The organism is Xanthomonas citri pv. citri, assembly GCF_000961215.1.
Lineage (GTDB): Bacteria > Pseudomonadota > Gammaproteobacteria > Xanthomonadales > Xanthomonadaceae > Xanthomonas > Xanthomonas cissicola.
Genome location: NZ_CP008998.1, coordinates 576,716 through 632,608 on the forward strand (window position 1 = coordinate 576,716; position 55,893 = coordinate 632,608).

Annotated in this window: 52 protein-coding genes, 2 tRNA genes, 1 other RNA gene and 2 pseudogenes (1 of these 57 running past the window's edge); 31 read left to right on the forward strand and 26 right to left on the reverse strand. The window is 66.7% G+C overall.

Annotated features, from left to right (window positions below; genetic code table 11):
* Positions 1–348, forward strand: the 3' portion of a protein-coding gene (gene rplM, locus AMD14_RS03005) for a 50S ribosomal protein L13 (RefSeq protein ID WP_003483082.1). Its footprint begins 81 nt before the window's first position; 348 of the gene's 429 nt are visible here — the last part of the coding sequence; its start codon lies beyond the left edge, outside the window; the stop codon is at positions 346–348.
* Positions 349–350: 2 nt separating this feature from the next.
* Complete coding sequence (gene rpsI, locus AMD14_RS03010; RefSeq protein ID WP_003483085.1) at positions 351–743, forward strand: 30S ribosomal protein S9; 393 nt, start codon at positions 351–353, stop codon at positions 741–743.
* Between the two features lie 225 nt (positions 744–968).
* On the opposite strand, the gene AMD14_RS03015 is transcribed toward rpsI, so the two are convergent.
* Positions 969–1,043, reverse strand: a tRNA-Gln gene (locus AMD14_RS03015).
* A gap of 52 nt (positions 1,044–1,095) precedes the next feature.
* Positions 1,096–1,172: transfer RNA gene (locus AMD14_RS03020), tRNA-Met, on the reverse strand.
* A gap of 118 nt (positions 1,173–1,290) precedes the next feature.
* Here AMD14_RS03020 and AMD14_RS03025 point away from each other — a divergent pair.
* The 3 genes from AMD14_RS03025 (at position 1,291) to bfr (ending at position 2,991) form a co-directional block, all read left to right on the forward strand.
* Positions 1,291–1,908: an RNA pyrophosphohydrolase gene (locus AMD14_RS03025; protein ID WP_005914195.1), complete on the forward strand. Its 618-nt coding sequence runs from the start codon at positions 1,291–1,293 to the stop codon at positions 1,906–1,908.
* Positions 1,909–1,988: 80 nt separating this feature from the next.
* A complete protein-coding gene (locus AMD14_RS03030; protein ID WP_005914193.1) occupies positions 1,989–2,198 on the forward strand; it encodes a (2Fe-2S)-binding protein in 210 nt (69 codons plus the stop codon).
* A gap of 322 nt (positions 2,199–2,520) precedes the next feature.
* Entirely contained in the window at positions 2,521–2,991 is a 471-nt protein-coding gene (bfr, locus tag AMD14_RS03035; protein ID WP_011050348.1) for a bacterioferritin, read from the forward strand.
* Positions 2,992–3,316: 325 nt separating this feature from the next.
* On the opposite strand, the gene AMD14_RS03040 is transcribed toward bfr, so the two are convergent.
* From AMD14_RS03040 to AMD14_RS03050, 3 genes are read right to left on the reverse strand one after another with little or no spacing between them, the layout of a single operon-like run.
* Positions 3,317–5,587 (reverse strand): ATP-binding protein, encoded by a 2,271-nt coding sequence (locus AMD14_RS03040; protein ID WP_040107563.1) that lies wholly within the window; start codon positions 5,585–5,587, stop codon positions 3,317–3,319.
* A gap of 39 nt (positions 5,588–5,626) precedes the next feature.
* Entirely contained in the window at positions 5,627–7,603 is a 1,977-nt protein-coding gene (locus AMD14_RS03045) for an EAL domain-containing protein (RefSeq protein ID WP_015471664.1), read from the reverse strand.
* Between the two features lie 38 nt (positions 7,604–7,641).
* On the reverse strand, positions 7,642–8,268 hold the full coding sequence (locus AMD14_RS03050) for a DUF4126 domain-containing protein (protein WP_003483099.1): 627 nt from the start codon (positions 8,266–8,268) through the stop codon (positions 7,642–7,644).
* A gap of 140 nt (positions 8,269–8,408) precedes the next feature.
* On the opposite strand from AMD14_RS03050, the gene AMD14_RS03055 reads away from it, so the two are divergent.
* From AMD14_RS03055 to AMD14_RS03075, 4 genes are all read left to right on the forward strand, one after another.
* Positions 8,409–9,146: a DUF6776 family protein gene (locus AMD14_RS03055; protein WP_003483103.1), complete on the forward strand. Its 738-nt coding sequence runs from the start codon at positions 8,409–8,411 to the stop codon at positions 9,144–9,146.
* A gap of 3 nt (positions 9,147–9,149) precedes the next feature.
* A complete protein-coding gene (locus AMD14_RS03060) occupies positions 9,150–9,599 on the forward strand; it encodes a bactofilin family protein (RefSeq protein ID WP_005914186.1) in 450 nt (149 codons plus the stop codon).
* Between the two features lie 83 nt (positions 9,600–9,682).
* Positions 9,683–10,069: an iron-sulfur cluster insertion protein ErpA gene (gene erpA, locus AMD14_RS03065; protein WP_002808218.1), complete on the forward strand. Its 387-nt coding sequence runs from the start codon at positions 9,683–9,685 to the stop codon at positions 10,067–10,069.
* A gap of 943 nt (positions 10,070–11,012) precedes the next feature.
* On the forward strand, positions 11,013–12,275 hold the full coding sequence (locus AMD14_RS03075) for a lipase family protein (protein ID WP_015462810.1): 1,263 nt from the start codon (positions 11,013–11,015) through the stop codon (positions 12,273–12,275).
* A 336-nt stretch (positions 12,276–12,611) separates the two neighbouring features.
* Here the strand turns inward: AMD14_RS03075 and AMD14_RS03080 are convergent, their stop codons facing one another.
* Positions 12,612–13,826, reverse strand: coding sequence for an IS4-like element ISXac1 family transposase (locus tag AMD14_RS03080; protein WP_011050083.1), 1,215 nt, complete (start codon positions 13,824–13,826; stop codon positions 12,612–12,614).
* Between the two features lie 116 nt (positions 13,827–13,942).
* On the opposite strand from AMD14_RS03080, the gene nudC reads away from it, so the two are divergent.
* The gene (gene nudC, locus AMD14_RS03085) at positions 13,943–14,833 is read left to right on the forward strand and encodes an NAD(+) diphosphatase (RefSeq protein WP_003483119.1); all 891 of its coding nucleotides are present in this window, start codon (positions 13,943–13,945) and stop codon (positions 14,831–14,833) included.
* Between the two features lie 73 nt (positions 14,834–14,906).
* Complete coding sequence (locus AMD14_RS03090) at positions 14,907–15,797, forward strand: cobalamin biosynthesis protein (RefSeq protein ID WP_011050354.1); 891 nt, start codon at positions 14,907–14,909, stop codon at positions 15,795–15,797.
* 79 nt (positions 15,798–15,876) lie between these two features.
* Here the strand turns inward: AMD14_RS03090 and AMD14_RS03095 are convergent, their stop codons facing one another.
* From AMD14_RS03095 to AMD14_RS03115, 4 genes are all read right to left on the reverse strand, one after another.
* The gene (locus AMD14_RS03095) at positions 15,877–16,287 is read right to left on the reverse strand and encodes a DUF2752 domain-containing protein (protein WP_005914178.1); all 411 of its coding nucleotides are present in this window, start codon (positions 16,285–16,287) and stop codon (positions 15,877–15,879) included.
* A complete protein-coding gene (locus AMD14_RS03100) occupies positions 16,287–16,631 on the reverse strand; it encodes a CD225/dispanin family protein (protein WP_005920117.1) in 345 nt (114 codons plus the stop codon). Before AMD14_RS03100 ends, AMD14_RS03095 begins: the two co-directional genes overlap by 1 nt.
* A gap of 471 nt (positions 16,632–17,102) precedes the next feature.
* Positions 17,103–19,025 (reverse strand): MFS transporter, encoded by a 1,923-nt coding sequence (locus AMD14_RS03110; protein WP_011050355.1) that lies wholly within the window; start codon positions 19,023–19,025, stop codon positions 17,103–17,105.
* 68 nt (positions 19,026–19,093) lie between these two features.
* Entirely contained in the window at positions 19,094–19,996 is a 903-nt protein-coding gene (locus tag AMD14_RS03115) for a LysR family transcriptional regulator (RefSeq protein WP_011050356.1), read from the reverse strand.
* A gap of 97 nt (positions 19,997–20,093) precedes the next feature.
* On the opposite strand from AMD14_RS03115, the gene AMD14_RS03120 reads away from it, so the two are divergent.
* Positions 20,094–21,284, forward strand: coding sequence for an MFS transporter (locus tag AMD14_RS03120; RefSeq protein ID WP_005927904.1), 1,191 nt, complete (start codon positions 20,094–20,096; stop codon positions 21,282–21,284).
* A 192-nt stretch (positions 21,285–21,476) separates the two neighbouring features.
* Here AMD14_RS03120 and yccS read toward each other — a convergent pair whose 3' ends face one another.
* The 5 genes and pseudogenes from yccS to purH form a co-directional block, all read right to left on the reverse strand.
* On the reverse strand, positions 21,477–23,690 hold the full coding sequence (yccS, locus tag AMD14_RS03125) for a YccS family putative transporter (RefSeq protein ID WP_011050357.1): 2,214 nt from the start codon (positions 23,688–23,690) through the stop codon (positions 21,477–21,479).
* A 66-nt stretch (positions 23,691–23,756) separates the two neighbouring features.
* Positions 23,757–23,944 (reverse strand): annotated as a pseudogene (locus AMD14_RS03130) (hypothetical protein).
* A 262-nt stretch (positions 23,945–24,206) separates the two neighbouring features.
* Positions 24,207–25,502: a phosphoribosylamine--glycine ligase gene (purD, locus tag AMD14_RS03135; RefSeq protein WP_011050358.1), complete on the reverse strand. Its 1,296-nt coding sequence runs from the start codon at positions 25,500–25,502 to the stop codon at positions 24,207–24,209.
* A 33-nt stretch (positions 25,503–25,535) separates the two neighbouring features.
* Positions 25,536–26,381: a hypothetical protein gene (locus AMD14_RS03140; RefSeq protein ID WP_011050359.1), complete on the reverse strand. Its 846-nt coding sequence runs from the start codon at positions 26,379–26,381 to the stop codon at positions 25,536–25,538.
* Between the two features lie 24 nt (positions 26,382–26,405).
* Positions 26,406–27,989 (reverse strand): bifunctional phosphoribosylaminoimidazolecarboxamide formyltransferase/IMP cyclohydrolase, encoded by a 1,584-nt coding sequence (purH, locus tag AMD14_RS03145; RefSeq protein ID WP_011050360.1) that lies wholly within the window; start codon positions 27,987–27,989, stop codon positions 26,406–26,408.
* Positions 27,990–28,062: 73 nt separating this feature from the next.
* Between purH and AMD14_RS03150 the strand changes: the two genes are divergently transcribed.
* From AMD14_RS03150 to AMD14_RS03185, 8 genes are all read left to right on the forward strand, one after another.
* Complete coding sequence (locus AMD14_RS03150) at positions 28,063–28,680, forward strand: CDP-alcohol phosphatidyltransferase family protein (RefSeq protein ID WP_003483143.1); 618 nt, start codon at positions 28,063–28,065, stop codon at positions 28,678–28,680.
* Between the two features lie 85 nt (positions 28,681–28,765).
* A complete protein-coding gene (locus AMD14_RS03155; protein WP_011050361.1) occupies positions 28,766–30,526 on the forward strand; it encodes a bifunctional alpha/beta hydrolase/class I SAM-dependent methyltransferase in 1,761 nt (586 codons plus the stop codon).
* A complete protein-coding gene (locus tag AMD14_RS03160) occupies positions 30,523–31,860 on the forward strand; it encodes a phosphatase PAP2/dual specificity phosphatase family protein (protein WP_011050362.1) in 1,338 nt (445 codons plus the stop codon). The genes AMD14_RS03155 and AMD14_RS03160 overlap by 4 nt, the downstream gene beginning before the upstream one ends.
* Entirely contained in the window at positions 31,857–32,303 is a 447-nt protein-coding gene (locus tag AMD14_RS03165) for a hypothetical protein (protein ID WP_011050363.1), read from the forward strand. The genes AMD14_RS03160 and AMD14_RS03165 overlap by 4 nt, the downstream gene beginning before the upstream one ends.
* Positions 32,300–33,796 (forward strand): TIGR04222 domain-containing membrane protein, encoded by a 1,497-nt coding sequence (locus AMD14_RS03170; RefSeq protein WP_011050364.1) that lies wholly within the window; start codon positions 32,300–32,302, stop codon positions 33,794–33,796. The genes AMD14_RS03165 and AMD14_RS03170 overlap by 4 nt, the downstream gene beginning before the upstream one ends.
* Complete coding sequence (locus AMD14_RS03175) at positions 33,796–34,434, forward strand: CDP-alcohol phosphatidyltransferase family protein (RefSeq protein WP_011050365.1); 639 nt, start codon at positions 33,796–33,798, stop codon at positions 34,432–34,434. The genes AMD14_RS03170 and AMD14_RS03175 overlap by 1 nt, the downstream gene beginning before the upstream one ends.
* Positions 34,431–35,063 (forward strand): lysophospholipid acyltransferase family protein, encoded by a 633-nt coding sequence (locus AMD14_RS03180; RefSeq protein WP_003483153.1) that lies wholly within the window; start codon positions 34,431–34,433, stop codon positions 35,061–35,063. The genes AMD14_RS03175 and AMD14_RS03180 overlap by 4 nt, the downstream gene beginning before the upstream one ends.
* The gene (locus tag AMD14_RS03185) at positions 35,060–36,034 is read left to right on the forward strand and encodes a phosphatidate cytidylyltransferase (RefSeq protein ID WP_015471666.1); all 975 of its coding nucleotides are present in this window, start codon (positions 35,060–35,062) and stop codon (positions 36,032–36,034) included. Before AMD14_RS03180 ends, AMD14_RS03185 begins: the two co-directional genes overlap by 4 nt.
* A 207-nt stretch (positions 36,035–36,241) precedes the next feature.
* Here AMD14_RS03185 and fis read toward each other — a convergent pair whose 3' ends face one another.
* The 3 genes from fis to AMD14_RS03205 form a co-directional block, all read right to left on the reverse strand.
* Entirely contained in the window at positions 36,242–36,514 is a 273-nt protein-coding gene (gene fis / locus AMD14_RS03190; protein WP_002804983.1) for a DNA-binding transcriptional regulator Fis, read from the reverse strand.
* 105 nt (positions 36,515–36,619) lie between these two features.
* Complete coding sequence (locus AMD14_RS22700) at positions 36,620–37,942, reverse strand: DUF3426 domain-containing protein (RefSeq protein WP_011050366.1); 1,323 nt, start codon at positions 37,940–37,942, stop codon at positions 36,620–36,622.
* Between the two features lie 319 nt (positions 37,943–38,261).
* A complete protein-coding gene (locus AMD14_RS03205; protein WP_003483164.1) occupies positions 38,262–38,639 on the reverse strand; it encodes a helix-turn-helix domain-containing protein in 378 nt (125 codons plus the stop codon).
* A gap of 143 nt (positions 38,640–38,782) precedes the next feature.
* Between AMD14_RS03205 and AMD14_RS03210 the strand changes: the two genes are divergently transcribed.
* Complete coding sequence (locus AMD14_RS03210) at positions 38,783–39,292, forward strand: hypothetical protein (protein ID WP_026007086.1); 510 nt, start codon at positions 38,783–38,785, stop codon at positions 39,290–39,292.
* A 22-nt stretch (positions 39,293–39,314) separates the two neighbouring features.
* Here AMD14_RS03210 and prmA read toward each other — a convergent pair whose 3' ends face one another.
* Positions 39,315–40,235, reverse strand: a complete 921-nt coding sequence (gene prmA / locus AMD14_RS03215; RefSeq protein ID WP_005914154.1) for a 50S ribosomal protein L11 methyltransferase — start codon at positions 40,233–40,235, stop codon at positions 39,315–39,317.
* A 449-nt stretch (positions 40,236–40,684) separates the two neighbouring features.
* Between prmA and AMD14_RS24520 the strand changes: the two genes are divergently transcribed.
* From AMD14_RS24520 to AMD14_RS03225, 3 genes are read left to right on the forward strand one after another with little or no spacing between them, the layout of a single operon-like run.
* On the forward strand, positions 40,685–41,140 hold the full coding sequence (locus AMD14_RS24520; RefSeq protein ID WP_129545185.1) for a hypothetical protein: 456 nt from the start codon (positions 40,685–40,687) through the stop codon (positions 41,138–41,140).
* A 49-nt stretch (positions 41,141–41,189) separates the two neighbouring features.
* A complete protein-coding gene (locus tag AMD14_RS03220) occupies positions 41,190–42,119 on the forward strand; it encodes a hypothetical protein (protein ID WP_011050369.1) in 930 nt (309 codons plus the stop codon).
* Complete coding sequence (locus AMD14_RS03225) at positions 42,116–42,484, forward strand: hypothetical protein (protein WP_005914152.1); 369 nt, start codon at positions 42,116–42,118, stop codon at positions 42,482–42,484. The genes AMD14_RS03220 and AMD14_RS03225 overlap by 4 nt, the downstream gene beginning before the upstream one ends.
* Before the next feature lie 242 nt (positions 42,485–42,726).
* Here AMD14_RS03225 and accC read toward each other — a convergent pair whose 3' ends face one another.
* From accC to cutA, 6 genes and pseudogenes are all read right to left on the reverse strand, one after another.
* On the reverse strand, positions 42,727–44,094 hold the full coding sequence (gene accC, locus AMD14_RS03230; RefSeq protein ID WP_003483179.1) for an acetyl-CoA carboxylase biotin carboxylase subunit: 1,368 nt from the start codon (positions 44,092–44,094) through the stop codon (positions 42,727–42,729).
* A complete protein-coding gene (locus tag AMD14_RS03235; protein ID WP_425508929.1) occupies positions 44,084–44,449 on the reverse strand; it encodes a four helix bundle protein in 366 nt (121 codons plus the stop codon). The genes accC and AMD14_RS03235 overlap by 11 nt, the downstream gene beginning before the upstream one ends.
* Positions 44,450–44,541: 92 nt before the next feature.
* Positions 44,542–45,033, reverse strand: coding sequence for an acetyl-CoA carboxylase biotin carboxyl carrier protein (gene accB / locus AMD14_RS03240; protein ID WP_003483182.1), 492 nt, complete (start codon positions 45,031–45,033; stop codon positions 44,542–44,544).
* 97 nt (positions 45,034–45,130) lie between these two features.
* Positions 45,131–45,577, reverse strand: coding sequence for a type II 3-dehydroquinate dehydratase (aroQ, locus tag AMD14_RS03245; protein WP_003483185.1), 447 nt, complete (start codon positions 45,575–45,577; stop codon positions 45,131–45,133).
* An 843-nt stretch (positions 45,578–46,420) separates the two neighbouring features.
* Positions 46,421–48,670 (reverse strand): annotated as a pseudogene (locus AMD14_RS03250) (protein-disulfide reductase DsbD family protein); the annotation flags it as partial.
* A gap of 37 nt (positions 48,671–48,707) precedes the next feature.
* Positions 48,708–49,043 (reverse strand): divalent-cation tolerance protein CutA, encoded by a 336-nt coding sequence (gene cutA, locus AMD14_RS03255; protein WP_040260223.1) that lies wholly within the window; start codon positions 49,041–49,043, stop codon positions 48,708–48,710.
* A 78-nt stretch (positions 49,044–49,121) separates the two neighbouring features.
* On the opposite strand from cutA, the gene AMD14_RS03260 reads away from it, so the two are divergent.
* From AMD14_RS03260 to AMD14_RS03280, 5 genes are all read left to right on the forward strand, one after another.
* Positions 49,122–50,324 (forward strand): AraC family transcriptional regulator, encoded by a 1,203-nt coding sequence (locus tag AMD14_RS03260; RefSeq protein ID WP_234705870.1) that lies wholly within the window; start codon positions 49,122–49,124, stop codon positions 50,322–50,324.
* Between the two features lie 110 nt (positions 50,325–50,434).
* Positions 50,435–50,743, forward strand: a complete 309-nt coding sequence (locus AMD14_RS24525; RefSeq protein WP_040107564.1) for a hypothetical protein — start codon at positions 50,435–50,437, stop codon at positions 50,741–50,743.
* 9 nt (positions 50,744–50,752) lie between these two features.
* Positions 50,753–51,367, forward strand: a complete 615-nt coding sequence (locus tag AMD14_RS03270) for an START domain-containing protein (RefSeq protein ID WP_011050374.1) — start codon at positions 50,753–50,755, stop codon at positions 51,365–51,367.
* A gap of 197 nt (positions 51,368–51,564) precedes the next feature.
* A complete protein-coding gene (locus AMD14_RS03275) occupies positions 51,565–52,140 on the forward strand; it encodes a hypothetical protein (RefSeq protein ID WP_005920148.1) in 576 nt (191 codons plus the stop codon).
* A 68-nt stretch (positions 52,141–52,208) separates the two neighbouring features.
* Positions 52,209–53,225 carry an oxidoreductase gene (locus AMD14_RS03280; protein WP_223293155.1) on the forward strand — a complete coding sequence of 339 codons (1,017 nt, stop codon included), beginning with the start codon at positions 52,209–52,211 and terminating at the stop codon, positions 53,223–53,225.
* 128 nt (positions 53,226–53,353) lie between these two features.
* On the opposite strand, the gene AMD14_RS03285 is transcribed toward AMD14_RS03280, so the two are convergent.
* Entirely contained in the window at positions 53,354–55,144 is a 1,791-nt protein-coding gene (locus AMD14_RS03285; RefSeq protein ID WP_011050376.1) for an endonuclease, read from the reverse strand.
* Positions 55,145–55,285: 141 nt separating this feature from the next.
* Between AMD14_RS03285 and AMD14_RS22720 the strand changes: the two genes are divergently transcribed.
* Positions 55,286–55,360, forward strand: a non-coding RNA gene (locus AMD14_RS22720) — sX9 sRNA.
* Between the two features lie 196 nt (positions 55,361–55,556).
* Positions 55,557–55,844 (forward strand): co-chaperone GroES, encoded by a 288-nt coding sequence (locus AMD14_RS03290; RefSeq protein ID WP_003483210.1) that lies wholly within the window; start codon positions 55,557–55,559, stop codon positions 55,842–55,844.
* The last annotated feature ends 49 nt before the right edge of the window (positions 55,845–55,893 follow it).

Genomic DNA, 55,893 nt, shown 5'->3' on the forward strand with positions numbered 1-55,893 from the left:
CTGTCCACCGAACTGGCCCGCCGCCTGCGCGGCAAGCACAAGCCGGTTTACACCCCTCACGTCGATACTGGCGATTACCTGGTGGTGATCAACGCCGAGAAGATCGTCGTCACGGGCAACAAGCTGAAAGACAAGAAGTATCACCGCTTCACCGGCTACATCGGTAACTTGAAGACCGAGAGCCTGGAGCAGGCGCTGCAGCGCCACCCGGAGCGCGTGATCGAAATCGCCGTTAAGGGCATGCTGCCGAAGGGTCCACTGGGCCGCACCATGTACCGCAAGCTCAAGGTCTATTCGGGTGCCGAGCATCCGCACGCCGCCCAGCAGCCGCAAGTTCTGGATATCTAATCATGGCTATCACGCAAAACTACGGCACTGGCCGCCGCAAGTCCTCCACCGCTCGCGTGTTCCTGCGCAAGGGCACCGGCAACATCACCGTCAACGACCGTCCGCTGGACGAATTCTTTGGTCGTGAGACTGCGCGCATGATCGTGCGCCAGCCGCTGGAACTGACCAAGAACACCGAAAGCTTCGACATCATGGTCACCGCCTCCGGCGGCGGCACCACCGGCCAGGCCGGTGCGATCCGTCTGGGCATTGCCCGTGCGCTGGTCGAGTACGACGAAACCCTGAAGTCCGAGCTGCGCAAGGCTGGCTTCATGACCCGCGACGCTCGCGAAGTCGAGCGTAAGAAGGTCGGTCTGCACAAGGCCCGTCGCGCCACCCAGTTCTCCAAGCGCTGATCCATCGCGTTTGGCGCGTCCCGGGTCGCCGGGATGCCTGCTTCAAGAGCCCGGCCATGCCGGGCTCTTGTCGTTTTGGAATCCGGTGAGTGGCGTGTGCGAGCGCGTGGCGAAGATGGCCCTGGAGACTGAGTGCGATCAGCATGAACGCAGGTGCGCGACGCGTTACCGCCGGACGCCGGGCAACGAAAAAGGCCCGACTCTTTCGATCGGACCTTTTGTGTTTGGCTGCCCCGGATGGATTCGAACCACCGAATGCCTGAGTCAGAGTCAGGTGCCTTACCGCTTGGCGACGGGGCAATAAAACGTGTTGGTCCAAGAGTATTGCATGCCCGCGAGGGCGTGAATACCTTGGTGGCTATGGGTGGACTCGAACCACCGACCCCAGCATTATGAGTGCTGTGCTCTAACCGGCTGAGCTACATAGCCTAGGGAGCCGGCAATTCTCACGATGCGCCGTGCTGTTGTCAAGCATTTCGTTTTCAGCTTGTGAGCCGGGCGTCGCCGTGGCAGAGTCGGTGGCAGTAGATTTTCAGGAGTCCGCATCGTGATCGATCCGGACGGTTTCCGGCCAAACGTCGGCATTGTGCTGATGCGGCAGGACGGTCAGGTGTTCTGGGCGCGACGTGTGCGCAGGGACGGCTGGCAGTTCCCGCAAGGTGGCATGAACACCGATGAGACGCCCGTTGAAGCCATGTACCGCGAGTTGCGCGAAGAAACCGGGTTGTTGCCCGAGCATGTGGAATTGCTCGGCGCCACGCCTGGCTGGCTACGCTATCGGCTGCCCAGCCGGGCGGTGCGCCGCAATGAGCGGCAGGTGTGTATCGGGCAGAAGCAGGTCTGGTTCCTGCTGCAGTTCACCGGCGACGAATCCCATCTCAAGCTCGACCATACCGACACCCCGGAGTTCGACCACTGGCGCTGGGTGGATTTCTGGTATCCGGTCGAGCACGTGGTGATGTTCAAGCGCGGCGTCTATGCCCGCGCGCTGCGTCATCTGGCGCCGCTTGCGCAGAGCCTGGCCGGTCCGGCGGCAGTCGGTGCGATGCCCGAGCGTGCGCTGGAGGCGTGGTTGCCGGGCAGCAGCGCGGCAGGGCACGACAGCCCACGCAAGCGGCCACGCAAGCGCAACGGGGCTCGTGCGATGCGGATTAATAATGATTAACGGATGGAATTGACACCTATTCTCGTTTGCGGTGCAATCAGCGCCGGTCCTTTCCGGATCGCCAACACCCGACCGATACTGTGTACGTCTGCATCTGTAATGGGGTCACCGACCACCAGATCCGCGAAGCGGCCGAGAATGGCTGCGTCAGCCTTGCCGAACTGACCATGCGCACCGGGTGTGGGTCCAATTGCGGCTCGTGCCTGGAGATGGCGGGCGACCTGTTGAGCCAGGCACATGCCAACCGCGCATTGCCGTTGCCGCTCCTGGGGCTGGCTAGCGCTGCCTGAGGCAGGACGTCAGGGGCGGAGGGTCCCGACAACGCCTTCGAGATTTCCACGCGGTACCTGATGCCAGAGGTATCTTCCGACCCGCGCCGCGAATGCCCGTGGCATCCCTGCGCCGCTGGAGCTACCTGCAGCGAAGTGGTTGCTCGGTAATGACCGGCACAAGACTCCAGCCGGTACCAGCCTGATCCGCCATTGCAGCTGCCAGGCGCCTGGCAGCTCCTGCGACACACAGCGCGTCCCGCAACTGATCACGATTCGCGTTCCTTCATGCGCCGCGCCAACGCGCTAGAGTGCGGCCGGCTCACTCTCTCGGAGACATCGCATGAAGGGCGATACCAAGGTCATCGAGTACCTCAACAAGGTGCTCTACAACGAACTCACTGCGATCAACCAGTACTTCCTGCACGCCAAGATGCTGAAGAACTGGGGCCTGAAAGAACTGGCCGAGCATGAGTACAAGGAATCCATCGACGAGATGAAGCATGCGGACAAGCTGTCCGACCGCATTCTGTTTCTCGAAGGGCTGCCCAATTTCCAGGCCTTGGGCAAGTTGCGCATCGGCGAGAACCCGACCGAGATGTTCCGCTGCGATCTGATCCTGGAGCGCGAGGCGGTTGTCGTGCTGCGCGAGGCGGTGGCGTATGCGGAGACCGTCAAGGACTACGTGAGCCGCCAGTTGCTGGTGGACATCCTGGAGTCCGAAGAAGAGCACATCGACTGGCTGGAAACCCAACTGGACCTGGTGGCGCGCATCGGCGAGCCGAACTACCTGCTGACCAAGCTGGACGACTGACGCGCGTCTGGTCGGTGTTGTCTTTCATTTGGCGCTGGATTTACGGGTGCGCGGTACTTCTGCTGGTTGGTGTTTTCAGCGATTGTTTGCCGATGATCTGCTTCTACAGATTCTGTTGCCGGGTGAGAGTGCGTGGCTTCGCCCGTACCCTCACCCCACCCCTTTCCCGCAGGAGGGGGGGGCTCTGGTGTCCTTCCGGGACCAGAGAGGCTCGAGCGTCCTTTCGGGTGAGAAGGCGTTGAGCATCAGAGCGATTTGAGCCTCGCGTTAACGGATGCAGGTGACGGTCCCAGGCGTCTGCCGCCGCTTCGACACACTGATGCGATTAGTGATTTGTCGTGCTGGCGTCGGCTTGCAGGCGGGCGACCTGGCCCAGCAGGGCGAGGCGGGCGCGGGCGTATTCGGCGATGACCAGGGCGACCATGACCGAGGGGCGTTCGATGGTGCCGGTGCGGGCGGCCAGTTCGATCCGCCGTGCCGCGTTGGACACGGCCTGCGCGCCGACGTTGGCGCTGGAGGACTTCAGCGTATGGGACAGATCGCGCAGCTGCATGCTGTCGCGGTTGGCGGCGGCCGCTTCCAGTTGTTCGATGATGAGCGGGGCGTCTTCCAGGAACAATTGCAGGATGGTGATTGTGTCCGCGCCCGCCACCTCGTACAGCTCGTCGATGACGCTGTTGTCCAGGATCGGCAGGGCGCGTGCCTGCGCGGCGGCGCTGGCGCTTTCGGGGTCATGGGTGGCCTGCCCGGCAGGGCTTGGGCCGGGCAGCAGCGCCTGACGCGGCAGCCAGCGTTGCAGACAGGCGTCGAGCTGTTCGCGTGCGACCGGCTTGGACAGATAGTCGTCCATGCCGGCGGCCAGGCAGCGTTCGCGGTCGCCGGCCATGGCGTTGGCGGTCATGGCCACGATCGGCACCGGGCGGCCGCCGCTTTCGGTTTCCATGGCGCGCCAGCGGCGAGTGGCGGCATAGCCATCCAGCACCGGCATCTGGCAATCCATGAAGACCATGTCGTAGCGGGTGGATTCCATCCGGGCCAGTGCGGCTTCGCCGTCGGTGGCGGTGTCTGCCTCGAAGCCAAGCACCGCCAGCAGCTTCTGCGCGACCAGCAGGTTCACCGGGTTGTCTTCGACCAGCAGGATGCGCACCTCGCGGGCGTTGGCCATCGGCGGTGGCAACGGCTCGGGGATCATCGCCGAGGCCAGCGTGGTGGCGTGGGCGGGCTTGGGTTCGGGCGGCAGTACCAGGGCGCGCAGGGTTTCGTCCGGGCTCAGGCGTGGCACCAGGGTGGCGTGATCCTGCAGTTCGGCCGGTACCGGTTCTTCGCCGTACAGCCAGATCAGCCGCGCGCTGCTGGCATTTTCCGGGCGCGCGAGCGCGCGGTGCACTGCGCGCGCGCTGTAGCGCAGCGTGTCGTGGTCGGCGATGACGCAGCGGAAGCCTTCGCCGTCGCTGTGCCGGCGCACGCGTTCGAGCGCTTCCTGGGTGGTTTCCATGAGCACGTGCGACACGCCCCAGCTGTCGAGCAGGCGCTTGAGGCGTTGCGACAGGCGCGCATCGGAGCTGATCACCATCACCCGTGCGGCGTCGGCGCCGGTGGCCTGCTGGAGGTCGCCGATGACCTTGAGCAGCGGGATTTCGAACCAGAACGTGGAGCCGCGCCCGGGTTCGGATTCCACTCCGATGCGGCCGCCCATCAGGTCGATGATGCGTTTGCAGATCGCCAGGCCCAAGCCGGTGCCGCCGTACAGCCGCGTGGTGGAGGCGTCGGCTTGTGCGAAGGAGCGGAACAGGCGTGCCTGCTGGTCCGGGGCGATGCCGATCCCGGTGTCGCGCACCTGGAAGCGCAGCAGATGCTGGGCGCGCGTTTCGCCCAGGCGGCGCAGCTGGATGTCGACGCTGCCGCGTTCGGTGAACTTGATGGCGTTGCCGATCAGATTGCCCAGCACCTGGCGCAGGCGGATCGGGTCGCCGCGCACCAGCAGCCGTACCGACGGTTCGATATCCAGGCTCAGGCGCAGCTGGCGGCCTTCGGCGGTGCGCTGCAGCAACTGGATGACGCCGTCGAGCAGTTCGCGCAGATTGAAGGTGGTGATTTCCAGTTCGAGCTTGTTGGCCTCGAGCTTGGAGTAATCGAGGATGTCGTCGACGATGCGCAGCAGTTGCAGCGAGCTGCCGGTGGCGGTCTGCAGCATGTCGCGCTGATCAAGGCTGAGCTGGCCGCTGGAGATCAGCTCCAGCATCGGAATGATGCCGTTGAGCGGGGTGCGGATCTCGTGGCTCATGGTGGCCAGGAATTCGCCCTTGGCCAGAGTGGCGGCCTCGGCGGCCTGCTTGGCGCGCAACAGTTCCTGTTCGAGCTCGCCGTGGCGCCGCAGTTCCTGCTGCAAGCGTTCGCGGGCCAGGTCGGCTTCTTCAAGGCGCTGCGCCAACGCGTGCTGCGCATGAGCGGCACGGTGAGCGGCAAACGCGGCACACAGCCCGCAGACCACCGCCAGCGCTGCCGACACCGCGCTGACGGCGCGCCAGGGGCCTTGCAGCGAAGACCACTGCAGGCCTGCGCCGAGTGCGGCTGCCAGCGCGGCCAGCACTGCCAAGATGCTCCAGGCGCGAAGACCTGCTGCCCGCTCTCTCACTCAGAGCACCGCGCTTGTGAAGTCGAAGTCCAGTTCCTTGCCGACGGTCTGCACCAGGTTGCCCTGGATGAAATCCACGCCGCTCATCCACATCGCAGCCGCTGCCTGCGGATCTTCGATGCGTTGGCCGATGATCAGCAGGCCGCGCTGGTGGGCGATGTCGATCACGCCGCGCAGTTCGTCGCGCACCGCCGCGTTGCCGTGCGCATCGGCGAAGCGGTTGGCCATGCGTACGAAGCTCAGCGGCAACTGGGCCAGCAGTGCGTTGGCTTCATCGCCGGGTTCGAACTGGCTGAGGCAGAACTGCACGCCGGCCGGCATCAACTTGGCGCAGAACTGCTGCACGGTGACGGCATGGATCAATGCATCGTCCAGGCGCAGATCCACGATCAGCGACTGGCCGGCCACGCCACGCTCGACCAGCGCCTTGAGCAGCCAGTCGGCGAAGGCATCGCGGGCGAGCGTGCGCGGCGATTGCGAGACGAACAGGCGCAGCGGCGGGCTGGCGTGCTGGTACAGGTGCAGCAGGCCCAGCGCGTGGTCCATGACCTGCTGGTCCAGATCGGCGATGCGCCCGGCGGCTTCTGCGGCAGGAATGACCTGGCCTGCCGAGAGCAAGGTACCATCGGCCTGGCGCAGCCGCAGCAGCACCTGGTACTGCGCGGTGTCGCCGCCGGCCACGGCCACGATCGGCTGATAGGCCAGTTCCAGTTGACCTTCGACCAGCCGCAGTTGTTCCTGCTGTTCGGCCTGGCTGGGCGCCAGATAGGTCTGCACGCCGTCGCTGCGCAGGCGTGCCTGCAGCGCGGTGCGTTCGACCGCTTCCAGCGCGCTGCCGGTGTCGTCGAAGCCCAGGCCCAGCGGTGCGACGCCGATGGCGCAGCGCACATGCACGGATTCTTCTTCGCGCACCGGGAAGGCGTTGGCGGACAGCCGCTGGCGGATCTCCAGCGCCTGCTGTTCCAGGCTGGCTTCGGGCATGTCGACGGCCAGCAGCAGGAAGCTGTTGTCGTTCAGGCGCGCCAGCGGGTAGGGCTGGGCGGCGCTGGCCAGGCGGTGCCCGGCCTGGGTCATCAGGCGCTCGTAGGCGGCATAGCCGTAACGCTCGCGCAGGCCGAGCGCGCTGGCGATCTCGATGAAGAACAGGCCGCCGGACTGCTTGCGCTCCAGCGCGTCGGCGAGCAGGTCCATCACGTGGCCGCGGGTGGGCAGGCCGGTTTCCGGATTGCTGCGCACGCTGACCTGTTCGCCGGCTTGCTGCAGCGCCTGTTGGCGTGCGCGGCGGATGCGGTTGGACACCGCAGCGATCAGGTGGCGCGGGCGGATCGGCTTGGTGAGGAAGTCGTCGGCGCCGCTGTCGAGCACTTCGAACTGGCGCTCCGGGTCCGGGTCGCCGGTCAGGAACACGATCGGCAGCAACTGCTGACCGGGCTGCTGGCGGATCAGCGTGGTCAGGCGGATGCCGTCCAGCTCGGGCATGTGCAGATCCATCAGGATCAGATCCGGGTGATAGTCCTGGATCGCCTGCGGCACGCTGGCGGCGGTCATCTCGACCTGCGCATGCATCCCGGCGCCGTGCAGCACGCTCTGCGCGAACAAGGCCTGCGAGCGGTCGTCTTCGACGATGAGGACGCGGTACGGCGCATCGGCGGCGACATTGTCCTCGCCATCGTGCGGCGCGGCGGGCGCTGCCGATGTGGGTGACGCCGTGGGCGCCGTTGCTGCGGCAACACGTGCGCTGCTGCTGGCCGCCACCGCGCGCGGCGTCGCCACGGCCGCGGCCGGGCTGGCCGCCGCTGCAGTGGCAGGCGCAGGAATGATCGCCGCGCTCACCGGCACAGCGGTGTCGGCCGGCGACGCAACCTCATCGGCCCAGCGACGCCAGTGGTCGGCCGGCGGGGTCTCGGCGCGAAGTGGACGATTACGCGTGGCGGTGTCGTCACGTGTGGTGGAAGAAACCGGATCTCGGGCGGCCATCGATACTCCCTACAGTCGCTGTGATTATGCGATAAACTTCACGGTAGCGGGGAGCTGCGTGCAGTCGGCGTGGCGGCAGGGCGTATCGGCGCAACCAGCCGACGCATGCCCCGCCACAGCAATCGCCAGACCCACCACACCACCAGCCCCGCCATCAGGCTGGAGCCCACCGCAAGACCCAGTGCCAGCCAGGGGTGCGCCAGTGCCAGTGCCAAGGCGGTGGTGGCGATGGTGTCTTCGGCCAGCGAGGCGATCCAGTTGCTGGCCGGTTCGGGCGAGGTGTTGAGCAGTGCGCGGGTGCCGGCCTTGAGCGTGTGGCTGGTCAGCGCCACGCCGGCACCGGCCGCCAGGGCGCCCGCGCCCAGGTCGCCATCGGGCGAGAGCGTCGCCGCGGCCAGGAAGGCGCCCGCTGGCACGCGGGCCAGCGTCTGCAGCAGGTCCCAGCCCGAATCCACGCCCGGAATCTTGTCGGCGATGAATTCGGCCACTGCCAGCGCGCCGGAGGTGCCCAGGACCCACCACGACTGCGCCGGATGCAGCGCCGGCGGCAAATCGATCCAGCCCAGCAGGCCGGCCAGGCCGACGCCGAACACGGTGAGATAGACCCGGATGCCGGCCAGCCAGGCCAGCAGGATGCCGATCACGAACAGATGCGCTTCGCTCATGGCGTGGTTCCCTGCAAACAATTGCAGAACTATCGCAGAACTTTGGAATAACCGCCGATCCAGCGCCAGCGCGACGATCGTCTGGGCTCTGGCACACTACGCCGCCCATGATTGCGCCGGCCCGTCCGGACCCGATGCCCATGAGACCAGCCGCACGCGTGCAGATCGTCCAACGTGCCTCCGGGCATGGCCGTTCCGGTGGCCGCTGGTGGTGGCTGCTGGTTGCCATCGTATGGCTGGCTTCGCTGGGCGGGGTGTGGTGGATGGCCACGCGCACGGCTGCCCCGCGGCTGGTGAAGGCCGAGGCAGCGCTGCAGCAGGCGCAACGCAGCCAGGTCCAGCAACGTCGGCAGATCGAGCAGTTGCAGCAGCGCCAGGTCAATCTGGCGATGTCCGACAAGATCAGCCGCGCGGCCAACACCGAAGTGCAGGCCTCGCTGGCCGAGCGCGACGAGCAGATCGCCGCGCTGCGCGCCGATGTGGCCTTCTACGAGCGGCTGGTGGGCTCCACCGCACAGCGCAAGGGGCTCAACGCGCATTCGGTGCAATTCACCGCCGAAGCCGGCGGCACCTGGAACTACAGCGTGGTGCTGACCCAGAACCTCAACCGCGGCGCAATCAGCCAGGGCCAGCTGCGCTTTGCGGTGGAAGGCGTGCGCGCCGGCAAGCTGGTGACGGTGAGCTGGAACGAGTTGCACCAGAAGCCCGACGCCGCCGGGCAACCGTACTCGTTCCGGTATTTCCAGCAGCTGGACGGTAGCGTGATCCTGCCGAAGGATTTCACCCCGCAACGTGTCAAAATCTCCCTGAGCGGCGATGGGGCGCCGGTCAGTCAGACATTCGATTGGAAAGTCGCCGGCAATGGCGCGGGGGAATAGCTCATGTTCGGAAACAAGTCCAACCGTGGTGCGCAGACCGTGGTCGATACCTTGATCGGGCCGCAGGTGGTCATCCGCGGCGACCTGACGTTCAGCGGCGGGCTGTATGTGGAAGGCCGCATCCTGGGCAAGGTGATTGCCGAAGACGGCGCCAGCGCCACCCTGACGGTGGCCGAGCAGGGCAGCATCGAAGGCGAAGTGCGTGCGCCGGTGGTGATCATCAACGGCCAGCTGACCGGCGATGTGCATGCGGCCGAGCGGGTCGAACTGGCCGCCAATGCGCGCGTGCAGGGCAACGTGCACTACCAGGTGGTGGAAATGAGCGCGGGCGCGCAGCTTACCGGGCGGCTGATCCATGCCACCACGGCCGGCGCAACCGCGGCGCTGCCGGCGCCGGAACCCAGCCGTGCCGAACCGGTCACGGCGTTGCAGGCCGAAACCGCCGACGCCTGAGCGCGGCATGCGCAGTGAATGCCGCGGCAGCCGATAAGGCGGCATGGCTTGAAGTGGGGCCCTCTGGCCCCCATGCTGGCGCCATGAGTACGCTCGTTTCGCTTCCTACTGCCGCCCCGGCGCCGGACTACCAGTCCATCGACCGGCCACTGAACTTTTCCGTGGCCGCTGCCGCCAAGGTGCGCGAGCTGATCCAGGAAGAAGGCAATGCCGACCTGGCATTGCGCGTGTACATCCAGGGCGGAGGGTGTTCCGGCTTCCAGTACGGCTTCGAGTTCGACGAGAACCGTGCCGAGGACGACCTGGCCGTGGCCACCGATGGCGTCACGCTGCTGGTGGATCCGCTGAGCCTGCAATACCTGATGGGCGCCGAGGTGGATTACACCGAGAGCCTGACCGGCGCGCAGTTCGTGATCCGCAATCCGAACGCAAAAACCACCTGCGGGTGCGGGAGCAGCTTCAGCGTCTGATTGCATCTGGGTAGATGCGGATTGTGCGACGCATCTGGGTGAACGCGGATTGCGGCGCGTAGCGCGTGCTTCTGCAGTGCATCTGCGTTGGTGACAGGGTGACTGCCGAACGTGAGATCGATCGCGGCTGAGTGGCGCGCTGGTCTCGCTCGATGTTGACCAGCTGGCGATGAGGTGGACGCATTGCAGGTGGCGGGACTGGCCAGTATGCCTCGCTTACCTCGCGGTGCGCGCTGTGATGAGGAAGGCGCATCGCTTGCTTCGCCGCTGCAGCTCGTCGGGCGACTGCCGACCGCCATCACGATGAGGCTGCCAACGCGAGCAGCGCAGTGCGCGAATGGCGGCGACTGGTCAGGCAGGCGTGTGAGTGCTTCCACGCTGAGCAATTCTGCGGCAATCCTTCAGTACGGTGACAGCTGCGCGCCATGTAGTGACACGTAGACAGCGATCCACGCGCCGCGTTGAAAGAGCCTGTGCCGCGCGCGGCGTTGCAGCGATTTTCAGCGCAACGACAGGAATGCAGCGCGTTGCTGGCTGTCGATGATGGGCAGGCACGCATCTGATTGCTTGGGTTGCGCCCGCAAGGCCGGCGACCTGCACGCGCGCGTGACGCGCCACGACGCTTTCTGCGCTGCAGGTTTCGCGGCGCGCGCGCCAGCTTCGTGCGTGCGCGATGGTGCATGGATCCAGATGGCCATACTGCGTGCGTGCTTCCGCTGGCGCCACGATATGCGCGTTTTCTCCAGGCACTGCCGCTTGTCCACGTTGATCCACCGCGGTCATGTGTGACACCGTGCTGACACGTCTGCCATGCCTTGTGTCGATTCCAAGCCGTCGCGCAGTGACCACTCACGCTTCTTCCGCACCTCGATCGCACCGAGACCGATCTGGCGTTGGGTGATTGCTGCGCGTCTTCCGTCCTTCCCCAAGAGAGCATCACTTCATGTTGCAGATCAACTCCCGTTCGGCGTTTGGCCTGGCGGCCATGTTGGGCATCGCCAGCGCAGTGCTTGCACCCGGCGCGCAGGCCGCGCCCGCGCGCGGCACCTTGCTTACCAGCAATTTCCTGACCAGCTACACCCGTGATGCGATCGGCGCGATGCTGGCCTCCGAGCCGCAGGCCGAGCAGCCCAGATGCAACGTCCGTGTTGCCGAATTCACCTATGCAACCGTCGGTGTCGAAGGCGAACCTGCAACCGCATCTGGCGTGCTGCTGATTCCGGATGGCGAGCGGTGCGCCGGGCCGTACCCGTTGCTGGGCTGGGGGCGTCCGACCGGAACGGTTCGCGCTGAGGAGCAGGCCAAGGACATCCGCGATGCCAAGGGCAACGACCCACTGGTCACGCGCCTGGCCAGCCAGGGGTATGTCGTGGTCAGCAGCGATTACCTGGGGTTTGGTCCGTCCAACTACCCTTATCACCCGTATTTGCACAGCGCGACCGAGGCGAGTGCGACCATCGATGCGATGCGCGCGGCGCGCAGCGTGTTGCAACGCTTGAACACGCCGCTGTCCGGCAAGGTGATGCTGTCGGGTTATTCGCAGGGCGGCCACACGGCGATGGCCACCCAGCGCGAGATAGAAGCGCATCTGTCCAAGGAATTCCAGCTGGTGGCCAGCGCGCCGATCTCCGGGCCTTACGCGCTGCAGCAGACGTTTTTGGACAGCTGGAGCGGCAGCAACGCGGTGGGCGAAAGCAGCTTCGGCATCATTCTGGGCAGCTATGCCATCGTCGCGATGCAGCACACGTACAAGAACATCTATCTGGAGCCCGGACAGGTGTTTCAAGACCCGTGGGCTGCCAAGGTGGAGCCCTTGTTCCCGGGCAAGCAGAGCCTGACCGATCTGTTTCTCGGCGACACCTTGCCAGGCATCGATCGACTCAAGGCGTATTTCCAGCCCGGCTTCTACCGCGACTTTGCCAGCAATCCCGCCAACCCGTTCCGCCAGGATCTGGCGCGCAACGATCTGCTGGCGTGGGCGCCGCAGACGCCGACGTTGCTGTGCGGTTCGTCCAACGATGCCACCATTCCGCTCAAGAACGCGCAGACCGCCATCGCCAGCTTCAAGCGGCGTGGCAGCAACCAGGTGGCGGTGGTGGATATCGGCACCGGCAACTCCAGCGACAACTCGGCCTTCGTCCATCTGTTGACGAACGAGCCGTGCATCGTGGCAGTGCGGCATCAGCTGTTGGACAAGCAGCGCTGACGCCGCGGTCGTTGCTCGACGCTGCCGAAGGGTTTGCAGGTGCGGGCGTCTCGAAGCCCGCACCTGCATGGCGCTTCACTGCAGCCGTTGCAATGCACTGCCATGACCACTGGCTCACGTGCGTGTCCTGACAGGGCCGCACCCGCGCGCTGTCCAGTGATAGGGCCGCGTGCCGCTTGGCGTGAACCGCATCCCGCGCCAGTGGCCAGCGCGAGCGGCGTCCGCGTCTGAACACGCACCGCAGGCGCGCTCGATAGAGTGGGTACGATGGTTGCAGGCGCTGCCGATTATCGGCAGGCTTGCGCCGATGTCAGAGTCTTAGGTATCCCCACGTTTTTAAAGCACCAGCGTCATCTGCTCACGCACTGCTTCGGGCAGTGTACGTAAGCGTTCTAGCCAGCGTGAGACAGGTTCCATCGGCCAGCGCCTGGCCAGCGCCTGGCGGCCGACACGCAGTGTCGAGTAGAGCTTGCGTGTACTGCTGCGTGGCGATAGCCACTGGGCGATACCGGTGGCTTCGCATCCCAGTCCTGCCAGCCAACTGGCAAAGGTGGCCAGTGTGTTGAGCAACAACAGGATCTGCAACCGCTCGCCGCGACGGGTCAGGCTGTCTTCCATCGCCTGACCGTAGCGATGCGACTTCAGATCACGAAATGCCAGCTCGATCTGCATCCTTCGTGCGTACAGATTGACCAAGTGTTTCGCGCTGGGTGCTTGTAACTGTGGGGAGGCAACGATCAACCACGGCTCGCGTTCACGCGCCGCTGCTTTCAAGCTGGAGGATGCACGCGAGACCTTCGCTGGCGAGCGGCGGTTGCGTTGCTGACGTCCCAGACGTGTCTTGGCATAGAGCACCAGACGGCAATCGAGTGGATCACTGCGATTGGCCTGCATCGGTGGCAATTCGCATGCACGGTTGGACGCCAATGCATGCAGGCGTCGGCTATCGATCCATTGCGCTGCATCATCGGGCACGTCTTGCGGTTTGACCTGCGTGCGTCCGCGAAGACGCCCGACCCAATCCCAGCCCATCGCCGACACCGCGCGAAACCATGGCGTGCGGAATCCGGCGTCCGTGACCAGGATCGGACGCACATCGTCTGGAATCATTCGCCTGAGCTGTTGCAAGAAGCGTTTTTCCGCGCCGGGCGATCCCTGCTGTTTCCCGGCAACCACCATGTCCAGCAAGGTGAGTGTGCGTCCACCGATCGGCACGGCTGCGCGCAGCAGACACCATGACTTGTCCGGCTTCAAATCGCTCCAGTCGATGACGATCACCGGCTGGTCGCCGCGCAACAGCCAATGCGCCATGTCCCGCTCGATCATGGATCGCTCGGCCTGCAACGTGCGATTGCACAGCAGGCGGTCGCATGCCTTGAGGGGCGCACGTACCCGCGTCGCGCCAGGCCACGCGCGTGCGATGTCGATCAGCGTCAGTCGGCCCCCGTGCACTAGCGCTTCAACCGCGCCCAGCAAGGTACGTTGGCGTAACGCATGCATCCCGGAGAGTGAGTTAGACAGGCACTTCTGCAATACTTCGCTGGCGCGCATGGTCGGCACTCTTCTCTGGCTTAATCACCTTGAAGCGTGCCCCATGCGCGCACCTTCTTCCACCGCCTGGCCCACCAAGCGCTTGATCTCGCAGGAAGAAATGTGGGGAAACCTCAGTGTCAGAGTCTCTTTTTTCAGCTTCCGGTTTTGCCTTCACCCACGCGCCGCTCGATCGCGGCGATGTGCTGCGTGACGATCCCGACGCCCTGGCGCGTCTGTGGCCACAGGGCCGTGTGCTGTTGATCGACGCCAAGGGCACGGCGCTGGCCGATGCCGATGGTCAGCCGCTGTTGCTGGATGGCGCCGAACTGGGCGACGGGCCGGAGGCCGCGATCTTCCTGGGTCTGCGCGATGCGGTGGGCTGGTTCTGCCTGCCGGCCGACATCGTCGCGGTGCAGGCGCCGCAGCGGATCGATCTGCGCCAGGCCGCTGCCGACTGGCCTGCCGAGATCGCTACCGCCTTCGCCTATGCACGGGCGATGTTGCACTGGCAATCGCGCACGCGCTTTTGCGGCGTGTGCGGCGGTGCGATCGCGTTCCGGCGCGCCGGCTTCATCGCGCACTGCACGCAATGCCAGACCGAGCATTACCCACGCGTGGACCCGGCCATCATCGTGGCGGTCAGCGATGGCGCGCGTTTGCTGCTCGGCCGTCAGGCCAGTTGGGCGCCAGGACGTTATTCGGTGATTGCCGGGTTCGTCGAACCGGGCGAGTCGCTGGAGCAGACCGTAGTGCGCGAGGTGTACGAAGAAACCCGCGTGCATGTGCAGGACTGCCGCTACCTGGGCGCGCAGCCGTGGCCGTTCCCGGGGGCGCTGATGCTGGGGTTCACCGCGCGCGCCGCTGCGACCGAGGTGCCGCAGGTCACCGGGGAGCTGGAAGACGCGCGCTGGGTCAGCCATGCGCAGGTCAGCGCCGCGCTGGCCGGCGAGGGCGATATCGGGTTGCCGCCGCGCATTTCCATTGCGCGTGCGTTGATCGAGCACTGGCATCGTGCGCATGGCTGAGCCTGGCCGGCTTTTGCGGTGTTGCAGCGGCGCTCGCGTCCGCTCGGCTAGACTCGGCTGAGGAGGCCTGCCCATGTTCACCACCCTGGTTGCCGTCGTCGTCGCGCTCACGCTGGGCCATCTGGTACCGGCGCAGGTGGCCAGGCTGCGCAATTTCGCCTGGTTCGGCCAATGGCTGCGCCGGTTGGACAGTTACGCGGCCGGGCGCGGTGCGTGGCAAGGGCGCTATGGCGTACTGCTGGCCGTGCTACCGGCGCTGCTGGTGTTGCTGGTGCAGTGGCTGCTGGACGATGTCTGGCACGGTTTTCTGGGCTTGCTGTTCGGCGTGGCGGTGCTGGCCTGGACCTGGGGTCCGCGCGATCTGGATCGCGATGTGGAAGCGGTCATCGACGCCGACGAGCCGCGCACGCGGCGCGAAGCGGTTTCGCACCTGCAGGCCGCCGGCGGCAGCGTGCACGAAGACGCGCCGTCGCTGGTGGAAGCGGTGGTGGTCAACGGCCTGCGACGTTGGTTTGCGGTGCTGTGGTGGTTTCTGCTGCTGGGGCCGTTCGGCGCGGTGCTGTATCGGCTCACTGCCCTGGCGGTGGAAAGCCCGCTGGCCGTGTTGCTGCCGCCCCGCAATCTGGCTGGCGCGCGCTGGCTGCTGGCGGTGCTGGAATGGCCGGTGGCGCAGTTGATGACGATGTCGATGGCGCTGGTGGGTAACTTCGACACCGTGTTCCGCGCCTGGCGGCAGGCGCATGGCAACCGCTGGTCGCTGGAACCGCATTTTCTCGGCGCCGTTGCACGTGCCAGCGTCAGCGCCGAGCTGCGCGAGGAAGCGCACGACTACACCGATTCGGGCCTGGTGCCGGTCTGGCGCCGCCTGCCGGAAGTACGCGACGCGATGAGCCTGGTCTGGCGCGTGCTGCTGCTATGGTTGGTGGTGCTGGCGTTGTTGGTGATTGCGGGCTGGGTGCGGTAGCGCCGCGCGTGATGTCGGGCGAGAAGATGTGTAGCGCCGGGCCCTATGGAAACGTCGGCCCCTCGCGATTGTTCGCGGTCTAACCCGGCGCCAGCAAGGTAAACGGGTACCACGGCAGGTTTCTTGCGATCCAGTACGCCGGCAATGCCCACAACCAGAACTTCGGTTCGGACATCACGGCCACCACCGGGGAGAACCAGCGCGCGCGCCAGCCGGCTTTCCAGGCGATCAGGCCGGGCAGGATGAACAGGCCGAGCACGGCGGCCGGATTCATCGCGAAGGCACCGGGCAGGTCGAAGTGCACCAGCGCATACAGTGCGCGGGTCATGCCGCAGCCGGGGCAGTAGCAGCCGGTGACGGCCCGAAAGACGCAAGGCGGGAACGGGCTGTTGCTGGCATTCGGATCGAAGCGATACAGCAACGACACGCCAAGGGCGGCCACGCTGGTGGCCGCCCCCAGTCCAAGCCAATGGCGTGGACGCAGTTCCATTACTGCATGTGCTGCAACTGCTGCATGTAGTCCATGTAGCCCTGCATGCCGCCGGTGGCCACCATGCCGATGTTGATCAGCAGGCCGATCGCGGCCAGCACGCTGGTCACGATGCACCAGGTCTTGGCGGTGTTGGAGGCGCGGCGTGCGCCGTCGATGTCGCCCTGGTTGAGCAGGCCGTTGACCTTGCTGGAAAACACGATCGCCACGATGCCGGAGATCAGGGCCGGGCAGCACAGGCAAAAGCCCAGCACGGTGGAAACGATCGCCCAGATCAGGTGATTCGGCACCGGGCCGGGCGCGGCGCTGGACGAGGGATGGATCGGCGGTGGCATGGCACTCATGGTGAAGCTCCTTGGGTGGTAAACAACAGCGAACTGATGGGTGAGTGGGGTCGATTATCGGGCGCCATGCGCGGCGGTGATGCGCCCGTGTGCGCTGACGATGGCCGGATGGCCCTCATGCGAGGTTTGGCGCGAGCGGCGAGCGGCGAGCGGCGAGCGGCGTGTCGGTAGCGGTAGCGGCGAGTGGCGCTGCGCTGTGCCGGATATCTGCTCGCGCCAGCGGACCTGGCGCTCCACGCCTGCGCCGCGAGCGAACGCAGCGGCATGCCCATCGCTGCCGGCACAGCCAGCCGCTGCAATGCGCGACACCCGCCGATCAGGGCAGACGCCTCAGGCGCGATGATGTTGAGCACAACGACGTCCCCCTGGTACGGCCGGCCGCGTCCGCCTGGCGGCTGCGACGGCAAAGCGTGCAATGGCGCACAGGCTACTCGCGGCGCGCCATGGACGCAAAGCCTGCACCCGCCGGGCTCAGGGCTGATCCTGCCGCAGCGTGCGCACTTGTTGTTCTAGCAGCGCGGCGCTGGCCTGATCGCCGACGACCGCTGCCCCTGCCACCACGTCGATCTGCGCGCGCATCCGCCGCGGCACCCGCATGCGGCCCAGGCGCGTGTCGCGCCGGCTCCACATGCTCGACCACATGCCGCGCAGCGCCATCGGAATGACCGGCACGTTGCGGCGCTGCAGAATCTTTTCCACGCCGGACTTGAAGGGTGCGATGTCGCCATCCTTGGTCAATGCGCCCTCGGGGAAGATGCACACCAGCTCGCCATCGGCCAATGCGGCATCGATGCGGTCGAAGGCCTGCTGCATCAATGCGGGGTCTTCGCGCGCGCCGGCGATCGGGATGGCCTTGGCGGTGCGGAAGATCCAGCGCATCACCGGGATGCGGAAGATCTTGTAGTACATGACAAAGCGCACCGGGCGCGGAATCACCGCCGACAGGATCAGCGCGTCCATGTAGCTGACATGGTTGCACACCAGCAGGGCGGCGCCCTCGTCGGGCACATGCGTGTCGATAGCGCGCGCGCGCAGGCGGTACAACACGCTCACCAGCACCCAGCTGAGAAAGCGCATCAGGAACTCGGGCACCAGGGTGAAGATCCACAGCGCCACCAGCGTGTTGGCGATTGCCAGTGCCAGGAACACTTGCGGAATGCTCAAGCCCGGCAGCGGAATCCGTGCCCCGAACAGCACCACGTGCGGCAACTGCAGCGCGATGCCGATCACCGCCGCGGCCACGATGAACAACGCGTTCTGGATATTGAGCCCGGCGATCACGCGCGACAGCTCGGCCTTGGGTGTGCGGCTCTGGATCAGCGCAAACAACGGCACCACGAACAGGCCGGTGAACAGGCCGATGCCGACCAGATCGATGATCAGCCGCACACTGCCGGGCTGCTGCACGAACTGGCCGATCGACAGGCCGGTGACCGGCGCTGCGCCAGGCCGGGCGAAGTACAGGTCCAGCAGGAAGGCGCTGATGCCGAACGCGCCCAGCGGCACCAGGCCGATTTCCACGGTGCGGCCGGACAGCCGTTCGCACAGCAGCGAGCCTGCGCCGGTGCCGATCGAAAACAGCGCCAGCGCGAACACGTACAGATCCTGCTGTCCGCCCAGGTTGAGTTGGGCATAGGTGGGCAACTGCGCGGTCAGCACGGTGCCGATGAACCAGAACCACGACACGCCCAGCACCGCGTTGCGCACCGCCAGCGTGCGTCGGGTCAGGCGCATGATGGCGCGCGATTCGGGAATGGGGTTCCAGTTGATCTTCAGCTCGGGCGCGCCGGCATCCACGCGCGGTACCAGCCGCGCCACCAGGTTGCCGGTCACCGCAATCGCAATCACCGCGGTGGCGGCAGCCTCCGGCCCATGACTGCCGGCGATCTGGAAGATCAGCCCGCCGAAGATCATGCCGCACAGGATCGAAATCGAGGTGCCCATTTCGACCAGGCCGTTACCGCCGGTGAGTTCTTCCGGCTTCAGCACCGAGGGCAGGATCGAATATTTCACTGGCCCGAACAGCGTGGACTGCAGGCCGGTGCAGAACAGCGCAATCAGCAGGATCACCATGTTCTCGGTGATGAAGCCCACCGCGGCCAGCGACATGATCGCAATCTCCATCGTGGTGGTGATCACGATGAGCTTCTGCTTTTCCAGCTTCTCGGCGATCTGCCCGGCCAGCGCGGAGAACAGGAAGTACGGCAGGATGAACAGTGCCGGCGCCAGGTTCGTATACAGCGTGCGCTGGGCGGCATCGATGCCGAGATAGAACAGCAGGCCGATGATGGCCTGCCGATAGACGTTGTCGTTGAACGCGCCCAGCGCCTGGACAGCGAAGAACGGCAAGAAGCGGCGCTGCCTGAGCAGGGCGAACTGGCTGTGACCGGACATGCAGTTTCCTTTGCGAACGCGCGCAGCCTAGCAGGCTTCCATGGCGTGCTGGTGGATGGCGGTTGCGCTCAGCGGCTTCTCTGTGCCGGTGGCCTGCGTTGCGCGAGTTGGGCGCGCAGCAAGGCCACGAAGGCGCGTGCGGCCGGGCTGGGGTCGGGCCGCCACACCGCATAGGTCAGAAAGCGGTAGCGCTCCTTCAAGGCCACCGTGATCACGCCGCGCATGGCGCCGGCCATGGTCTGCGGGACGATGCCTACGCCCAGGTTGGCAGCGACCAGTTCGCGCACCAGATCGGCATGGGTGACTTCGTACTGCTGGCGCTGCCGCAGGCCGGACTGGGCGAAGGCGGCATCGATGATGCCGCGCACGCCGGCGCCGGGAACCAGCCCGGCCATCGGTTCGTCGTCCAGCTCGGCCAGCGCCACCCGCTTGCGCGCAGCAAGGCGGTGGCCGGGGGCCACGATCAAGGCCAGCGCCTCTTCATGCAGCAGCAGGCGCTGCGCCGGCACCGCAAGCTGCGGGCCGACACCGACCAGGGCGACATCCAGCCGGCCTTCGCCCAGATCGTGCAGCAACGCCTCGCTCATGGCAGTGCGCAGATGCACGTCCACCCGCGCATGCGCGCTGCGGAACTGATGCAGCAAGGCCGGCAGTTGCACGGTGGTGAGCGAGGAAATCTGCCCCAACGCCAACCGCCCGCGCACGGTGCCCAGGGCCTGCGCCATTTCCTCGTGCAGGCGCTCGGCAGCGCGCAGGGTCTGGCGGGCGTTGTGCAGGAGCACCTCGCCGGCGGCGGTGGGCCGCACCCGGCGGGTGCCGCGTTCGAACAGGCGTGCACCGAAGGTCTCTTCGATCTTGGCGACCTGGTGGCTGAGCGCCGACTGCACGGTGTTGCAGCGGCGCGCAGCGGCGGTGAAACCGCCTTCTTCGGCCACGGCCACGGCAAATTCCAGTTGGCGCAAGGTCAGCATGCAATCTCGAAAAAAGATGGCGATAGTGAAAACAATACATTGGAGAGATGTGTGCCGGCTGCCCACACTGTGCGCATTCCTTGACCAGACAGCCGCCATGCAGACCGAGCCCACCTCCCACCCGCCCTTGCCCCGTCGCCTGGTGCTGCTGATGGCCGCCGCCACCGGGTTGGCGGTGGCGAGCAATTACTACGCCCAGCCGCTGCTGGAAACGCTGGCGCAGGCATTCGGCATCCAGGTGCGCAGTGCCGGTGCGGTGGTCACCGCGGCGCAGTTGGCGTACGCGGCGGGGTTGCTGTTGCTGGTGCCGCTGGGCGACCGGCTGGAGCGGCGCGGCCTGATCGTGGGCCTGTTCGTACTGAGCGCGCTTGGGCTGCTGGTGAGCGCCAGTTCGCACAGTTTTGCGATGTTGCTGGCCGGCACCATCGTGACCGGCGCCAGCTCGGTGGCGGCGCAGATCCTGGTGCCGTTCGCCGCCACGCTGGCTGCGCCCCACGAGCGTGGCCGGGTGATCGGCACGGTGATGAGCGGGTTGCTGCTGGGGATCTTGCTGGCGCGCACCGCGGCCGGCGTGCTCGCCGGTGTCGGCGGCTGGCATACGGTGTACTGGATCGCCTCGGTCGCGTTGCTGCTCACCGCCGGGCTGTTGTGGCGCGGGCTGCCGCGCCATCCCGGCAATGCGCAACTGGCGTACCCGCGGTTGGTGGGCTCGGTGCTGACGCTGCTGCGCGACGATGCGGTGCTGCGTTCGCGCGCGGTGCTGGGCGGGCTGATCTTTGCCGGCTTCAGCATGTTCTGGACCACGCTGGCGTTTTTGTTGTCCGGGCCGAGTTATGGCTACGGCACGGCGGTGATCGGCTTGTTCGGCCTGATCGGTGCGGCCGGTGCACTGGCCGCCAATCGCTCCGGGCACTGGTCCGATCACGGCCATGGCGACCGCGTGAGCTGGGGCGGGCTGGCGATGTTGCTGCTGTCGTGGGGCTTGCTGGCGTTTGCGCCGCAGTCGATCGTGCTGCTGATCGTCGGCGTGCTGCTGCTGGATATCGCGGTGCAGGGCGTGCATATCGCCAACCAGAGCGTGATCTATCAGCGCAACCCGGCGGCGCGCAATCGCATCACCTCGGCCTACATCACCTGCTATTTCATCGGCGGTGCAGTGGGCTCGACCCTGGGCACGGCGGCGTATGCGCAGGCCGGCTGGATGGGTGTGGTGATCGGTGGCGCGGTGCTTGCTGCGGCGGCGCTGGGCTGGGTGGGGCTGAGCGTGGCGCGCAAGCAGTGGAAGTGAGCGCGGCCGGTGGGGCGAGGACGCAGCGAACGCATGAAAGTGGCGATTGCGCGGCATCGCCGTGTTCGACATCGGTTACCGCATCGAGGCTGCATGGGCCGCGGCGCCCACGCCTGTCGATCACTGGCGGCTAGAGCGTGTTGTGTACTTTGAGGTGAGTGCGAAGCGTCCTGTCAAAGTGCATCACACGCTCTAGGCCTTGGTCGTCGCCAGACGCGGCGCGTTCTCTGCCGGCGCCGTGGTCACCGCCAACGCCGCAGCGCGCAGTTTGGGCAGCAGGCGCAGCGTCAATGCCAGTTGGTCGCGCACCAGGCGTTGCTTGGGCGGTAGTTGCACCGGATGGTGTTCCAGCTCTTCTGCGATGGCCAATTCTTCGCTTTCGTCGTGCGTCGGCAGCGGTTGGCGTTGGCCAAGGGCGCTGGCGATCTCGCTCAGTGCGCGCTGCAGATACTCACCAGCCTGCGCGATGGTGGCATCGTGTTCGCCCTCCAGCGCGGCGCGGTGCGCGCCCAGTGCCGACAGATAGCCGAGCAAGGTGTTGGACAGCGCCAGGAAGCGAAAGCCCGCATCCAGATTGCGCCGATAGCGGCCGGGTTCGCGCAGCATGTTGGATAACGCCACCGACAACGCGGCATCGGCGTTGTGCATGTCGCGGCGCGCAATGCGGTAGGGCAGGTCGTCGCGCTTGCCGCTGGCGTACTGCTCCAGCACCTGGGCCAGATAACGCGCGCAGCTGGCCAGCACCGTGGCCATTACCTGGTTCAGCCGGCGGCCCTGCCAGTCCGGCAGGATCAGGAACGAGGCGGCCGCAGCAATCGCGCAACCGATCAGGGTGTCGATCAGGCGCGGCCAGATCAGCACGAAACCATCGCCCAGCAGGTTGAAGCAGAACAGCGCCATCACCGTGATGCCGGCGGTGGCCAGCATGTAGCGATCGGTGCGGGTGATGAAGAACACCAGCGCGCCGGCCAGCGCCAGCAGCAGTTGCACCTCGGTGCCGGGGAACAGCTGCATCAGCGCCCAGGTGGCGACCAGGCCGATCAAGGTGCCGGCAATGCGCTGCACCAGCCGCAGGCGCGTGGCGCCGTAGTTGGGCCGGCACACGAATGCGGTGGTGAGCAGGATCCAGTACCCGTTGTCGGCATGGATGGATTGCATGATGGCGTAGCCCACCAGCAGCGCGATGGCCATGCGCAGGCCGTGGCGGAACAGCACCGAGCCGGGCGTGAGTTGCTGCACCAGCCGCGCGCCCATTTCGCGCAAGGTGTGCGGCGAGGAATCGCGCAGCCGGGTGTCGAGGTTGTCGCTGGTGGAATCGGATTGCGCCGCTTCCGACAACCTGCGTTCGATACTCTGCAGGTTGGTCACCAGCAGTTCCAGCGCGCCGAGCAGGCGGGCCAGTGCGGGGTCGGCGCGCGCGTGCAGATAATCCAGCGATTGGCGCAGGTCTTCGGTGGCCAGGCGGCTGCTGTCGCCGTAATCGAACGGATGGCGCAGGCGAATCGCCTCGCCCAACGCCGCGCACGCCTTGCCTTGCAGGGCGAGCAGGCGCTGGCAGCGATACAGCACATCGCTGTGGAAGAACGCGTCGGTGAGCGCCTCGTAAGGATAGTGCGAGGAACTGGCGCGCTCATGGAAGTCCTGCGCCATGTAATACAGGCGGAAATACAGGCCCGATTGCACGCCCGGCCGCCCCGAGCGGCCGAAGCGGCTCATGATGGCGGTCTTGGCCGCATTGAGCGCGCCGACCACCTTGGCGTTCTGTTCGGCCAAGGCCAGCCGGCGTGCATGCAGGTCGCTCTGGCGCACCGGTTCGAACAGATCGGCCTTGAGCTTGAGATAGCGGCCCAATTCGAAAAACAGCCGCGACAGCCGCTCGCGCACCGGGCGATTGGCGAACAGGATGGTCCACAGGATCGACAGCACGCCGTACCAGGTGGCGCCGATCAGCAGCAGCGCCGCGCCGTGCCAGGCGATCAGCGGATCGCGGCTGCCATGCTGGTCCATGCCGATCATGGCGTAGATCGACAAGGCCACCGTGGCCTGCGCGATCGAGGCATAGCGCTCGCCCAGCGCACCGAGCAGGGTCAACGAGAACGTGGCCAACGCCATGCCCAGCACGAACGGCAGCGGGTACGGAAACAGCACCACCACTGCGGCTGCGGCAGCGGCGAAACACAGCAGCGAGAGCAGCACCGATTTGATGCGGCCCAGCCAGTTGTCGTCGGTTTCGGCAATGGCGCTGGCAATGGCGCCCAGAAACAGCGCCGGCACCGCAGTGAGCTGTTGCCAGTGCCAGCACACGCCCATCGCCACCGCCAGCGCGATGAACACACGCAGGCCATAGCTGGCCTTTTCATGGGCCCACAAACGGCTGAGGCGGGTTTCGAAGGAGGGAGTGGCCACAGTCTCTACAAGGCAGGGAGCCCGGGCATTATTGCCGCAGCCATGCGCCATCGGGGTGGACGGCGGCTAGTTCTTTGTCAGTAGCCGGCATGTGCGCGGACTGGAGCGGAGTGCACGATTGCGCCGCAGCCCGCAGCCCGCAGCCCGCGCCTGGGCGCAGCCATGCGAACTGCGCGTCCGCCCAGCTGCACGGACGTCTATCGCGCCCAACCTGCGGCTGCGCGCTCGAACAGCGCCTTGTCGGCGACTACCAGCGCGCCGTTGCTCTGTTCGGCCGATACCAGTGGATGTCCGAACTTGCCCCCATCCGCCCTTCGGGCACCTTCCCCCGCCGGCGGGGGAAGGACGCGGCTCAGCCCTGCGCCTGCCGCTCGTGGGCGATGGCCCGCCAGCCGATGTCGCTGCGTCGTCGAGTACCAGCGCGCTGTTGCTCTGTTCGGCCGATACGGTGGATGTCCGAACTTGCCCCCATCCGCCCTTCGGGCACCTTCCCCGCCGGCGGGGGAAGGACGCGGCTTAGCCCTGCGCCTGCCGCTCGCGGGCGATCGCCCGCCAGCCGATGTCGCTGCGCTGGAAGGCGCTGCTCCAGTGGATCGGCTTGAGGCCGGCATAGGCGGTGCGCTGGGCGTCCTGCACGCTGTCGCCCAGGGCGGCGACGCACAGCACGCGGCCACCGGCGCTGACCACTTCGCCAGCGGCATTCAACGCGGTGCCGGCATGGAAGACCTTGGCGCTGGCCGGCACCGCGTCCAGCCCGGCGATGACCTCACCGGTGACCGGGGTGTCGGGGTAAGGCCTGGCGGCGATGACCACGCCAAGCGACGGGCGCGGATCCCACTGCGCATGCGCGCCGTCGAGCTTGCCGTCGATGGCCGCCTCGAGCAGATCGACCAGATCCGACTGCAGGCGCAGCATCACCGGCTGGGTTTCCGGGTCGCCGAAGCGCACGTTGAATTCGATCACCTTCGGCGCGCCATGCGCGTCGATCATCAGCCCGGCATACAGAAAACCGGTGAACGGCACGCCATCGGCGATCATGCCCTGCACGGTCGGCTCGACCACTTCGCGCATCACCCGCGCATGCACCTCGGGCGTGACCACCGGCGCAGGTGAGTAGGCGCCCATGCCGCCGGTATTCGGGCCGGTGTCGCCGTCGCCGACACGCTTGTGGTCCTGGCTGGTGGCCATCGGCAAGGCGTGTTTGCCATCGACCATCGAGATGAAGCTGGCCTCTTCCCCATCGAGGAATTCCTCGATGACCACGCGTGCGCCGGCATCGCCGAACGCATTGCCAGAGAGCATGTCGCGCACCGCATCTTCGGCCTCGGCCAGGGTCAGCGCCACGATCACGCCCTTGCCGGCAGCCAGGCCGTCGGCCTTGACCACGATGGGCGTGCCTTTCTCGCGCACGTAGGCCAGCGCGGCGTCCACTTCGGTGTGCACGGCGTAATACGCGGTGGGAATGCCGTGGCGGGCGAGGAAATCCTTGGCGAAGGCCTTGCTGCCTTCCAGCTGCGCGGCCTTGGCGGTGGGGCCGAAGATGCGCAGGCCGGCGGCATGGAAGCGGTCGACCACGCCCAGCACCAGCGGCACTTCCGGGCCGACCACGGTGAGCGCGACGGCTTCGCGCTGCGCCAGGGCGAGCAGGCCATCCAGGTCGTCGACCTTGATCGCGACGTTGCGGCACTTGGCTTCGGTGGCGGTGCCGGCATTGCCCGGTGCCACCAGCACCTCGCTCACGCGCGCGGACTGCGCGATCTTCCAGGCCAGGGCATGTTCACGGCCGCCGGAGCCGATGACGAGGATTTTCAAGGCAGTTGCTCGCTAGTAAGGGGGAAGGGGGCGCTATCTGCAGCCTTCGCGCTGCAGTGCGTTGGGAAACGGGTAGGTCCAGGTCTTGGTGTCGAGCGCGAAGACGTGCGTCTTGTCCAGGGCAACCCCGCAATCGCTGCCGTGCTCGTGGATGCGCAGCGGCCAGGTGCGCGCCTGCGGCGCGCTGTTGTCCACCTCCAGCGCGAAATCCACGTCGAAGGCGTCGGCAAGGCATTGCGCCTGGGTCTGGTCCGGCTCGCGCGCGTCGTCGTCGCAGGCCAGTGCGCCGCTGTTGTCGATATGCGCCCGCAGCGAGCCGGCATTGACCAAGCCCTTGGGGCCGGGCACGACCAGATCCTGCGATTCCAGCATCAGGCCCTGGCCCATCCAGAAACTGTGCACGGCAAAGCCGTAGAAATCGCTGCCCAGGCGCAGGACGTCCACGCTGCCGGGCTGACCGTCGCTGCCGTAGCCGTCGGCGAGCCGTTCGACCACGACCTTGAACCCGTCGCCATCGCCGCGCAGCACGAAGAAATCGATCAGGCCCGGGTTGCCGTGGCCGGCATCGCTGAGGCTGTGGCAGACCGCCAGCAGTTGCTGCACCTGATCGCCCACCACCACCGGCTGTTCGGCACAGACTTCGCTGTCGGCCTTGAAGCCGTCGGCTTCGCCGCTCCACTGCGCGGCCAGGCCGGCCTTGGCGCCGTAGCGCGTGCGCAAGAACCCATCCAGCCGCTCGGTGCGGCTCAGATGAGGGCCATCGCTGGGCGCGGCAGGTGCCGCGGCACCCGGCGCCGCCGCGGGCGCAGGCGCTTGCTTGCACGCGCCCAACAGCACGACGGTCGCAAGACACGCGGCAAAACAACGCAAACGCTGCATCGACCTATCCCTGTGCCGGTGACATCAATGCCGGAAGTGGCGCACGCCGGTGAACACCATCGCGATGCCGTGTTCGTCGGCGGCGGCGATCACCTCGCCGTCGCGCATCGAACCGCCGGGCTGGATCACTGCCTTGATGCCGGCCGCAGCCGCAGCATCGATGCCGTCGCGGAACGGGAAGAACGCATCCGATGCCATCACCGAACCGGCCACGGTGAGCTTGGCTTCTTCGGCCTTGAGGGCAGCGATCTTGGCGCTGACCACGCGGCTCATCTGCCCGGCGCCCACGCCAATGGTGCGGTTGTCCTTGGCATAGACGATCGCGTTGGATTTGACGTACTTGGCCACGCGCCAGGCAAACAGCAGGTCGCCCAGCTCCGCCTCGTTGGGCGCACGCTGGGTGACCACGCTCAACTCGCCCTGCGACATGCCGCGGTTGTCGGCCGATTGCATCAACAGGCCCGAGCCGATCCGCTTGGTGTCGTAGTTGTTGAGGCCATTGCCGTGCGGAATCTTGAGCACGCGCACGTTGGCCTTCTTGGTGGCGTATTCCAGCGCGCCGGCCTCGTAGTCGGGCGCGATCAGCACTTCGACGAACTGGCGATCGAGGATGGCTTTTGCCGTCGCTGCGTCAAGGGTCTTGTTGAACGCCAGGATGCCGCCGAACGCGCTGGTGGGGTCGGTGGCGTAGGCCAGCTCATAGGCATCGCCGCAGCCCGCGCCCACCGCCACGCCGCAGGGGTTGGCGTGCTTGACGATCACGCAGGCCGGCGCGTCGAACTGGCGCACGCATTCCCACGCCGCATCGGCATCGGCCAGGTTGTTGTAGCTCAGTTCCTTGCCCTGCAACTGCTGGAAGGTGGCCAGCGTGCCCGGCACCGGATACAGGTCGCGGTAGAACGCGCCGGACTGGTGCGGGTTCTCGCCGTAACGCAGGTCCATCACCTTGACGAAGTTGGAATTGATCTGCGCCGGGAACGGGCTGCGCGTGGGCACTGCCTCGGCGCTGTCGGCCACTGCCGAGAGATAGTTGCTGATCGCCGCGTCATACTGCGCCACGCGATTGAACGCAGCCACCGACAGCGCAAAGCGCTTGGCCGCCGACAGCTGGCCGTCGTTGGCCTCCAGTTCGACCAGCAGGTCGGCGTACTGCGCCGGGTCGGCGGCCACGGCCACGCGCGCGAAATTCTTGGCCGCGCTGCGCAACATCGCCGGGCCGCCGATGTCGATGTTTTCCACCGCATCGGCCAGCGTGCAATCGGCTTTCACGGTGACCGACTCGAACGGATACAGGTTCAGCACCAGCAGGTCGATCGGCACGATGCCGTGCTCGGCCATCACCGCTTCGTCGACACCGGCGCGTCCGAGCAGGCCGCCGTGCACCAGCGGGTGCAGCGTCTTGACGCGGCCATCCATCATTTCCGGAAAACCGGTCAGCTCGGCGACGTCCTTCACCGGCAGGCCGGCTTCGCGGATCGCCTTGGCGGTGCCGCCGGTGGACAGCAGCTCGACGTTGCGCGCCACCAGCGCGCGGGCCAGGTCGATCAGGCCGGTCTTGTCGGAAACGGAGAGCAGGGCCCGGCGCACGGGCAGGAAATCAGAGGCCATCGGTGGGGGATGTCGTTGCGGAGCAGCCGATATTGTAGGCTGCGCCAGCGCTCGAATGGACTCAACACTCCGTATGGCCTCGATCTATGCATTGAAGGGACGCTTCCAGGCGCTGCTGCGACCGATGGTGGGCGCGCTGTATCGCGGTGGCATTACCGCCAATCAGGTCACGCTGATCGCAGCGGCGGTGTCGCTCATGGTGGCGGCGGTGGTGTTGCGCGGCGGCCCCAGCCGGCCGCTGCTGTATCTGCTGCTGCCGGTGTGGATGCTGGTGCGCATGGCGCTCAACGCGGTGGACGGCATGCTGGCGCGCGAGTTCGGCCAGCAATCGCGGCTGGGCGCCTACCTCAACGAACTGTGCGATGTGGTGGCCGATGCGGCATTGTACTTGAGCCTGCTTGGCGTGCCCGGTGTGAGCGCACCGTGGCTATGGATCTTCGCGCTGCTGGCCGCGCTGACCGAATACGCCGGCGTGCTCGGCCTGATGGTCGGCGCCAGCCGCCGTTACGACGGGCCGATGGGCAAGAGCGACCGCGCCTTGGTGATCGGCGTGCTGGGCGTGGGCCTGGCCTGCGGGTTGCTCGGTGCGCGCGGCGTCACCTGGGTCGCCATCGCCTTGAGTCTGGCCTGCATGGCCACGGTGTGGCGGCGGGTGCGCGCCGGTCTGGCCGAGGCGCCCGCAGGCACCTAGCGATACATCGCCGCAGCAACGCCGCTGGCCGCGCTGCTGTGCGGTGATCTCTGCGATTCAACCTTTCGACTTTCAGGATGCTTCGATGCGCACAGTGCTAGAGCGCGAGTTCGTCAGTTTCGATGGTGTGCCGCTGTTCTACCGGCACTGGCCGTTGCACGATGCCGTCGCGACCGGCACGCCCAGGGCGGTGGTGCTGCTGCATCGTGGCCATGAGCACTCCGGCCGTGTGATGCATCTTGCCGAAGAACTCGACATGCCCGATGCGCAGTTCTTTGCCTGGGATGCACGCGGCAACGGTCGCTCGCCCGGCGTGCGTGGCGATGCGCCGGGCTTCGAGGCGCTGGTGCGCGATCTGGACAGCTTCATCGCGCATCTTCGCGCCACCCACGGCATCGCCGTGCAGGACATCGTGGTGATTGCGCAGAGTGTGGGCGCGGTGGTGGCTGCCACCTGGGTACACGATTACGCCCCGCCGCTGCGCGCGCTGGTGCTGGCATCGCCGGCGTTCAAGGTGAAGTTGTATGTGCCGTTCGCACGCGCCGGGTTGGCGTTGCTGCATGCGCTGCGCGGTAACTTCTTCGTCAACAGCTACGTCAAGCCGCAATGGCTGACGCATGATCCGGCGCGCGTGGAAAGCTATCGCACCGATCCGTTGATCACCCGCCCGATTTCGGTGCGCGTATTGCTCGGTCTGTACGCGGCCGCCGATCGCGTGGTGGACGATGCACAGGCGATCACCGTGCCGACCCAGTTGCTGGTCTCCGGCGCGGATGTTGTGGTGCATCGCGGCCCGCAGGATCGCTTCTACGAAAACCTGCGCTCGCCGATCAAGCAGCGCCACTGGCTGCCGGGGTTTTTCCACGACACCCTGGGCGAACGCGATCGCGCGATTGCCATCGCGCACATTCGCCAGTTCGTCCAAGTGCGGTTTGCGCAACCGCCGGTGCGCGCCGCGCTGCGCAATGCCCACCGTGCCGGCCCCAGTTTCGAAGAGGCCGAACGGCTGGCCTGGCCACCGCAGCGCAACAGCCTGCAGGACCTGCGCTGGCGCGGCGTGCGTGCCGGCCTGCGCCTGGGTGGCAAGCTCTCCGAGGGCATCGCGCTTGGTCTGCAGACCGGTTTCGATTCCGGCAGCACATTGGACTACATCTACCGCAATCAGGCGCATGGTCGCGGGCCGCTGGGCCGCATGATCGACCGCACGTATCTCAACGCGATCGGTTGGCGCGGCATCCGCATCCGCGGCAGCCATCTGGGCGAATTGCTGCGCGAGGCAGCGGCGCGCTTGCGTGGCGCCGGCAAGCCGGTACGCGTCCTGGACATCGCTGCCGGACACGGCCGCTATGTGCTCCAGGCGCTGGGCAGCGGCGCACAGCGTGCCGATGCAATCGTGCTGCGCGACTTCAGCCCGCCCAACGTGACCCAGGGCACTGCGCTGATCCAGGCGCTGGGCGCTGGCGACATCGCCCGTTTCGAACAAGGCGATGCGTTCGACCCGGCAGCATTGGCGTCCGTGCAACCGGCTCCGACGCTGGCGGTGGTCTCGGGCCTGTACGAATTGTTTGCCGATAACGACCAGGTCGCGCGCTCGCTGGCCGGCCTGGCCGCGGCGGTGCAGCCGGGCGGTTATCTGCTTTACACCGGTCAGCCCTGGCATCCGCAGCTGGAATTCATTGCGCGCGCGCTGACCAGTCACCGCGATGGCGTGGCCTGGGTGATGCGCCGGCGGAGCCAGCAGGAGATGGATGGCCTGGTGGAAGCGGCGGGCTTTCGCAAGGTGGCGCAACGCATCGATGCGTTCGGCATCTTCACCGTGTCGATGGCGCAGCGGGTCGACGCATGAGCCGCGCTGCGCGGCCAGTCGGTCGTGCCGCGCTGTGGCTGGCGTTGCTGGGGCCGTTTTTCTTCCTCAGTTACGGCCTGGCCAACACGCTGGCCGGGCGGGCGACGCAGGTGCCGTCGGTGGTATTCGGCTGGGAACACGGCATGCCGTTCTGGCCGTGGACCATCGTGCCGTACTGGTCGATCGATGCGTGCTACGCGGTCTCGTTTTTTGTCTGCCGCAATCGCCGCGAGCTGGACACCCATGCACTGCGCTTGCTCAGCGCACAGCTGATCTGCGTGGCGTGTTTTTTGCTGTGGCCGCTGCGCTACAGCTTCGTGCGGCCCGAGACCGGGGGCGTGTTCGGCTGGCTGTTCGCGGTGCTGCTGGGTTTTGACAAACCCTTCAATCAGGCGCCATCGCTGCACATCGTGCTGTTGGTTGTGCTGTGGGTGCGCTATGCGCAGCATCTTTGCGGGGTGTGGCGCTGGCTGCTGCATGCCTGGTTCGCATTGATCGGTGTGTCGGTGCTGACCACGTATCAGCATCACTTTCTGGATATTCCCACCGGGCTCGCGGTGGGCTGGCTATGCGTGTGGATGTGGCCGGAGCGTATCGCTGCACCGTTCGCGCGGGCACGGTTTGCACGCGACCTGCGTCGTTGGCGCTTGGCCGTGATGTATCTGGCCGGCGCGCTGGTCAGCGCTGCGCTGGCGCTATGGAGCGGAGGTGCAGGACTGTGGTTGCTGTGGATCGCCTTGGCTTTGCTGCTGGTTGCGTTGAATTACGCGCTGCTCGGGCCGGGCGGATTCCAGAAGCGCAGCGATGGGCGCCTGAGTCTTGCCGCGCGCTGGTTGTATGCACCGTATCTGATGGCAGCATGGTGCAACTCGCGCCTCTGGACGCGGCGCGCCCCGTCGCCGCGCGCGGTATGCGATGGCGTGTGGCTGGGGCGGATTCCGCTGCCCGGCCAGCGCGACGAGCGTGCTGCGGTGGTGGACGTGTCTGCAGAGCTCTCGTTGTACGCCGCGCAGGCGCAGGACCGTGTGGTGCCGATGCTCGATCTGGTCGCACCGTCGCCAGCGCAACTACGCGAGGCGGCGCAGGCGATCGCGCAGGCGCGTGCGCACGGCCCGGTGCTGGTGTGTTGCGCATTGGGCTATTCGCGCAGTGCTGCCAGCATGGCCACCTGGCTGGTGCGCAGCGGCCGCGCCCGGGACGTGGATGCGGCCATCGCACAGCTACGCGCCGTGCGGCCGTCGATCGTGCTTGGGCACGCGCATCGCGCGGCGATCGTGGCGGCATGCGACGGTCATGACGGTGGCGACGACATCCCCGAACGGAGAGCGCAATGAATACCTCCCCGCTGACCTTGCCGGCCATGCGCGCAGTGCTGCGGCAAGGTGCAGCACTGGACCGCTTCTCACTCCTGTTGCTGGCGGCGGCCATTGGCTTGCTCGGCGTAGCCGAGGCGCCGCCGTTGATGCAGTTGGGCTATGCCATCAGCGTGCTTGCGGGCGTGGTGCAGCGCTATTGGGCGTTTCGCGTGGGCCTGGATGCCGACCTGCTGGCGGCCTCCATCGCGCATCTCGAACGCTGCGGCGGCACCGAGCAAGAGGCCGCGCACCAACTCGATGCGGCAATGCATGCCATTGGCCTGGTGGCGAAGCTGCCGCCCGCACGCGACTGGGCATCGCGCTGCGCCGGCATGCGCCGCCTGCTGCGTTGGCAGCTGGCAAGCGTGGTGGTGCAACTGCTGTTGGTGGCTGCGGCGCTCGCTCTCGGGATCTTCAGATGAGCAACGCACCCGATTCCGCTCAGCGCGAACCGCAACACGCCACGCCAGCGCAGCGGGCGCTGTGGCAGCGGCTGCAGGGCTACCGCTTTGGCCAGGACGACGCGGCGTTTGCGGCCTTCGTTCGGCGCGTGGCCAAGCAGGCACAGTGCAGCACCGCGCAAGCGCAGGCGTTGGTGGAGGAGTACCGACGGTTCTGTTTTCTTGCCTGCACCGACACCCACGAGGTCACCCCCAGCCCGTTGGTCGACCAGGTCTGGCATACGCATCTGACCGACACCCGCGAGTACTGGCAGCAGTTCTGCCCGCACGTGCTGCAGACCACCCTGCATCATCAACCCGGACGCGGCGATGCCGGCGAACAGGCGCGGTTCCAGGCGCAGTACCGCCAGACGCTGGAGCGTTACCGCACGCAGTTCGGCGAGCCGCCGGCGCAATGGTGGCCTGCGGCGCGACCGCAGCAATCGACGCTGGATCCGCTCCACGAGGACACTGCCGAACAGACCTTGCAGGCCTTGCGTGGAGCGCCGCAGTTGTCTGGGCCGCAGCGCGGTGTGCCGTATGCCGTCTTCGCGTGGGCGATCATCGCGGTGGTGGTGGGCATGGCCTGTCGCGCGGCCAATGGCGGGGGGCTGTCGCCGCTGCACTGGCGCGGTGTCTATTTCCTGCCGCTGTTCATCGCGCTGATCGGTCTGGCCTGGTCGATGGCGGCATGGTTGCGACGGGTGCTGCGACGCGGTCGCACCGCAGCAGCACTGGATGCCAGCGAGCTTGCGTATCTGGCCGGCGGTGCCGATCGCGTGGCCGACCTGTGGTTCACCGAGTTACTGGTGCGCAATGCGGTGTATCTGGAGCGCGACGCAACCGAACCGGCACGCCACTGGGTGCGCTGCCACCGGCAGATTGCGGTTCCGCCTGCGCTGGAGCCGGCACTGGAAGCGGTGCGCACCACCGAAGACCCGGTGTGGGCCTTGCGCGCGTTGCGCGCGCTGGCCGCACCGCTGGAGCAGCGCTTGATCGACAAGGGCCTGTGGCTGAGCCAGGCGCAGGCACGCGCGGTGCGTCTGGCATGTACCGTGCCGGTGGCGCTGGTATGGGGGCTTGGCCTGTGCAAGCTGGTCATCGGCGTGCAGGGCAACCATCCGGTGGGCTATCTGCTGTGTCTGATGGTGCTGACCACATTGCTGGTGCTGGGCTTTGCGCTGGTGCGCGTGCGGCGCACGCTCGGCGGCGAGGCCCGCCTTGCGACACTGCGTCACACGCGGCGACGCGATGCGGCGCGCACCGGCGGTGATCCAGGCGAGGCAGTGGCGCTGTACGGCACCGCGGCACTGATCGGGACCGCTTGGGCCGACTACCACAGCCTGCGTGCGCCGCATGGCCACGCCGGTGGCAGCGGCAGCAGCTGCGGCGGGAGCGGCGGCGACAGCGGCGGCGATGGTGATAACAGCGATGGTGGCGGCGGCTGTGGCGGCTGCGGTGGAGGAGGCGACTGATGCAACACGGACAGCAACAGCGGCAGCTGCAATGGGCGCGCGTGCTGCGCGGGCGTGGCGCCACGCCCAATGGCGTGTCGTGGGTAAGCATCGCGTTTGCGGCGCTGGCCGGGCTGATGTTCTACATCGGATTGAGCGCGCCTGCGCGCGAAGGAGCCATGCCACTGCTGCTGGCGGTGCTCGGGCTGCAGGGGCGGCTGTGGTGCAACCGCATGGATGGCGTGCTGGCGCGCCAGGCGCGCATGGTCTCGCGTGCCGGTGAGGTCTACAACGATGCGCCCGATCGGTTGTCCGATGTGCTGGTCTGCGTGGGCCTGGGCTATAGACTGCAGGCCGGCCTGCCGTGGGCTGCGCAACTGGGGTGGGCGGCGGCGCTGTGCTGCGTGGCCACCGCATATGTGCGCATGCTGGGCCTGGCCTGCGGCACGCCAGAGCCGCGACAGGGGCCGATGAGCCGCGTGCAACGCATGCAGTGGTTGTCGCTGGCAGGCGCGCTGGCCTTGCCGCTGCAATGGATGGGCCAGCCGCGTCTTGCGGCCTGGCTGCTGATCGGCGCACTGGCGGTGTTGATCGCCGGTGCCTTGCTGACGGTGGCGGTACGACTGCGCACGATCGTGCGCACCCTGGAGCAGAAATGATTGCCCGTTTCATCGCGCGCGGCTGCAGCGGCGCCATTCGTACCTTGACCGGCGCGCGTGCGCTGTGGCGCGGTTGCGCGCCCTCCAACGAACGCCGCGTGTATTACGGCAACCACGCAAGCCACGGCGATTTCGTGCTGATCTGGTCATCGCTGCCGGCCGGCCTGCGGCATGAAGTGCGCCCGGTGGCGGCGGCCGACTACTGGCAGCGCACCGCCCTGCGGCGCTATCTGATCCATGCGGTCTTCAACGGCGTATTGATCGAGCGCGACCCGGCGCAGCGCACGCGCGACCCGATCCAGTGCCTGTGCGATGCGGTGGACGCCGGCGATTCGTTGATCCTGTTTCCCGAAGGCACGCGCAACCCGGACGATGGCGTGCTGCCGTTCAAGAGCGGGCTGTATCACCTGGCACGGCAACGCCCGGAACTGGAGTTCGTGCCGGTGTGGATCGACAACCTCAAGCGCGTGATGCCCAAGGGCAAGTGGTTGCCGTTGCCGCTGCTGTGCACCACCACCTTTGGCGCGCCATTGCGCCTGGACGCGGACGAAACCAAGGATGTATTTCTGACGCGTGCACGTGCGGCGTTGCTGGCGTTGTCGCCGGATCACTTGGAGGCGCGCGCATGAGCCTGTCTGCGTACAGCGGCCAGCTGCAGCAGTCTTCGATGCATCAGCAGACGCTGTGGCTGTTCAGCGGTATCGCGCTGGTGCTCATCATCGCCACGCTGATTTCCGAAACCCTGCGTTGGCGCGCACGCGAACGCCCCAGCGCAGTGCTGGACAACCTGGTCGCCCGCATCCGTGCGTGGTGGGTGATGGCCGCGGTGGTCGGCCTTGCGTTCGTGTTTGGCCGCGCCGGCGTCATCGGCTTGTTCGCGTTGGTGTCGTTGTTTGCGCTGCGCGAGTTCATCACCTTGACCCCGACCCGGCGCGGCGATTACTACGCGTTACTGGCCGCGTTCTACGTCGTGTTACCGTGGCAATACGGCCTGGTGTGGACCGGCTGGTACGGCCTGTACACCTTGCTGATTCCGGTCTACGCGTTCCTGGTATTGCCGATCCTGGCCACCATCGGCGGCGACACCACGCGTTATCTGGAACGCACCGCCAAAGTGCAGTGGGGCCTGATGATCTGCGTGTTCTGCATTTCGCATGTGCCGGCGCTGTTGAACCTGGACATTCCCGGCTATGCGGGGCGCAATCTGCTGTTGATCGCCTTCCTGGTGATCGTGGTGCAGTCCTCGGACGTACTGCAGTACGTGTGGGGCAAACTGGCCGGCCGCCATCTGATCGCGCCGAAATTGTCGCCGTCCAAAACGGTGGAAGGATTCATCGGCGGCGTGGTGTCGGCCAGCCTGCTCGGGATGGCGCTGTGGTGGATCACCCCGTTCGCGCCGTGGCATGCCTTCGGCCTGGCATTGGTGGCCAACCTGATGGGATTTTTCGGCGGGCTGGTGATGTCGGCGATCAAGCGCGATCGCGGCATCAAGGACTGGGGCCATATGATCGAAGGCCACGGCGGTGTGCTCGACCGCCTGGATTCGGTGTGCTTCGCCGCGCCGGTCTTCTTCCACCTGATTCGCTATGGCTGGGCGTGACCGCTTGTCACATCGCTTGTCATGAAATCGCAACACGTGCATCGCGTGCCGTTGGCGATCTGCAGCACCGGATCCGCCCAGCGCGCGTCGGTCAACCGCCGCGTCTGGCCAACCGAAAGGCTGACCCGCACGACACCACGCTGTGATCGGGAGCCCGTGCGCGCCACGTCTGGCAGAAGCACGCCGTGACGATTGCCGATTCCCGGCTTACGTCAGCCCGTACTCTTTAAGCTTCTTGCGCAAGGTTGCCCGATGAATGCCCAGCATCGCCGCAGCGCGGCTCTGATTGCCTTCGCAGTGGTTGAGCACTTCGACGAACAACGGGATCTCCATCTCGCGCAGCACGATTTCGTAAACGTCGTCCGCGTCGCTGCCGTCCAGGTCGCGCAGATAACGGCGAACGGACTGGGCCACGTGTTCGCGCAGGGGCGACTTCGGGGCGCCACGACTGGTGTCAGGACGAGAGGGGGCTGCGTTCAAAGGAGATTCCCAGTGTCACGAAGCCGGGACGCGTGGCCGGCGAGGGGGAGTGAGTCTAGCGCGTGACCTCATCGCTCGCCACGCCCACGTGGCGGTCGCGCCCGTTCACCGGAAGTCGAAACTGAAGGCAGCGGTGCTCGCGGCCGGTTCGCGCACCCGAAACGCGACCTGCACCGCCTGACCCGGCGCCAGCGTGTCCTGCGCAGCCGGCGACTGTCCCAGATAGTCCTGCGGCGACAAGATGCGGGTGCCGATCACCCGGCCGTCGGCATCGGACAGCGACAGCTGCAGCCACGGCCAAGCCTGTGCCCAGCGCGCGTCGTTGCGGAAGCTGGCCTGGATCTGCAGCACCCCGGCCACGCCGGGCAGCGGGCGCACGTCGCGGTTGAGCAGGGTCAGCGCCTCCGGCTCGCGCCAGGCCGGCACGCTGCAGCGCGCCAGCGTGCAGGCCGCGCTGATCAGCGGCCGCCAGCGCGGGCTGGTGGCCAGGTGCGCGCGGTCGGCGATGACGATCTGCAACCCGAGCACGCCGACCAGCCCGACCAACAGCGCCCACTGGCGCCCGCTGGCGCGTAGCCCCGGCCGGGTGACGCCACGCCGCGCGAAGGCGGGCGCGGTCAAGGCGGGAGCGGGCAGGGGCTGCAACTGCGCAGGGGAGGGGCGGGACTGCGCGATGCCGGCATCGCACTGCGCGTCCTCGCCGAACTCGGTGGTTGCCGGGTCCGGATGGCTGGAGGGGCGGCCCGGGTGCGACTGGCCGTCGGGTGTGCTCGCCGTCCGCTCGCTGCCGATGGTATCGGCCTGCGTTGCGGCTGCCGCCGCTGCGGTTGGAACCTGCCGCTCGGTCGTTTCCGTGAGCGCCTTCGACGTACCCGGCGCATTCCGGGACGGCAGGTCTGCATCCGCCGACGCACGTGGCGCACGTTGCTGCGCTGAATTCAACGGGACAGGTGCAGTCCGCGCGGTTGGGTCTTGGAGGGCGTCATCGGTCGCGGCATCGATCGGGGCCAGCCCGTCATCGCTGGCGTGGGCGTCGCTGGCGGCCGACGCCGGGCGAGGTGGATCGCCCATCGCATCAGAGACGCGTCCGGCCGCGAGTGCGGTCGCCGAAGCGGACGGCATCGTGGTGCCGGGCGCGGGCAGTTGCGTCTCGCCGGACACTGGCGCCTGGACACCATCGTGCCCGGGCGTGCCCGTTGCGCGATGCGGCGACGCAGCCACCGCGGCGGCAGGCGATGGCACGCGCAGCGCCTGCTGCGCGTCCACCGGCGGCGGTGTTGCCGGCGGCAACGCAGAGCCTGGGGCCGGTATGGCCTGCTCCGGCGGCTCCACAGGCGGAACCAGCGGGGTGGGCACCAGCGGCGGAGCGGCCGGCGTCGCACGCAGGAACGTGGCCAGGGGGCGGCGCGGTGGCGGAGTCTCGGACATCGGCAGGCGTGCAGCGGGAAGACCCTTATTCAACCACGTGCACGTCCAACGGCGAACCTGTGCCGGCGGCGATGCGATCAACCCGCAGCGCGCATGCCTGCAGGTTCTCGCACCCGACCCAAGTGGTCATGGCGCCGTCTGCGTCGATGCCGACGCAACGCGCGCAGCGCATGCCGTCTCCGAAAACGGCCGCCGCGACAGCAACGCAAGCCGGCGATTACGCCCAGGCGCATCCAGGATCAGGAGGCTACAGCTAGCAAAACATCGCCTTGAGATCTCGCTGCCGGGTGCGTCAACTCGCCGATTCCCGATTCCCGATTCACCGCCTGCGCCGCGTCTTCCCTTCAGCCAGCAACAGATCCAGCAGGCCGGCGCGCTGGCGCGGCGTCAGGGTGTCGAAGCGCGTCAGCAGCACGCGTTGCTGGTCATCCAGGCGGCGGTACTGCGCCGGTTCTTCGGCGATGGCCGACACCGGCGGGCCGAACACGCGGTCGCCGCGGCCGGTGGCCAGGTATTCGAACGCCATCCCGCTGCGCTTGGCCAGGCCGATCAGGTTTTCCACCGACGGTGCGGTGCCTTCGGCCATCTCCCATTGCGCCACCGCGCTGCGGGTGACGCCCAGCTCGCCGGCAAGGGCTTCCTGGGTCAGCTTGGTGAGGCTGCGGGCTTCGCGTACTCGTTCGTACAGCTTGCTCACACGGCACCGTTGGAGGGCAGGCAGGGGCGGGAGATATAGCCCTAGCAGCGCCTCGGGATAGTTCGTGTAACTTTCATATAGCAATATGTTTGCGATACTGTCGGCGAATCGGTGATGGTCACATCACAGCGAACTCAAGGAGGATGTTCATGGTCGAGCCTGCCGGACGGAAACCCGACCCACAGCGGCGCACTCCGCACCCGTCCGTCGCGCCCGCAGATGCGCCGTGGCCTGCCCATTCGCCAGTGGACCCTGCGGTCAGACGGTTTCGTGGCGCGGCCCGGTATGCGATCTGGCGGCGTGGCGCCGAGTGGACTGCCGTGGCCGATGGTCCGCAGTGGTCAGCAGCGCTGGCACCGCGGATCTGGGCGCTACGTCAGCGGCAATGGCCGGTGCTGGCGGTGAGCGCGCCCATGCTTGTGGTTGCGGGCGCAGTGGCGCTTGCAGGTGTGCAGGGGTGGTCGCCCGTGGCCTGGACGGCGCTGCTGGTGGCTGAGGTGCTGCTGCGGGTCTGGGTGGCCCGGCAGGCCGGGCCGTGGCGCACTGCGGCACTGCAACGCACCGGCTGGCAACTGGTGACCCGGTTACGGGCGATCAGCGTGGCCGATGCAGTGACTACCGCGCAGATCCGCGCCGGCCGGCCACAGCGCTAGCCGGCGTGGATGACGTGCTGGATCAGCCGCGGCGCACGCCGTCGATCCGCATCCAGTCTTCGTCGCGTTCGCAGCGCAACTGTTCGAACCAGGGGGCGTAGCGTTTCAGCAAGTCGTCTTCCTGGCCGTGCAGGATGCCCGACAGCGCAATCCGTCCGCCCGGTGCCACGCGCGCGGCCAGGGTGTCGGCCAGGGCGTCCAGTGCCGAGGCCAGGATGTTGGCCACCACCACCTGGTAGGTCTGCACCGGTTCGTCCTGCGGCATGTAGACCGCCAGCTGGGCGTCCACGCCGTTGCGTTGCGCATTGTCGGCGGTCGCCAGCAGTGCCTGCGGGTCGTTGTCCACGCCGACCGCGTGGGTGGCGCCCAGCTTCAGCGCGGCGACCGCCAGGATGCCCGAGCCACATCCGAAATCGAGCACGCTGCGGCCCTGCAGCTCGCCGCTGCCGGCCAGGCTGTCCAGCCAGCGCAGGCACAGCGCGGTGGTTTGATGGGTGCCCGAGCCGAATGCCAGGCCCGGGTCCAGCCGCACCACGGCGGCTTCCGGGGTGTCCGCGGCTTCGGGCAGCGCGTGATTCCACGGCACGATAAAGGTGCGTTCGCCAAACTGCATCGGCTTGAACAGGTCCATCCAGGCACGTTCCCAGTCGCTGTCTTCGACCATACGAAACGCCACCTGGCTCCAGTCCAGGCCCGGATCGAAGGCTTCCAGCGCCGCCAGCACCACCAGCGCGTCGCTGTCGCCATCGAACAGCGCGGTCATCGTCAGTCGGTCCCACAGCGGCATCTCGCCCACACCGGGTTCGAGAATGGCGCGCTCGTTGCTGGTATCGGCATCGGCGTCGAGCATGGTCACCGCCAGTGCGCCCACATCGTCCAGTGCATTCTGGAAACGGGGCAGGGTGACCTCGGAACAGGAAAGCGTCAGTTCAAGAAACGGCATCGGGGCGGTCGGGCAATTCGAAACCACGCATCCTAGACCATTCGTGCCGGCGTGCCTGCCGCTCTACAGGTGATTGCATTCGCAGGCGCCGTCGGCTCCGGCGGTATGTCCTACTCATGCGTGAGGTGGAAAAACCCTGCTTCGCCGATCAGGATGCGTCCGCTGCCAGTCAGACGGCGTGCTGCCGGCGATTGGACGATGGCCCGGTGTGACGCTGTCTGGAAGCGCGTCTGCGGTGGATGTGTTGCCCTGCCCATGGCGGTGCGCCGATGACGCCACACGTGGGAGCGAACCGGTGATGCCGTTGAGTAATCGAACAAGGTCTTTGGGTGAGGGCCGAGGCGAGCAAGCAGGAAGAGGCGTTGCATCTTTGCGAGCAGGCGCAATCGCGCGCGTAGACGGCTGCATATGTGCTGTCGTGCTGTCGTGCCCCGCGATGTGTGCGGTGCGTGGGTCCACTCACAACTCGACAGCGCTGCAACTGGGCAACGCAGCGTCGTCGAGGCGATAGCGCAACGCCAGACTCGGGCCAAGCAGGCGCTCTTCGACATGCGCTGCTGTCGGATGCTCAACCCGCGAAAATCGATGCCGCATCCGGCATCCGCAACCGATCAACTCAACAGCAAGCCGGCAAGCAGCTGAGCAACATCAACATCAACATCGACACCAACACCAACACCAACACCAACACCAACACCAACACCAACACCAACACCAACACGCAGCACAGCACAGCACAGCACAGCACAGCAAAAGCAAACATCCCACAGCACTGCGCAACCGAACGCCTGCAGCGCGCCACTCACCTGCAGTCCGCGCAGACCGTTACCGCATGTCGCCCCTTTCTCGCCACTTCCACTGGCAGCGTCTGCTTGGCGGCAGCTGTGCGCGTGGGTGGGTGCTAGACTCCGCGCCGTCGCTGCGGGTGGTTCCGCAGCAGGGTCGCCGCCATCCATGCCGCTTGCTCGTGCCCGCCATCTCTGGCTGCTGCTCGCTCCCGCTGCGCTTGCGGCGGCCGCGTGGTGGCATGTGCGCGCGCAACCGGCCGGGCGTGATGCCGACCGCGCAGTGCCGGTTGCTGCACAGGTGATCCCGGTCAGCGCTGCCCCACCGCAGCCGCACACGGCGACCGAGCACGGTGCTGCGTTGCAGCTGCCCCATCGCGATGCAGTGGAAGCGCAACCGGATCTGTATCGCTACGCGCAGCAATTGCAGCAGCAGGTGCGTGCCGGCGATGCCCAGGCCGGGTGGCGGTTGAGCCGTGTCTACGATTACTGCGCGCCCTATGCGGCCAGTCCGTCCGGCTATGCCGCCGACAGCGCATGGATCGCCGCGCAACACACGCCGGGAGTGGCAGCGATGCATGCCGCACGCGAGCGCCTGGCGCAGCGCTGCGCCGGTTTCGCCCCCACCGACGGGCTGAGTCCGCGCATGGTTGCCCAGCAACGCCTGGTCGCGGCGCGCGCCGGCAGCCTGGCCGCCGAGGCCGCCATGCTGGCGTTGGGCGAACCGTTGCACGCATCGCCCGGCTACAAGCGCGCGCTGGTGCAACGCGTGCTGGCCTCGCGCGATCCCGAGGCCTATCTGGCCCTGGCCCCGGCGATGGGCGCGCGGGCCAGCGGCGATGACAGCCTCCAAGGCTATGTGGCCGGCGATCAGTTCGCCGAGCTGGCCTGGCAGGTGGCTGCATGCCGGCTGGGGCTCGATTGCAGTGCCGGCAGCACCTTGGTCACCAGTTATTGCGCCAACGCGGGCATCTGCTCGCGCGACAGCGCACAGGATTTCGTGTCGTTCGTATTCGATGCCGCGGTGCCGCGGCAGGGAGCAGACAGGGTGGATGAGATGGTCGATACATTGGTCTCCGATCCGGGAGCGCAGTCATGAATTACCGTCGGTTGGCGCACGGCGCCAAGTTCTGGTTATGGGTGGCGTTGTTCGTGGCGTATTCGGCGGCGGCGGTCAGCATCGTGATGATCGACACCGCCGATCACCGGTACCAGCCGCTGTCGGTCAAGTCCACCAGCGTCACCGCCGACGAACAGCAGCGACGGCATGGCGCAAGCCAGGTCGCTGCGGTCTACCGCGCCAGCAGTGCCATGCCGTTTTCCACCTTGCCGGCTGGCTCCACTTTCCAGGTGGTGTGGCCGGACGGCTCCACCGAAACCATGACCGTGGTTGACCCATCATCGGCCAGCGGCATCGTGCCGGTGCCGGGCAGCCAGCAGGCGCCTGCGCCGCGGATCCGGTAGCACCCCGGATCCCGTAGGAGCGCACCTGGGCGCGACGAGGTTCCACCGATAAAGCGCGGTCGCGCCCGGGTGCGCTCCTACGCATAGGTCGGCGGCTGCATGGTGTTGCCGGTGCGGGGTGTCGTCGAGCCGATTGCTTGGCCTGCATGAGGCGCTGCCGGCGCGATGCACCGAGAAATAACGCAACAAAAAAGCCCGGTTTCCCGGGCTTTTTTGCTTCATCGCTGCAGCGGCAGGCGCGATCAGGTCAGGACGATCGACTTGTTCTTGCGCTCGGCCAGGCGCTTTTCCAGGTAATGGATGTTCTGCCCACCGGCCTGGAAGCCCTTGTCGCGCATGATGCGCTGCTGCAGCGGGATGTTGGTCTTGATGCCGTCCACCACCATCTCGCTCAGCGCCACGCGCATGCGCGCAATCGCGGTTTCGCGATCCGGGCCGTGCACGATCAGCTTGCCGATCATCGAATCGTAGTTCGGCGGCACCTTGTAGCCTGCGTAGATGTGGGTATCCACGCGCACGCCAGGGCCGCCTGGCGGATGGAAGGCGGTGATCAGGCCCGGGTTGGGCATGAAGGTTTCCGGGTCCTCGGCATTGATGCGGCATTCGATCGCATGCCCGCGCAGCACGATGTCGCTTTGCTTGATGCTCAGCTTGTGGCCGGCGGCGATGCGCAGCTGTTCGCACACCAGGTCGATGCCGGTGATGCGCTCGGTGACCGGATGCTCCACCTGGATGCGCGTGTTCATTTCGATGAAGTAGAAGCGCCCGTTCTCGAACAGGAACTCGAAGGTGCCGGCGCCGCGGTAGCCGATGCGGATGCAGGCGTCCACGCAGACCTTGCCGATCTCGTTGCGCAGTTCTTCGGTGATGCCCGGCGCCGGCGCTTCTTCCACCACCTTCTGGTGGCGACGCTGCATCGAACAATCGCGTTCGCCCAGATGGATCGCACCGCCCTGGCCATCGGCAAGGACCTGGATTTCCACGTGGCGCGGATTTTCCAGGAACTTCTCCATGTAGACCTGATCGTTGCTGAAAGCGGCCTTGGCTTCGGACTTGGTGGTTTCGATGGCAGCCTTCAGCGCCGCCTCCGAATGCACCACGCGCATGCCGCGCCCACCGCCGCCGCCGGCGGCCTTGATGATCACCGGGTAGCCGATTTCGCGCGCCACCTTGGTGTTGGCGACGATGTCATCGCCCAGCGGGCCGCCCGAGCCGGGCACGCACGGCACGCCGGCAGCCTTCATGGCGCGGATCGCTTCCACCTTGTCGCCCATCAGGCGAATGGTGTCGGCCTTGGGGCCGATGAAGATGAAGCCGGATTGCTCCACGCGTTCGGCGAAATCGGCGTTTTCCGAGAGGAAGCCGTAGCCGGGGTGGATGGCCTGCGCATCGGTCACCTCGGCCGCGGCGATCAACGCCGGGATGTTGAGGTAACTGTCGCTGGAGGCGGCCGGGCCGATACATACCGACTCATCGGCCATGGCCACGTGCTTGAGGTTGCGGTCGACCGTGGAATGCACCGCGACCGTGCGGATGCCGAGCGTGTGGCACGCGCGCAGGATGCGCAGCGCGATTTCACCTCGGTTGGCGATGACGACTTTATCGAGCATGGGAATAGGGAGTCGAGAATGGGGAGTGGGAAGATGCGGGCTTCATGGCGCGGCTCCGCGTCTGCGTAAGGCATTCATCAATGCAGTGAGCTTGGCGAAGACCTGGTCGACCTGTCGGCTCGATGTCTTCGTCTTCGGGATTGCTGTAGCCCAGTCGGACCGCGATTTGGATCTGTGTATCAAGTTCGGAGAGCGAGCCGCGCGCAATCGAGAGAAATCGCGCGTAGTCGGAAGTGGAGCGTCTCGCCGCACCTTCGGCGATATTCGATGGAACGCTGACGGCCGCACGGCGCAACTGCGCCATCAAGCCGTAGCGTTCCTGCTCGGGAAAGACGTCGGTAAACCGATAGATCATTTCCACCAACTCCATGGAATCGCGCCACGCCTCAAGACGTTCATGAGGCCGCTTTGCCGATTCCCCATTCTCCACTCCCGATTCCCGGCGCTTCAGCCAATCACAAACAGCGGCTGATCGAATTCCACCGGCTGGCCGGTTTCGCCGAGGATGGCGACGATGGTGCCGGAGGCGTCGGCTTCGATGGGGTTGAACATCTTCATTGCCTCGATGATCGCCAGGGTATCGCCGACCTTGACCTGCTGGCCGACGGTGACGAACGCCGGCTTGTCCGGGGAGGGCGAGGTGTAGAACGTGCCGACCATCGGGGCGCGCAGCACGTGGCCTTCCGGCAGTGCGGCGGCCTGCTTGGCGCCGCCGGTGGAGGCTTCGGTAGGCGATTGCATCGGCATGGTGGCCGCGGCGGCCGGCGCCTGGGCGGCGGGGGCTGGCGCGTACTGCTGCTGCACCGGCGCGCTCAGCATGGCCGCGCCCTTGGGCACGCGCGCCAGGCGCACGCTTTCTTCGCCTTCCTTGATCTCGATTTCGGCGAGATTGGATTCTTCGAGCAGGTCGATCAGTTTCTTGATTTTGCGGAGATCCATAAGGGCCTCTGGAAGTGAAACGGTGGGGAGTGCCGGCGGATGCCGGCGGAATGGGATCAGGACGCCGGCGCGCTGGCCGAGGTCGATGCGGCAGGGGTCATGCGTCGCGCTCCAGGCGCGCGATCACCGCTTCCAGGGCCAGCCGGTAGCTGTCGGCGCCAAAGCCGCAGATCACCCCGTCGGCCTTGTCGCTGAGATAGCTGTGGTGCCGGAACGGCTCGCGCGCGTGCGGGTTGGACAGATGAATTTCCACGAACGGCAGCCCCACGCCCAGCAGCGCATCGCGCAGCGCCACCGAGGTATGGGTGAAGGCGGCCGGGTTGATCAGGATGTAGGCGGTGCCGTCCTCGCGCGCGGCGTGGATGCGCTCCACCAGCACGTGCTCGGCATTGGACTGCAGGCAGTGCAGCACGTGCCCGGCCGCTTGCGCGCGGTCCACCAGGGCCGCATCGATCTGCGCCAGCGTGGTACGCCCGTAAACCTCCGGCTCGCGGGTGCCGAGCAGGTTGAGGTTGGGGCCATGCAACAGCAGCAGATGGGCCATGGGATCGGCAAGAGCGGAAAGGCCGGAAGTCTGCGCGATGTCGTCGATGCTGTCCAGTTCGACGAACTTAGGTCTGTTTAAAACGATTGTTTTAAATTTCGAGTGGTTTGGGCGGTGGCTAATGGTGGCAGGCATCAGTGCGCCAAAGGTCATAGTGCCGGCTCTGAAAGCCCCATCCCGATGCGAGCCGAACCGGTAGCCGGCCGTGCGCACCCGTCGCGCAGCGTTTGCGCTCTGGCGCGCTGGAGGCGCCGTCCCGGCCGGTCGCGCGCTAATCGCTGCTGTCGGCATCCTCTCCTGCCGGGCGTCAGAATGTTGTGCCGGCGGCAGCAATTCGGTGAGTGTCCGGCCTGTTCGTGGCAAGGGCGCAGGAGGTGATGCTGCAGCAGGGCCGCGATCTGCGTTTTGCGCGCAGATCCAGGCGCCAACAACGAGGCGCCGGGCCGGACAGGGCCGGCGTGTCAGATGAAGGGCGATCGGCGCGATCGATCCCGTCTGCTGCCTCGCTTCGTGCAGCTGCCCGTCATGCCGGCCGCGGCCACTGTCGCCTGCTGCACATCGCATGCATCAAGGCGGCGCAGGTGTCGGAGGCACCGAACAGGCGACACCGCGCGCAGCCTGACGCCGCGCCTGCCCATGCCGGCACCGGCCAGTCCGGTCTGCAGGGCGCCAGCAGAGCGCGGGGCACGCAGACTGACGGCCAAGAGGGGCAGCGAACCCGCGCTTGGACGTGCCGCAACGCGCCTCGTGGCGCGGGTGCCGGTCTACATGATTCGCAACATCTTCGACCTAGCCCGCCAACAGACGGCCGCCGAGGTCACCAGCTGCAGCGAAGGCGCTGCCTCACCGCGCTGCGCGCAGCAAGGCGTCTTCGGTAATGGCGCCGGTCAGCACGGTCGGCAGGATCGCCGGTGGGGCGCCGGGGCCGTAGACCACGTACAGCGGCACGCCGACGGCCTGGTGCTGGTCGAGGAAGGTGCTGATGGCGGGGTCGACATTGGTCCAGTCGCCCTTCATGTAGACCGCATCGACGCGGCGCAACGCGTCGCGGAATTCGGCGCTGCTCAGTACGTTCTTTTCGTTGGCCTTGCAGGTCACGCACCAATCGGCGGTCATGTTGACGAAGACCACGCGGTTGTCGGCGCGCAGGCGGTCCAGCAACTGCGGGGAGAACGCCACCACGCCCTCGGTCGCGGTGGCCGCCGGCAGGCTCAGGCGCGTGACCGCGACCACCGGCACCAGCGCCAGCACCAGCATCGCCGTGGCCAGGCCCATGCCCAGGCGGTGGCTCTTCCAGCGGCTGCGCTCGAAGCACCACAGGCCCAAGGCCAGCAGGGTGGCGCCGACCAACATCAAGGCCAGCGCATCCACGCCGCGTTGCTTGCCCAATACCCACAGCAGCCAGATCGCGGTGAGATACATCGGGAACGCCAGCACCTGCTTGAGCGTTTCCATCCACGCCCCGGGGGTGGGCAGGCGCCGCGCCAGCGAAGGCACGAAGCCGATCAGCAGGAACGGCAACGCCAGGCCCAGGCCCAGCGCCAGGAATACCAGCATCGCCAGCAGCGCGGGCGCGGTGAAGGCGTAGGCCAGTGCCGTGCCCATGAACGGCGCGATGCAGGGGCTGGCGACCACGCAGGCCAGCACGCCGGTGAAGAAGTCGCCCAGTGGTCCGTTGCGGGCGGCCAGCGACTGCCCGATGCCGCCCAGGTTGGTGCCCAAGGTGAACACGCCCGACAGGCTCAGCCCCACCGCGAACATCAGATAGGCCAGCGCGGCGACGAACCACGGCTGCTGCAACTGGAAGCCCCAGCCGGCGGCCTGCCCGGCGGCGCGCAAGCCGATCACCAGCCCGCCAATGGCGGCGAAGGACACCAGCACGCCCAGCGAGTACCAGGTCGCATGGCTACGTGCGTGGCCGCGGCTCTCGCCGCTGTGCGCCAGGCCCAGCACCTTCAGCGACAGGATCGGCAGCACGCAGGGCATCAGGTTCAGCACCAACCCGCCAAGCAGCGCCAGTACCAGCATGCCCAGCAGGCCCTTGTCGGTATGCGGCGGCGGCGTGCGCTCCGGATTGCCGGCCGAGGCATCGGCGACCGGACCGGCAGTGCTGGCGGCAGGCGCGGGCTCGACCGGTGCCTGACCGGCAGCCAGCGGCGAAATCATCAACGGCGAAGCCTGGGCCTGGTTCTGCGGCGACACGATTCCGGCCGGCACATCGAGGGCGACGCGGCGGGTCATCGGCGGATAGCAGATACCGTCGGTCTGGCAGCCCTGGAAGGTGGCCACCAGGGTCACGTGGGCCGGATCAGGGTGGTCGCGCAGCAGCGGCAAGGTCACTTCGGCCTGGTCGAAATACACCACCACATCGCCGAAGTGCTCGTCGCGGTGGGCCTTGCCTTGCGGCCAGCGCGGCAGCCCGGTGCGCACGCCGCTGGCGCCTTCCAGTGCCAGCGAGGTGCGGTCGCGGTAGATGTAGTAGCCCGGCGCCGGGGTGAAGCGCAGCAGCAGGCTGTTGCCGTCGCCGACGATGGCTTCGAAGTTGAACGCCTGCTCGGCCGGCAGCGGCAACGCGTCCACGCCGGCGGTCTGGCCGGGGGCGCCGAACAGGCGCGGGCCGGCGGCGCTGCGTGGCACCAGCGCGCCCAGATTTTCGCGTGGCGCAGCAGTGGCCTGTGCCCCGGTGGCATCGGCCGCGGGCAGGTCGACGCGGATTTCGCGCCGCTGCGGCGGATAGCACACGCCGGCATCGGCGCAGCCCTGGTACTGCACCTGCAGGACGGCGGTCTGCACCGCCGGGTCGGCCTTGCCGGCCAGGGTGGCCTGCAGTTGCTTGCGGTAGGTCTGCACCTGGCCGAAGAACTCGTCGTGTTTGCTCTCGCCCTCCGGCAGCGCCAGTTCGCCCGCGGCAAACCCCTTTCCGGCCTTGACGCTGATGCGGTGGCGATACAGGTAGTAGCCCGGTGCGATCTTCCAGTTCAGCGCGATGCGGTCGCGGCTGTCGGCGGTGGCGCTCAGCGCGAAGGCCTGGTCCACTGGCAGCAGATCCTTTTCGCTGATCGCCAGGGCGGGGAAAGCGGCCAGGGCCAGCAGGCACAGGGCGGCGATACGGTGCAGCACGGTCATCGGCTTACGGTTCCTCACGGGTTTCGGCGTACACCCACTGCAGGTAGGCAGGCAAGCCGCCGGCGACCTCGAGCTCGATCAGTTCGGGGAGGTCGAAGGGGTGCAGCTCGCACAGCCGCTGTTGCAACGCGGGGATGCGATCGGCGGCGGTCTTGATCAGCAGCAGCACTTCCTCGGCCTGTTCCACCACGTCCTGCCAGCGATACGTAGCATGCACGCCGGGCACGCGGCTCACGCACGCGGCCAGGCGCTCTTCGACCAGGACCTGGGCGATCCGCGCGGCGCTGGCCGGATCGGGGCAGGTACTGAACAGCAGGCGGAGGGGTGGGGGAGAAGACATGCGACCGACAGTATAGGGACGCCGGCAGGGCTTTGCCGGGCCTGTTTCGGACGTAGGTCCGGGGCCGCGGGGACTTGGTTGCAGGCCCATGCGACGACCGGGCAGGGTGCAGGCGCGGACACACTCCAACTGGTGCGGTTGGCAATCCCAGCCCCTGGCACGCATTGCAATCACTTTGGCGTGTATTGCATGTCCCGCGCTTCGGTTCGGCGCTACGCTAGTTCCGTCCTCGTCCCAGCCTGGTCACCATCGACTCCCGGTCGCTTTCGCATGGCACGCAACCTCACGTTTTCATTGGACATCGGCTGGCGCACGCTGCTGAAGGACTTCGGCCTGAAGCCCGAGCACGTGCTGCGCAAGGCCGGGCTGCCCGAAGATCTGTTCGCGCGCGTCGGCCGCGGGCTCGATACGGACGAGTATTTCCGCTTCTGGCGGGCGCTGGAACTGGAAGCGGGCGATGCCATGTTTCCCTTGCACTTGCTCGAGATGGTGTCGGCCGAGGTGTTCGATCCGCCCTTGTTCGCCGCCCTGTGCAGCGCCAACCTGATGCAGGCGGTGCAGCGCCTGGCCAAGTACAAGCAACTCGTGGCGCCCATGGGCCTGGAGGTGGACGTGGACCGTGCGGGAGCACTGACGGTGTCGCCACGCTGGTTGTCGGTGCAGACCGAAGTGCCTTACTCGCTGCAGGTCGCAGAGGTCGCGTTCTTCCTGCGGCTGGCCCGGCTGGCGACGCGCGAGCCGGTGCAGGCGCTGCGCGTGGTACTGCCGCGGCTTCCGCCCGGCGCCTATGCGCGGCGCTACGAGCGCTTCTTCGGCGTCCCCGTTCGACACGGCGAGGCTCCGGCCATCACCTTCGGCGCCGCCGACGCGCTGCGTCCGTTCCTGACCGTGAACGAAGGCATGTGGCGCGTGTTCGAACCCGATCTGCGCCGCCGGCTCAGCGAACTTGATGCGGCGGCGACGACGGTGGAGCGCGTGCGTGCGGTGCTGCTGGAGTTGCTGCCCAGCAACATGGCCACCATCGAAAAGGCCGCCGAACGCCTGGGGCTCAGCAAGCGCACGTTGCAGCGCCGCCTCGAAGACGAAGGGGCGAATTTTCGCGCCTTGGTCAATGCGACCCGGGAGAGCCTTGCCCGCCATTACCTCGGCAGCACCACGATGACCGGCGGGGAGATCGCGTTCCTGTTGGGGTTCGAAGACCCCAACTCGTTCTATCGCGCCTTCTTGGAATGGACGGGCCAGACGCCGGATACCGCGCGCAACGCCATGCGCCTGAACTGAGAAGCGACAGGGTCCTGGTCTCATGAGGCTCCGTTGCATGCGCTGAGCCGATCAGGCGCCGGACGCCTTGAGAGGGGTGCATCGAGCGCTGCCCTGTGCGTTTCGCCGCTATGGCCAAGGATCTCGAGCGCGCCGACCTCATGCGCGTCAGCCTGTTGATCGAGCCGGCTGGCGTGCACGATGCCGAGCGGCAAGAGGGGGCTCGGCGCCTGGGGCACGAGGCTGCTGTCGCGCAACTGCAGACCTTGCGTCCGGTGCCGCAACGCCATGCCCTGACGGCCCAGGTGACGCGGGTGGAGCAGGTAAAAGCGGCACGCTCTAAGGCGAATGAGGTTGGCGCACATTGCCGTTCCTCTGGCGCGAATGGCGAGTTCATCGCAAGGCGGGGCGCTCTATCGTCAGTTCATTCCTCCACTTGAGGTGTCACCATGAACGTTCGGCGCTTTCTTCTTCCCATCGCCATGCTGGTGGGGTTGCTGGTTGGTCAGGCGGCATTCGCGCAGGACGGCTGGTCGCTGGCCAAGGATGCCGAAGGCATCAAGGTCTACGTGCGCAACGTCGAGGGCTCGCCCTTACGCGAATTTCGGGGCGAGGTGCGATTGAAGGCCGCTGCGGACGATGTGGTCAAGGTGCTGCGCGACGCGAATGCCTTCCGCCAGTGGATGCCGGACGTGGCCGCTTCGGAACTGCTGAAGGCCACCGACACCGAGCAGTACCACTATCTGGACAACAGCGCGCCCTGGCCGGTATCCAACCGCGACGGCGTCTACCACTTCACCTATGAAAAGGCCGGCGACGGTGCCATCACCGTGCGTGTGGAGGCAGTCCCGGACTACTTGCCACTGCGCAAGGGCAAGGTGCGCATTCCCCGGGCCAAGGGTCAATGGACGCTGGTGCCGGATGCGGATGGCGTGGACGTCACCTACCAGATGCACGCCTCGCCTGGTGGGTCCATTCCGAGCTGGCTGGCCAACCAGACGGTGGTGGAGACGCCCTTCGGGACGCTCAAGGCGCTGCGAAGCCACTTGCGGCAAGCCCACTGACCAGGCCCATGAACGTCGCGTCGGCCAGCTGTTCGGCAGCGAAAGATTTCACGGATACATCGAAGGCAAAGAGCGCTGGTCGTCGGCTTTTCGATGTCTGAAGAGAATGGCTTGGCCAGTAACGCTGCCATTCCAATCGCACCCAATGTTTCCATGCGGACGAAGCGACCAACTCCATGACGCCACAGGACAAGCACATGCCATTCATCGATGCCATGCACATGTACTTTCGAGGGGAAAAAATCGAGGCGATCTATTTCATCGCCGTCACCGGCCTGTTGCTCGTGATCTTCGGAGTCGCGGCCCTGAAGGCCGAGCGCGGAGGGTATGCATGGAGCGTCGCCATACCCTCGATCCTGTTTGGAATCGTGCTGGTCGGCGTAGGCGCCGGCGTTGGCCTGCGCACCGACAAACAGGTCGCCGCGATTGAAAGCGGCTTGCAGGAAAGCCCTTCCATGCTGGTGCAAAAAGAGCTGCCACGCATGCAAAAGGTCAATGCCAATTTTCGCATGACCTACTACGTCCTGGGGCTGGTGGCTGCCTTGGGGCTGATCCTGCACTACGTGGCCGGCCCGGAATGGGGGCGCGGTCTGGGTTCGACGCTGGTGCTGCTGGGGGCCATTGGTTTACTGATCGACGGATTCGCCGAGCGACGTGCAGTGCCCTATACGGCAGCGCTGGTTCGGCTCGATGCAGAGCACCGTCATGCAGATCGGGCCGTGGTGATGCCGGTGCCGAACCCGGCAGCATCGGGTCGTTCTTCAAAACACTGACTGGAGGGCTGCAGCCATTGCCCCCAGCAGCCACCGGCCTGCTACCGAATGAAGGCCTGCACCAACCAGTGACCGCGCCCAAAGCAGAACAGCGGGCTGCAATGGCTGGACGGACGGCACGACCAGATCGCCGGGTCCACGAATGCGATGGTTGCGATGCTTGGCGCGAAATGTCAGCACTCTGGCGCCGATTGCAAGTCGAGTCTGCTCGCGCATCCGGAGAATGGACCTCATCCATTCAATCGAGGTCTCACATGTTCGTCAAAGGAAAGAAAACCGCCTTGGTCACCGGTGCGTCGTCGGGCATGGGCAAAGCCATTGCGCACCGTCTCATCCAGGATGGCTATCAGGTCTACGTAGCGGCGCGCAACGTCGACAGGATGGCGGATTTGGCCCTGCTGGGCGCACACCCCCTGTGCATGGACGTCTCCAGGGACGACGACATCGTCGCCGGCGTCAACACGATCCTGGCCCAGACGGGCGGCGTGGATGTGTTGGTCAACAATGCAGGCTTTGGACTGTACGGGCCGATCGAGGAAATCGGGATCCACGAAGCGCGCTACCAGTTCGAAGTCAATCTGTTCGGTGCCGCCCGGCTCACCCAACTGCTGCTGCCCGCGATGCGCTCCAAGCGCGCCGGGCATATCGTCAACATCACCTCGATGGGCGGCAAGATGTACAGCATCCTGGGTGCGTGGTACCACGCGACCAAACATGCGCTGGAAGGCTGGTCTGATTGTTTGCGCCTGGAGGTCGCCGAGTTCGGCATCAAGGTCGTGATCGTCGAACCTGGCGTGATCGAGACGGGCTTCGGCGATGCCGCCACCGACAGCATCGCCAAGCGCTCGGCCAGCGGCCCCTATGGCCGGCTGGTGCAGATGGTGACCAAATCGATCGACACCACGTACGGACATGGCAAGGGCAGCGATCCGCGCGTGATCGCAGACGTGGTCTCCAGGGCGGTGGCCAGCAACAACCCGCGTACGCGCTATGCGGCCGGCAAGTTCGCCAGGATGCTGATCCGCATGCGCGTCTGGCTCGGCGATCGCATGTTCGACCGCATCATCCTGAGCCAGACGCGCTGAGAACGGAGCTGGCTTGCGCTGATCAAATGCCCAGTCATGATGTTAAGGGGAATGCGATTTATTGCAGTGGGCTGGCAGTGGCTCGCAAGACACCCGGCGCGCCGCGATCGGAGCGCCGGTGATCGTCCTCAGTTCAGCAACTGGCAACTGGCCGGCCTGGCCGAGTTGAACAGGCTGGCGGTGGCCCATTCGGGGTGATCCACGAACGGGTTGCGGTTGCCCTGGAAGCTGAAGATCACCTCGTTGCGGGCGCGCTCGGCGTCGTCCGGCGGGTCGGCCTGATGCCAGGCCAGCAGGGTGGAGAGCAGGCCCATGTACGCCGGCGAGGCCGCGGTCTGCACGATCTTGCTGCGGTCGTCGGTGAGCTCCAGGTCCGGCTCGGATTGCCCGGTGGTCGCATCCAGGCCGCCTTCGTAGCGGATGGCCATGTACATCACCGCGCGCGCCATGTCGCCCTTGCGCCGGCCCCACACCTCGAAGGTGCCGCTGTTGCCGTCGGGCGTGCGTACCCAGTTGGAATTGCCTGGGTAACGCCCGCTGCCGCCGCCACTGCCGTCGTTGACTTCGGTCACCCGCTCGCCGCAGCTGCTGGTGCAGGTGGCATAGGGCTTGTTGCCGCGGTCTGCGTTGAAGCTGGTGTCGGTCAGGTACAGCATGTGGGTGTCGGTGTAGGGCGCGTACGGCAGGCCGCGGTCGCCGGTGGCGCTGCCGAAGCCCAGCGAGTTGGGCCAGGTGTGCTCGCGGTTGTAGGTGAGCCCGCTGCCGGTGCCGGCGCGGTCGCTGACCTTGGCGTAGCTGCGGTTGCGGTAGGCGTCCAGGATGCGGCCGCTGTTGTTGGGATCCTCGTCGGCCATTTCCAGGATGGTCCAGGTGCTGGTGCCGCTGCCGCTGTACGGGTAGACCGTGTGCCCCTTGATGGTGGCGTGCAGCGAGCAGCGCAGCTGGCTGGCGTTGGTGGTATTGACCCGCGCGTAGTAACCGGTGCCGCCGCCGCTGGCGGTGGCCACGGTGAAGGCGATGGACTGGTTGGCGGCCGGGCTCAGGCCGCTGGCATCGCGGATGGCGCTGGCGGTAATGGCCAGCGTGCAGCGCTCGCCGCCGACCAGGGCGGTGTTGGTGGACAGGCTGAAGCGGGTGCCGCTGGTCGGGTATGTCAATGCCACGTTGCCGGAGCTGGCGCAGCTCAGCGCAAACGCACCGCTGCCCAGCGTCACCGCTTCGCTGAAGCCCACGGCCAGATCGCCGGCGGCCGGGAAGCCGGTGGCGCCTTGCGTCGGTGTGGTGCTGCTGATGGTGGGAGCGCCGGTGCCGCCGCCGCCGTCGCTGCCGGTGAAGGTCTGGCCGCGGTTGCAGGCGCCGAAGGTCTGCGCCGCCGAGCCGGCCCAGCTGAAGTTGGCCGCGCTGCTGCCGGTGCCGGTCAGTTGCAGCGAACTGCCGACCGCGGTGCTGTTGCTCTCGCTCACCGGCAGGTTCTGGCTGGTCACGCCGGCCGCCGGGCCGCCGCTGCCGGTGATGGCGCCTTCGTAACTGAGGAACTGCACCAGCTGCCCGTTGGGGTCGACCAGCGCCACGCCGTCGTTGGGGCCGTTCTGCACGCCGTTGCTGGCGTAGCTCACCGTGGCCAGACGCACCTGGCTGCCGCAGCTCACCACCGTGCCGGCCGGCAGCGTCGTGTTGGCATAGACCACTGCCGCACTGGGGGCAGCGCCGTTGTACAGGTAGATGCGGTAACCGCTCAGCGACTCGCCGGCGGTGGCCACCACTTCCACGCCTTCGCCGCTGTCGCCGGAGGCGCCCGCGTCGTCGTAGTGCAGTTCGTTGATGAAGACCGCCGCATCGGCGGAGGTGGCACCGAGCGCGAACGCGCAGGCCAGGGGAAGGGTGCAACGCAGGGACACGAAACGGGACGGCAACCTCATCGACAGCTCCTTGTGATCGGGGAATGCGTTCCCGACTGTAAGGCGCGCGCATGACAAGCGATGGAACCTGGTTCCATTTCTAGAGCGCTCAACAAACTGCTGCGCGTCTGCCAGGCGGGCGCGGCCGGCGCCGGAACCGGCATGTACCACGCGTACACGCCGGTTCCGCGCGCCGTCCACGCCCACCTGACGACCGCTCGCTCTGTGTTGTCTGCCGCCCTCGGCGTTCGGAGAGAAGCGGTCAGCGAAAAATTTTTGCCGCCAGCCCTTGAAAGCCGCCCACGCAGCACAATCTCTGGCCCGCACCCGCTTTGTCGGGTTTTTTCCGCGCGCTGTGCTGGCAGTCGTCATGTACGAGTGCTAACATCGCCGATAATTTCCAGGCCAATCAAACACTTAAGAGGTCTTCTCTATGAGCATCAAGCCGCTTCACGACCGCGTTGTAGTCAAGCCGATCGAAGCCGACGAAGTTTCCGCCGGCGGCATCGTGATTCCGGACTCCGCCAAGGAAAAGTCCACCAAGGGTGAAGTCGTCGCGATCGGCGCCGGCAAGCCGCTGGACAACGGCAGCCTGCGCGCGCCGGTGGTCAAGGTTGGCGACAAGGTCATCTACGGCCAGTACGCCGGCAGCAGCTACAAGTCCGAAGGCGTCGAGTACAAGGTGCTGCGCGAAGACGACATCCTGGCCGTCATCGGCTGATCAGGCGCTATGCGCCGGGAATCGGGAGTTGGGAATCGGGAATGGGCAA

Bases quoted from the DNA above. Each gene is read 5' to 3' on its own strand.
- accC (WP_003483179.1), bottom strand. From the start codon at position 44,094: ATGCTCGATAAAGTCGTCATCGCCAACCGAGGTGAAATCGCGCTGCGC.
- AMD14_RS03055 (WP_003483103.1), top strand. From the start codon at position 8,409: ATGAGACCAGCCGCACGCGTGCAGATCGTCCAACGTGCCTCCGGGCAT.
- AMD14_RS03140 (WP_011050359.1), bottom strand. From the start codon at position 26,381: ATGCAGCGTTTGCGTTGTTTTGCCGCGTGTCTTGCGACCGTCGTGCTG.
- AMD14_RS03155 (WP_011050361.1), top strand. From the start codon at position 28,766: ATGCGCACAGTGCTAGAGCGCGAGTTCGTCAGTTTCGATGGTGTGCCG.
- AMD14_RS03110 (WP_011050355.1), bottom strand. From the start codon at position 19,025: ATGTCCGGTCACAGCCAGTTCGCCCTGCTCAGGCAGCGCCGCTTCTTG.
- AMD14_RS03220 (WP_011050369.1), top strand. From the start codon at position 41,190: ATGCCGCTTGCTCGTGCCCGCCATCTCTGGCTGCTGCTCGCTCCCGCT.
- AMD14_RS24525 (WP_040107564.1), top strand. From the start codon at position 50,435: ATGGCCAAGGATCTCGAGCGCGCCGACCTCATGCGCGTCAGCCTGTTG.
- AMD14_RS03115 (WP_011050356.1), bottom strand. From the start codon at position 19,996: ATGCTGACCTTGCGCCAACTGGAATTTGCCGTGGCCGTGGCCGAAGAA.
- AMD14_RS03225 (WP_005914152.1), top strand. From the start codon at position 42,116: ATGAATTACCGTCGGTTGGCGCACGGCGCCAAGTTCTGGTTATGGGTG.
- AMD14_RS03150 (WP_003483143.1), top strand. From the start codon at position 28,063: ATGGCCTCGATCTATGCATTGAAGGGACGCTTCCAGGCGCTGCTGCGA.
- AMD14_RS03235 (WP_425508929.1), bottom strand. From the start codon at position 44,449: ATGATCTATCGGTTTACCGACGTCTTTCCCGAGCAGGAACGCTACGGC.
- cutA (WP_040260223.1), bottom strand. From the start codon at position 49,043: ATGTCTTCTCCCCCACCCCTCCGCCTGCTGTTCAGTACCTGCCCCGAT.
- AMD14_RS03160 (WP_011050362.1), top strand. From the start codon at position 30,523: ATGAGCCGCGCTGCGCGGCCAGTCGGTCGTGCCGCGCTGTGGCTGGCG.
- aroQ (WP_003483185.1), bottom strand. From the start codon at position 45,577: ATGGCCCATCTGCTGCTGTTGCATGGCCCCAACCTCAACCTGCTCGGC.
- AMD14_RS03290 (WP_003483210.1), top strand. From the start codon at position 55,557: ATGAGCATCAAGCCGCTTCACGACCGCGTTGTAGTCAAGCCGATCGAA.
- AMD14_RS03095 (WP_005914178.1), bottom strand. From the start codon at position 16,287: ATGGAACTGCGTCCACGCCATTGGCTTGGACTGGGGGCGGCCACCAGC.
- AMD14_RS03175 (WP_011050365.1), top strand. From the start codon at position 33,796: ATGCAACACGGACAGCAACAGCGGCAGCTGCAATGGGCGCGCGTGCTG.
- AMD14_RS03185 (WP_015471666.1), top strand. From the start codon at position 35,060: ATGAGCCTGTCTGCGTACAGCGGCCAGCTGCAGCAGTCTTCGATGCAT.
- AMD14_RS03100 (WP_005920117.1), bottom strand. From the start codon at position 16,631: ATGAGTGCCATGCCACCGCCGATCCATCCCTCGTCCAGCGCCGCGCCC.
- purH (WP_011050360.1), bottom strand. From the start codon at position 27,989: ATGGCCTCTGATTTCCTGCCCGTGCGCCGGGCCCTGCTCTCCGTTTCC.
- AMD14_RS03285 (WP_011050376.1), bottom strand. From the start codon at position 55,144: ATGAGGTTGCCGTCCCGTTTCGTGTCCCTGCGTTGCACCCTTCCCCTG.
- erpA (WP_002808218.1), top strand. From the start codon at position 9,683: ATGAGTACGCTCGTTTCGCTTCCTACTGCCGCCCCGGCGCCGGACTAC.
- AMD14_RS03090 (WP_011050354.1), top strand. From the start codon at position 14,907: ATGTTCACCACCCTGGTTGCCGTCGTCGTCGCGCTCACGCTGGGCCAT.
- prmA (WP_005914154.1), bottom strand. From the start codon at position 40,235: ATGCCGTTTCTTGAACTGACGCTTTCCTGTTCCGAGGTCACCCTGCCC.
- AMD14_RS03120 (WP_005927904.1), top strand. From the start codon at position 20,094: ATGCAGACCGAGCCCACCTCCCACCCGCCCTTGCCCCGTCGCCTGGTG.
- AMD14_RS03180 (WP_003483153.1), top strand. From the start codon at position 34,431: ATGATTGCCCGTTTCATCGCGCGCGGCTGCAGCGGCGCCATTCGTACC.
- AMD14_RS22700 (WP_011050366.1), bottom strand. From the start codon at position 37,942: ATGTCCGAGACTCCGCCACCGCGCCGCCCCCTGGCCACGTTCCTGCGT.
- AMD14_RS03075 (WP_015462810.1), top strand. From the start codon at position 11,013: ATGTTGCAGATCAACTCCCGTTCGGCGTTTGGCCTGGCGGCCATGTTG.
- AMD14_RS03170 (WP_011050364.1), top strand. From the start codon at position 32,300: ATGAGCAACGCACCCGATTCCGCTCAGCGCGAACCGCAACACGCCACG.
- AMD14_RS03165 (WP_011050363.1), top strand. From the start codon at position 31,857: ATGAATACCTCCCCGCTGACCTTGCCGGCCATGCGCGCAGTGCTGCGG.
- AMD14_RS03045 (WP_015471664.1), bottom strand. From the start codon at position 7,603: ATGGCCGCCCGAGATCCGGTTTCTTCCACCACACGTGACGACACCGCC.
- accB (WP_003483182.1), bottom strand. From the start codon at position 45,033: ATGGATCTCCGCAAAATCAAGAAACTGATCGACCTGCTCGAAGAATCC.
- AMD14_RS03080 (WP_011050083.1), bottom strand. From the start codon at position 13,826: ATGCGCGCCAGCGAAGTATTGCAGAAGTGCCTGTCTAACTCACTCTCC.
- AMD14_RS03275 (WP_005920148.1), top strand. From the start codon at position 51,565: ATGCCATTCATCGATGCCATGCACATGTACTTTCGAGGGGAAAAAATC.
- AMD14_RS03060 (WP_005914186.1), top strand. From the start codon at position 9,150: ATGTTCGGAAACAAGTCCAACCGTGGTGCGCAGACCGTGGTCGATACC.
- AMD14_RS03270 (WP_011050374.1), top strand. From the start codon at position 50,753: ATGAACGTTCGGCGCTTTCTTCTTCCCATCGCCATGCTGGTGGGGTTG.
- bfr (WP_011050348.1), top strand. From the start codon at position 2,521: ATGAAGGGCGATACCAAGGTCATCGAGTACCTCAACAAGGTGCTCTAC.
- AMD14_RS03050 (WP_003483099.1), bottom strand. From the start codon at position 8,268: ATGAGCGAAGCGCATCTGTTCGTGATCGGCATCCTGCTGGCCTGGCTG.
- rpsI (WP_003483085.1), top strand. From the start codon at position 351: ATGGCTATCACGCAAAACTACGGCACTGGCCGCCGCAAGTCCTCCACC.
- AMD14_RS03210 (WP_026007086.1), top strand. From the start codon at position 38,783: ATGTTCATGGTCGAGCCTGCCGGACGGAAACCCGACCCACAGCGGCGC.